Raw genomic sequence first — 57,671 nt, forward strand, 5'->3', positions numbered from 1 at the left:
TTTAGCGTCTGAGTGTGTCATCTTAGTGTTTCAGTAAGGATTACTAAGTGATCAGATCACACACACTTGAAAGAGTTCAAAAAAAATCCCCAAGCTACAAGCTTGGGGATTTGTGTATAAGAGACAGGCACTTAGCTCCCTTTTTGATTTCTATAGCCTGTTCTACACAACCGCAACGTTAAGTCTGCCCTAACAGCGAGAGGTATCAACCTTAAAGCTGTGTCCATCATCCCCTTTTCCGTCCAAGCGGTAATACGCGTAGCACTTGCCAGCCATGAGCGCTGCTGGTGATTCGTCATTGCCATACCCAACCATGGAGTATTGATTGTTCTCGATGAAGACTAAATCTGTCTGTTTCATCTCATCGGTGATGGTTAGGTTATCGAAGAAGCTGACCTGCTCACCGCACTCACTTTGGGTTTCTGGGTAGCCATTGTAAAACTCTTGATACCCAGCGGCGGTTAAGACGCACTGGTCGGCCCCTTGGTCTTGCTTAAAGGCTTTCGCATTCTGATTGAGAATAGAAACGTGATACTGCATGTCGGCAAAGATCACTTGGATGGCGGCTGTGCGGGCATCAGAAGTTCGTTGGTTGGAGTGATAAACGGCATACGCGGTTAAGCCTCCGAGCACGACAGCCGTTAGCAGCCACTCTTTTGACGAGAATCCAGACAACAATCTCATTGGTTTTTACCCTAAATACAACTCAACCATACGCATAACAGGGCGGGATTCTACGCATGGTTTGAGGGAATTTTAAGGGTAAACTGCGTGTTTCAGAAAAACCTGACACAAACTTGAAGAACGATCAAATTATGAAGAGAGGAGCATATTGCTCCTCTTGCATTTAGAGTTAATTTGGTGTCGGCATTGGAATAAGGTTAGGCGATACAATCAGTTGAGCTTCCGTCGTCGCTTGTACTTCTTCAATGGAAAACTCTGGTGCGAGTTCGGTTAACATCATGCCTTTATCGGTGATCTCGAATACACCCATCTCGGTAACAATCAAATCAACCTGACCCACGGCGGTCAGCGGTAAAGTGCAATGCTTTAGCAGTTTCGGATTGCCTTTCACTGTGTGTTCCATGGCGACAATCACTTTCTTTGCGCCGACCACAAGATCCATCGCGCCGCCCATTCCTGGTACCATTTTGCCCGGAATGATCCAGTTGGCGAGGTTACCACGCTCATCGACTTGCAGCGCACCAAGCACGGTTGAATCCACGTGACCGCCACGAATAATGGCAAAAGAGTCGGCGCTGTTAAAGTAACATGACCCCGCGATTGCTGTGATGCTCTGTCCGCCTGCATTGACCAGATCAGGGTCGATTTCTGCCTCTGATGCGAGTTTATCAATGCCAATTAAGCCATTTTCTGCTTGCAGCAATAGCTCGACATCTTTGTCTACTTCATTGGCAACCAGCGTTGGTAGACCTATTCCTAGGTTAACGATGTCGCCATCTTGCATCTCTTGAGCAACGCGCCATGCAATGCGGCGGCGAACGACTTCTTTATCTAATTGTACAGTCATTAGTTGTCCTCCACTAAGATGTAATCGACGTACAAACTTGGGGTATGCACGGCTTCGGGTTCAATGTCGCCCAATTCCACAATCTGCTCTGGTTCCACCACCACGGTTTCTGCCGCAGTGGCCATTAAAGGGTTAAAGTTCTGAGTGGTTTTGCTGTAAAAAACGTTGCCTCGACGGTCAACTTTAGAGCCACGAATCAACGCTAAGTCGGCCTTCAGTGGCATCTCCAAGAGATACTGTTTGCCATCAACTTCAATCACGCGTTTGTTCTCTGCGACTATGGTGCCAAGCCCGGTTGGGGTTAGTACACCACCCAAACCCGCGCCCGCACTGCGAATGCGCTCTGCCAATGTACCTTGAGGAACCAGCTCTACTTCAAGTGTACCTTCGTTCATTTGCTTGCCCGTTTCAGGGTTGGTGCCGATGTGTGAGGCATACAGTTTCTTCACGCGTTTGTCCGCGATAAGTCGACTAGAACCTCGACCGGGTGAGCCTGTGTCGGTACTGATTAAGGTAATGTCTTTGATGTCCTTTTTGATCAGCAAGTCAATCAAACGCTCTGGGGCTCCCGTCGCCATAAAGCCACCAATCATGATGGTCATGCCGTCGTGTAGCAGGTCTTCAATTTGCTCTGTAGTTGCTGCTTTTTTCATGTTTTTCGTGTCCATGAGAGGCTCCTTCTAGCAACGTTTTAAAATCAACGCCGTGCCCATGCCGCCGCCGATGCAAAGTGATGCCAAACCGTAATCGCGGCGAGTGCGTTGTAGTTGATAAATCAAGGTGGTCACAATGCGGTTACCTGATGCACCGATTGGATGACCCAGTGCAATGGCACCGCCACTTAAGTTACTGCGCTCTAACAGCCACGCTTCATCGATATTGTGTTGCTCGGTAAGGGAGCGAACCACGCCAAGAGCTTGTGCAGCAAAGGCTTCGTTAAGCTCAAAAACGTCGATATCTTCAATCGCCATTTCGGCTTTGGCTAAGGTATTGGCAATCGCAGACACCGGACCTAAGCCCATCACCTCTGGAGCGATAGCACCTTGTCCGTATTCGATGAGTTCAGCTATTGGCTTGAGGTTGTGGCGTTTCACTGCGCTTTCGGAAGCGAGCAAAATTGCGGATGCGCCATCGTTAATACCGGATGCATTGCCTGCGGTAACGCTGCCTTCTTTATCGAATGCAGGGCGCAGCGCCTGTAGACCTTCAAAGGTGCTGTCGGCTTTCGGATATTCGTCGTTCTTCACTTCGAATTGGCGTTTGCGATCCACAATGGTAATTGGCGCAATTTCTGCTTCAAAATGACCATTTTCTATCGCGCTGACGGCTTTACGTTGGCTTTGTAAGGCAAAGGCATCTTGGTCTTCTCGGCTGATTTGGAATTGCTTAGCGATGTTTTCTGCCGTAACACCCATGTGGTAGTTGTGGAAGGCATCCGTCAAACCGTCTTTGATGATGCTGTCTTCTTGGAGTTGATGACCCATGCGGTAGCCGCGACGAATCTGACCAGAAGAGACATAAGGTGCGTTAGACATGCTCTCCATACCGCAAGTAAGCACTAACTCAGCATCGCCCGCTCGGATGTGGCTTGCACCGTCCATGATGACTTTCATACCACTGCCGCAAATCATATTGAGGGTGTAAGCCGGAACGGATTCTGGAATGCCTGCCTTCATTGCGGCTTGACGACCCGGACCCATGCCTGCGCCTCCAGTCAGTACGTTGCCCACAATCACTTCATCGATTTGTTCTGGTGCAATATCCACTTGCTCCAAGGCTGCCTTGATGGCATGAGCGCCTAATTCCACACCGGACAATGACGCTAACGAGCCATTAAAGCTGCCAATTGGGGTGCGCTTTGCCGCCACAATAAAGATTCGTTCCATACCGCTGTTTACTCCGTAATCGTTCTGTCACAACCAGTGTAGGGAGTGCGATGTGCTCGCGATATAGCCAGGAATTCAAAGCCGCTTTGCGAAAATGCAAAGTACAAACGAGGCGCAAATCACGAACTTTTACCCCCACCAATCTTAAGGTGAAAGGAAATCAACTTAGGAGAAAAACACATGCTTGATCGTATTGCTTGCGCCCCATGTTGCTGGGGAGTGGAAGAGGCATCTCATGCGACCAACCCAAGCTGGGGAAAGGTGTTAATGGATGCGAGTGACAGCGGCTTTCGTGGTATCGAGTTGGGGCCGGATGGCTTTTTCCCAGAAGATCCTGAACTGCTGAAAAGTGCGTTTCGCGTACGTGGATTGCAGGTGTGCTCTGGCAAGGTACAAGTGCCATTTTGCGATTCTGCAAACATGCCTGCCATTTTGGAAGAAGTCGACACCGTTTGTCAGCGCTTAGATGCATTGGGTGTAAAAAACTTGCTGGTGTTGGAAGGCATTCATGCAGAGCGCTATGGCTATATCGGACAAAGCGTCACTGCGCCGCGTTTGAAAATGGAAAGTAAACGAACCATGATTGCCAACCTTGAACGCATCATTAACGTGGCTAGCCAATATGGTTTGCGTTGTTTACTTCATCCGGGCATCGGCGGTTACATCAGTTATAAAGACGAGATCGATTTTGTCATGAGTCAGATTCCAGCGGGCAAACTTGGATTGTGCATCGATATCGGGCATGCATTTTTAGATGGGATGGACCCGCTGGGGCTTATCCGTCAGTACGGAACGCGCATCGAGCATATTCATGTTAAAGATATCTCGACGGACAAATTGAGGTTAGCTATTCGCGATAAGCTGGAGTGGGTTGACGCATACAGCAAAGGGCTGATTACGCCACTAGGAGATGGCGATATCAAGCTACAAAAAGTGATGAGTGCACTTAAAGCGGCCGACTATCAAGGTTGGATCGTAGTCGAGCATGAACACGGTACGGCAGACGTGAGTCAGGTTTCGCGCGATTTAAAACGCAGTCGCGATTATCTCGCTCAGATTGTGGCGTAGTTCGATATTCGATTCTAAGAAGGTGACGATGATGCTCAGCGATCCTTGGTTCTATCTTTTGGCGATTCCTGCGGTGTTAATCTATGGCATTGGTAAAGGTGGGCTCGGTGGGGCGCTGGGCATTTTGGCTGTTCCTATGATGGCGCTGGTGGTGCCGCCAACACAAGCCGCAGCGATTTTATTGCCCATTCTTTTGGTGATGGATGCCTTTGCGGTGCGTCATCATTATCGAAATGCCGATGTTCGAGTGCTTAAAACCATGCTACCTGGGGCTTTGCTTGGCGTGGTATTAGCGGGCTTATTTCTGAGTATCACCCCAGAGTCGGGGTTGAAGATCACCGTTGGCATGCTGTCTTTGCTGTTCTGTTTTCAGTATTGGTTAAGTGGTGACACACCCTCTCAATCAGGGAAGCTAGGTGCTTGGATTTGGAGCACTCTGAGCGGTTTCTCCAGTACTGCAATTCATGCTGGTGGCGGTCCCGCGAGTATTTATTTACTCCCATTGAAACTACCTAAAATCACCCTGATAGCGACGATGGCGGTGCTGTTCGGTATAGTGAATGTAGCGAAACTCGTGCCTTATATTTGGCTTGGTGAGTTTGATTCGACCAACTTAATGACTGCGTTGGTGTTGATTCCACTCGCGCCTGTTGGCGTTAAGATGGGTGTGTATCTTTTACATCGCGTCAGTCAGGAAAGAATTTATCAGCTTTGTTATCTGTTCTTGTTTCTTTCAGGCGCCAAGCTGACTTTCGATGGCGTCAGCACTTTATTGTTTTAAATCCAATCCGTCCTAACAAGGCTTTTCTAATAAGAACTCTTTGAATTTTATCGCCACTGGAGATGCAGTTTTGGGTGAATGGTAATACAGGTTCAAACTCCAAATACTGGTCTCATACTCTTCCAATAGCGGTACTAACTCGCCTCTTTCTACCGCTTCTGTGGTGACAAATTGCGGTAAGTACGCGACACCTGCCCCCTTTAAAGTGCCACTAAGCAACAGGTCACTGTCATTCACTTCAATAGTTTTTGGCACTTTCAGCACCATGTTTTCCATTCCTTGACGGAAGATCCAATCGTTGCTGCCTGTCAGTGTGGTTGCAATCAAGCAAGCGTGGTCTCTTAGTGCTTCTGGATGCGTAGGCAAGCCATGCTTTTCGAGGTATTGAGGCGAAGCCACGACGATAAACGGGCACTGCATCAGCTCGCGTTTCACCAGTAATAAATCTTTTTCACGGTAGCCTTGGAAGCTAGCGTTAGCGCTGATCATCAGGTCACATGTACTGGCATGATCCAATGCCCAAGGTGTGACGTTGATGTTGAAGGTCACCTTTGGGTTAAGCTTGGAATAATCGGCGATTTTGTCCATTAGGTAGTGATTGGCATACACGGGCGTGCACGCGATGTTGATATGACCTTTTTCGCTGTCTTGGAAGTCTTCTAATTTGCGGCTGATACGCTCGGCGCTGTCAACAAGAGGAGAGAACTCTTCATATAAGGTTTGGCCTGCTTGAGTGGCCTCCAATAATCGGTTCGAGCGGCGGCATAGGGTAGTGCCGAAGTGTTGTTCCAGTTCTTGCAGCCAACGGCTTCCGGCGGAGACCGAAATATTGAATTTACGCGCTGCGGAGGAGATAGACCCAGAGCGGATCACATAGACAAAGAACGCCATTTTATCGAGCATGAGGTTTGCCTCCAAAAGCAAAAGGGAACAAGTGCTAACACCTGTTCCCTTTGTAAAACATTAAGTTATCTTATGCACGTGCTTCAGTCGCAGTTCCAGATACTTTTTTACCCAGTTTTTTCGCCATCGCTTCTTCCATTTTCTCCAAGCTGACGCCTTTGGTTTCAGGCACATACTTGACGACCACGAACATACAGATGAGGGACAAGACGCCGAATAACCAGAAGGCAAAGGCACCGTTGAAGTTCTCTTGTAGGTAGGTGTTTTCATTGAGCATTGGGAATGACTGCGTCACGATAAAGCCAGTAAACCATTGTGCACCGACCGCGATAGCCATGGCACGAGAGCGGATACTGTTCGGGAAGATTTCTGAAATCATAGTCCAACATGCGCAGCCCCAAGAGGTCGCGTAAGACACCACGTACAGACAAAGTGCGAATAGCGCCGCGTAACCTTCCGTTTGCTGGTAAAGCACGTAGCCAACGATGAACATACCGAACGCACAGCCAAAGGTGCCGTATTTCATCAGTGGCAAGCGGCCGACTTTATCGATCAGGTACATACCCAAAGCGTTACCACCGATAAATACGATACCCACGAACGTGGTTTGGAATAGCGCGTTTTCAGTAGAGCCTGTGATTGGTTTTAAGATCTCCGGAGTGTAGTACATGATCACGTTGATACCGGTTAGCTGCTGGGCTGCCGCGACAAACGTACCGATAACCAAGATTGCGAACAATAATGGCGAACGCAGGCTGACCTTGTTCTTCTTCGCACCATGACTTTCTACTAACGACTCTTGGATCTCTTTGATCAAGCGGTCCGCGTGTTTCGGGTTAGAAATTCGAGAGAGAGTATCTTTTGCTTCGGCGACTTTGCCTTTTAGTACCAGCCAACGTGGTGACTCTGGAATGAGGAACAGCAACATGGCGAAAAGCGCGGCTGGAATCACTTCTGACCCGAGCATCCAACGCCAACCGAGATCGACGAGCCAAGCCTCGGACATGCCTTTTGCAATTAAATAGTTAACGTAGAACACGCCAGTCTGACCGATAACCGCGGATTGCTGGAACATGCTCACCGCGCGCCCACGGAAGTCTTTTGGCGCGACTTCCGACATGTACATTGGTGATACCACACAAGCCAGACCTACCGCGACACCGCCTACGATACGGAGCATGACATAGAACGAGAAGGTTTGTGCGAGGGCAGAACCGATGGCTGAAATGATAAAGAGGATAGCGGCGATGAAGAGTGTGTTGCGTCGACCGTATTTAAGGGCTGCCCAACCTGCGCTTACTGCGCCAATAATACTTCCTAGTACAACGCTGGATACGGCCCAACCGGTTTGTGCTGCTGACAATCCGAAATATTCACGGATTGGTCCAATTGCCCCAGAGATAACAGCAGTGTCGTAACCTAATAAGATGCCTCCGAGTGCAGCGATACAACAAATCCTAATGATGTAGGCGAGGTTGTGCTTTCGAGCTTCGGCCTTGGATGTAGCTTCCATTGTTTTTTCCTTTATTAGATCCCCAATCCTTCCCTTAACCATCGAATAAGAGCCAGTTGGGTAGCGGCCAATACTCCGCTTTGTAGGGTACGAGTATTGGATATCTATATTGCCGACTTATTGTGTTTATTAGATGTATGAAAATTATTTTTCATTTGTCGGTTGGTTTAATCATATTTACTCTTTTGTTATTCGACTAGGTGTCTGTTCGTTTTTTATCCTAAAGTGTTATCCAAATCAAATAATGAAAAACATTTTTCATTTGATGTGCTTTATTTAACTTAATGATTTTAAATGATAAATTATAAACGAGATCCAGATCGTACTCGCTTGAAAGGCACGTGGCTATTAGCTTTTTTCATGATTTAACAATTTGATGACATCGATTGCTTTGATTGAAAAATATTTTTCAATTTGTCTTTTTTTCGCTAATGTAATTTCCAGTGAAACGAAATTGGTGAAAGAAAAGCATCGATAAAAACACGCTTTTACTTCACGACATTTATTAAATAACGCAAACATTGTCGGAGAATAAAAATGAGCAACGTGCAATATGGAATTAGCCCACTGACTTGGACCAACGATGATATGCCTGAATTAGGCGGCGATATCCCATTGGAAACGTGTCTAAGTGAAATGGCAGAAGCTGGTTTCACTGGTACAGAGCTAGGTACTAAGTACCCACGTGAGCCAGAAGTTCTAATCCCTCTACTAGAAAAACATGGCCTAGTGCTCGCTTCTGGCTGGTACAGCGGCAATCTAATGAAGCTGACTGCGGAAGAAGAAATCGCAGCGATGCAAGAGCACATCAAATTGCTTAAGGCTGCTGGCTGTAAAGCAATGGTGTTCGGTGAAGTGAGCAACACGGTTCACGGCGACATCAACACGTCACTTTCTCAACGCGTGATCCTTACTATGGATGAGTGGAAAACCTACTGCGCGAAACTTACTCAAGTTGCGGAATACCTTCTAAACGAGCACGACATCAAGCTGTCTTTCCACCATCACGTCGGCACCATCTGTGAAACGGAAGATGACATCAACATGATGATGGAATTCACCGGCGAAGCCGTTTACCTAACCCTAGATACGGGTCACATCACTTACGGTGGTGGTAACCCAGTGACCATGATCAAACGTTGGGGTCACCGTATTGGTCACATGCACTTTAAAGACCTTCGCCTAGAAGTAATGAAAGCCGCGCGTGATGCAGACAAGTCATTCCTAAACGCAGTGCTTGATGGCGTATTCACTGTTCCTGGTACAGGTGACGTGGATTACGACGACGTATTTGCAGCACTGAAAGAGCGCAACTACCAAGGTTGGTTGTTGGTTGAAGCAGAGCAAGACCCAGCGAAAGCGCACCCATTGACGTACGCGAAAACCGCTTACGAGAACATCACAGGCTACGCGAAGAAATACGGCCTATAAGAGCACAAGCAAGGAAGGGGAGATTCGTCTCCCCTGTATCAAGCCGCGGAGACAACGTGGCTACAAAAATGATTGATACTACCGGGGAAGACAATGAAAACTGTACGCCTAACTGTTGCAGAAGCGCTAGCTCAGTACCTAGCCGCACAAATGATTGAAATTGATGGTAAAAAAGAACAGCTGTTTGGTGCAGCGTTTGCCATCTTTGGTCACGGTAACGTGACGTGTTTTGGTCAACAGCTAAAAAATATCGAAGACAAAATTCCGACTTGGCGTGGTCAAAATGAGCAGTCAATGGCAACAGCGGCAATCGCGTACGCCAAAGCGAACTTACGTCGTCGCATCGGCATCGCGACCAGTTCAATTGGTCCGGGTGCAACCAATATGGTTACCGCAGCAGGTATCGCGCACACAAACCGTTTACCAGTGCTTTTGATTTCTGGTGATGCTTACGTTAGCCGTCTGCCAGATCCTGTGCTTCAACAGCCAGAGAATTTCTACGATCCTTCGATCACTTGTAACGACGCGTTCAAACCGCTAACACGTTACTGGGATCGCATTATCTCGCCAACGCAATTGATGCATTCATTGCCTCAGGCAATTGACACCATGCTTGACCCAGAGACCTGCGGTCCAGCGTTTATCGGCTTACCACAAGATATTCAGGGCGTGGCTTACGATTTCCCTGAAGTCTTCTTCCAAGAAAAAGTACACCGCATTCGTCGTCCAGAGCCAGAAGTGGCAGATCTAGAAGATGCAAAAGCAGCGCTGCTTAGCGCGAAACAACCTTTGGTTATCTCTGGCGGTGGCGTGCATTACTCACTAGCAACGGACGAGTTGGCTGCCTTTGCGAAAAAACACAACATTCCTGTGGTTGAGACCATTGCTGGTCGTGCCACGATGCTGCAAGACAATCCTCTAAACGCAGGCCCAATCGGTGTGACAGGTTCAGACTCTGCAAACTACATGGCAGCGCATGCGGATGTGGTGTTGGCGGTGGGTACTCGCTTACAAGACTTCACGACAGGCTCTTGGTCGGTGTTCAAGAACCCAGATATGAAGCTAGTTACCATCAATACCGCACGTTTTGATGCCATTAAACATCGTGCTATTCCAGTTAAAGCAGACGCAAAACGTGGCTTAGTTGAGCTGTCTAACCTACTGGGCGATTTCCGTAGTAGTGACGAGTGGGCGGCAACGGCGAAAGCGCAAGCAGATGAATGGAAAGCCGTGGTGCATCGTCGTACTCATCCTCAACCAGGCGACCTACTCGACGGTACGTCTTCTTATGCAGAAGTGATTGGCAAGCTCAACAAGTCTATGCAGCCGGGTGACACGGTACTTACGGCAGCGGGTGGCTTACCAGCAGAGCTCGCGATGAACTGGCAGAACTACCAAATTGGTAAGTTCGACATTGAATTTGGCTTCTCTTGCATGGGTTATGAAATTGCGGGTGGCTGGGGCGCGAAAGTCGCGAACCCAGATAACGATGTGGTTGTGCTCGTCGGTGATGGCTCTTACTTGATTCAAAACTCAGACATCTATTCGTCAGTTCTGACGGGTCATAAGATGATTGTCGTGGTATGCGATAACGGTGGTTTCGCGGTGATCAACAAGCTGCAAAACAACACGGGCAACGAGTCGTTCAATAACCTATTGGAAGACTGTCGCCGTCCTGATGGCGAGGTAGCTCGCGTGGACTTTGCTAAGCATGCCGAAGCGCAAGGCGCAATCAGCGAGAAATTGACCTCAATCGACCAGTTTGATGACGCATTCCAACGCGCTAAAGAAGCTGACCGTACGTACGTGATTGTGGTGGACATCGACCCAGTATCGCCAATGGCTTGGTCTAAGTGTGATTGCTGGTGGGAAGTGGGACTTCCTCAAGTGACACGCAATGACGACACCGCTGAGAAAGTGGCGGCATGGGAAGAAGGCAGAGCAGCGCAACGCGCCGGCGTTTAAGCCCAAACCGATTTATGTATCAAAACATCCAGCTTTAAAACAGATTTCAACAATTCGATTTATAGGCTCTTGAGCAAGAGCCTATTAAGGAGTCAAACATGTTTAATGAAGAACGTCATTTTGAGCAACCAATCCGTTGGGCAATGGTCGGCGGTGGTCGTGGCAGTCAGATCGGTTACTCGCACCGTAATGCGGCGCAGCGTGATGGTTTGTTCAAATTGGTCGCTGGTGCATTCGATTTGGATGCGGATCGTTGCCGTGATTTCGGTGAGAACTTAGGTCTAGATGGCGACCGTTGCTACGCAAATTACAAAGAAATGTTTGAGAAGGAAGCGCAACGCGAAGATGGCATTCAAGCTGTTTCAGTCGCAACGCCAAACTCAACTCACTACGAAATTTGTAAAGCGGCATTGGAAGCTAACTTACACGTCGTGTGTGAAAAACCAATCACCTTCACGACGGAAGAAGCGGAAGAGCTCAAACAGATCGCAGTAGAGCGCAATCGCGTGATTGGCGTGATGTACGGTTACAGCGGTTTCCCAATGGTTCAGCAAGCGCGTGAAATGGTGAAGCGTGGTGATCTGGGTGAGATTCGTGTGGTGAACATGCAGTTTGCTCACGGCTTCCACAACGAAGAATACGAGAAAAACGACCCAGGTTTGAAATGGCGCGTCAGCCCAGAAGTCTCAGGTCCAACTTATGTTCTGGGTGATGTGGGTACGCACGCTTTCTACCTGTGTGAAGTGATGACAGGTCTTGAAATCGATCGCCTGTCTTGCATGCGTCAAAGCTTCATCAAGTCACGTGCTCCGCTCGAAGATAACGCTCACATCATGATGCAATTCAAAGATGGCGCAGTCGGTACGCTTTGGGCATCGGCAGTAAATGCAGGTTCGATGCACCAACAAAAAATCCGCATCGTCGGTTCGAAAGCGTCCATCGAATGGTGGGATGAGCAACCAAACCAACTTCGTTTTGAAGTGCAGGGTGAAGCACCTCGCATTCTAGAGCGTGGCATGGGCTACCTATACCAAGATGCTCCGGGTGTGGCTTCTAACCGTGTTGGTGGTGGCCATGCAGAAGGTTACTTCGAATCATGGGCGAACTTGTACCACCGTTTCGCGTTGGCGTTCGATGCGGCTGACCGTGATGACCAGCAAGCGCTGTCTGAAATTTGGTTCCCGGGTATCGACGCTGGCATCGAAGGCGTACGCCTATGCGAGAAGTGTGTGGAATCGGCAGACCAGAACGCCGCTTGGGTTGAATACAAATAATAGGAATAGACGATGACAAACATTGCACTTGAAACAAATCGACCATTGGATGCCATCGTTTTAGGACGTGCGGGCGTAGATCTCTACGCTCGCGAAGCTAAAACCGACATGGCAGATATCTCTGGCTTCAACAAATTCGTTGGCGGCTCAGCAGCAAACATTGCGGTGGGCATTGCCAAGTTAGGCGGTAAGGTCGGCTTTATTGGCTGCGTGGCTGACGATGCATTCGGTGGTTACGTTAAAGGTTACATGACGGAGCAAGGCATCAACCTTGATGGCATGAGAACCGATGATTCTGGTTCGCGTACTTCGGTGGCATTCACAGAGATGAAGCCAAAAGATTGCACCGTGCTTATCTACCGTAACAACGCATCGGATTTGACCATCAAACCAGAAGAGATCGACCCAGCTTACATCGTTAGCTCAAAAGTCTTGGTGGTCACGGGAACGGCATTGTCGGAAAGCCCAAGCCGTGAAGCCACTTTGATTGCGATGCAGCATGCGCGCCGCAGCAATACCTTGGTGGTGCTGGATGTCGATTACCGTCCTTACTCTTGGCGTACGGACACCGATGCTTCGATTTACTACGGTATTGCCGCGGGTCTTTCAGACATCGTGATCGGTAACCGTGAAGAGTTCGACATGATGGAAACCGTCATTGCTCCGGGCAACACCGATGATGACCAAACGGCGGCTCGATTCCTCACGGAGAACACGCAAGTGGTGGTGGTGAAAGCCGGTGAGCATGGCTCGAAAGTGTACGACCGTGCTGGTCATAAGTTCGAGCAAGGCATTTTCCGAGTGGAAGCTAATAAACCATTTGGCTCTGGTGATTCGTTTGCGGGCGGTCTGATTTGGACGCTAGTTACTGGCGGGTCGTTAGAAGAGGGCGTACGCAACGGCACGGCAGCAGCGGCGATTAATGTCAGCGGTCACAGTTGCACAGAAGCCATGCCAACCAAGGAACAACTATTCGATTTTATTGAGACGCGAAGTTAAGCACGGTTTGGTGCTTTCGGGCACCACATTGCTGCGCGTTTGGTCTCCCGGGCCGGTATGTCACTTAAGGGTAACCAAACAGTGCGCGTACACACCATCGTGGCCCGGCTTTTTTGTTAAGCCACTTTCAGAAGGATAGGACAGTCTCGTTATCAAACGAACTGTGAGGAGAAAAGAAAAATGGGAAAACACATTCCACCATTTGATAACAAGAATGAACCAATTATTGGTGCGAACGACGAAGTAACGCCGTTATGTTACTTCAACCAAGTGTTCTTGAATCAGAACGAAACCTTTGACCATGTCATCGAAGGGTATGAGTCTGTCATCGTATTGGCTGGCGGTACTTGCAGCATCACCGTAACGAAAGACGGCGAGAGCGAAACGTTCGACAACATTGGTAAGCGTAAATCAGTTTGGGACGGCAACCCAGAAGCGGTTTATGTACCACTTGGCTACCGTGCGACCATTCAATGTGTGAGCGACAAGGCTGACGTCATGATTGCGGGTGGTAAGTTTGAAGCGTCACTGGAGCCTTTCTGTGTCCGCGAAGAGAACGTGGATATGGTTCAGTACGGTTCAGATGACACCAAAACTCACCGTAAGATCAAACACGTGCTGGGTCAATCCAACGCAGACAAACGTGGTCGTTTATTAGTGAGTGAGCTATTTACTGTTGGGGCAGGCGGTTGGTCTGGCTTCCCTCCACATAAGCACGATGAAGATCGTGTTAAGCCTGACGGTAGCAAAGAAACCCTTTACGAAGAAGTGTACCAATTCCGCTTCAACCCAGACTTCGGCTTTGGTGCGCAGTTCCTATATGAGCACGAAGACGACTTTGGTCCGGTTTACCATGTGCGCACGGGCTCAGTGATTGCCATCGACAAAGGCTATCACCCAAGTGTGGCTGCTCCGGGTTACGAAATGTATTACTTCACCATCATCGTTGGCAAAACAGAGAAATCTTTGATTCAGCACTTCGATCCGCACCACGAATACCAAGTGGAAACGATCCCTGGCATCAAAGACATGATCGCGAAATTTAAGTAGGGGAATCATCATGTTGGTAAATTTGAATGACCTATTGCCGGAGGCTGCGGCGTCTAACTACGCTGTCCCTTGCTTTAATGTGTTCGGCTTTGAAGATGCACGTGCTGTTGTTGAAGCGGCAGAGCAAGTGAACAAACCTGTAATTTTAGCCTGCAACAAAGACGTAGTGGATTTTTATGGCGTAGAAACCGCTGCGGCGATGTTCCTAAATCTAGCGCACAAGAGCACAGTGCCTGTTGTGCTTCACCTTGACCACACTTACGAAGAAGACATCGTCTTTCGTGCGCTTAAAGCTGGGTTTAGTTCCGTGATGTTTGATGGCTCGCAACTGACGTTGGACGAGAACATTGCTCGCACCAAGAAAGTCGTGGAAGTGGCGCATGCGTTAGGAGCATCGGTAGAGGGTGAAATTGGTTCGGTGCCTTACGAAGAAGGCCGAGATCACATCAAATCTATCTACACAGAACCGGAAGATGCGGCGCGCTTTGCAGAAGAAAGTGGTGTTGATTGTGTCGCAATTTCTGTCGGCAACGTTCACCGCTTAACCGAGCCCACTTGTACTATCGATTTTGGTCGCCTAGACCGTATCGCAAATGCTGTGGCTGTGCCGCTGGTGATTCATGGTTCGAGTGGTATTCGCGATGAAGACATGCTCAAGCTCAAGCAAAGTCGTGTGTCCAAGTTCAATATTGGCACCTGTTTGCGTCAGGCTCTGGGTCATAATCTTCGCGATTACATGAATCAGGAACCACAAAAGTTTGACCGTATTTACTTCATGCAAAAGGCGATGCCTTATGTGAAAGAAGAAGCGTTACGAAACTTTGAATTATTATCTTAAAATAGCGGCCCCTTTTGTTACTATAAGGGGCCTCTATCTCCAAGCGTTCATTGATAGGAGAGCAGTATAACTATGGATGTTGAAGTGAAAGCACCTGCAGATTTAGACACACTAAAAGAGTTAATCGCAAAGCGTTACGACAGTTTGAGCGGGCGTTTGCAGCAAGTCGCGGATTTCGTAACTGACCAGCCGATGCTGGTGGCGGTAGAAACCATGGCGACCATTGCCAAGCAAGCCAACGTACCCCTGTCGACCTTGAGCCGATTCTCTAATGCGATGGGCTTTGATGGCTTCACTTCTATGCAAGTACTGTTTCGTGATCAATATTTAAATCGCCCGAGAGATTACAAAGAGCGCGTTCGCAAAGCTCGTGAGATGGAGGACGTCCCGCATGACTCGCCTCAAGCCATCTTCCAAGATTTCGGACACGCGAACATTGAAGCACTAGAACAGCTTCAAATGTCGGTCTCTCCTCAAAAGCTGGAACGTGCAGTGGCTCTGATGGATGGTGCAGAAACCATCTACATTCAAGGTACTCGCCGCGCTTACCCAGTGGCTTTCTATCTTTGGTACGCCCTCATGAAATCTGACAAGAGTGTCGTGCTCTTGGATGATCACGGTGGCATGTTGTCTCCGTTAACTCGACGAATGAACGATAAAGACGTTCTGTTTGCTATCACCTTCAATCCATACGCGGAAGAAACCAGCCAACTGATTGATGATGCTTGCAAAAAGAACGTGCCGATTGTCTGCATTACTGACAACCAAATGACGCCTCATGGCAGCAAAATGGATGTCTGTTTTGAAGTGCAAGAAGGCGAATTGATGGGCTTCCGTTCGCTCAGCAGTTCCATGTATTTGGCGCAGGCGATTGCGGTGAGTCTGATTTGTCGAGAAGTGAAGTAATTTCATCGCTCAGTAATCTCGAATAGGGACGCGATCCTGCGAGCGAATAAGCAGTAAAGCGCGCAGATTTTTCCATACCTTTGTCCACTGATTAGGTGCAACTTAGCGGTTGTGCTGCGGGTTTGCTCGAGCTGAATTCGGCTTATGTCCTGCAATGTACAGGGCAATGAGAAGAGGTAAATCTGATGCGTTTTGCTCTACATGGCATGTGCTCTCTGCACAGCAATATTCTATCTGATGTCCGACTTGCCAAAGAAACTGGCTACCAAGGGCTCGAAATCCACACCGAAAAACTCTGGCGTTATATTCAAGCTGGTTTCACTGCTGAACAACTCAAACAGCGCATGGATGAGTTTGGCATTGTCCCAACGGCGATCGACATCATTGGCGCAGTTGAAGTGACAGATAAAGCCAGCCAACGTCAACTGTTCCAAGATTCAGAAACGCTGTGCCGTTTTGCGCAAGCCGTGGGTGCACCTACCATCCAGCTCAATGCTTTTGAGGCATTAAATGGCTTAACCAAAGAGCAAAACATCGAACTCACGGCACAGAACATTCGCCAGATTACCGACATTGGTAAGAGCTATGGCATCCGTTTCCAATATGAAGGCGCGGCTTGGACTCCAATCGCCAAGTTGGAAGATTACTTCCGCCTGTACGACGCCGTCGGCCGCGACAACTTTGGTTTTGTTCTGGATACATGGCACTTATGGGCATGTCGCGGGGCAACGTTGGAGCAAGTGGCAAATATCGATGCCGAGCTGATTTACAACGTGCACTTGTCTGACGGTAAGCGTCCTGCTCCGGGCGAGGCTTGGCCCGATGAGCGCGCTCTACGTGGTTACTTGTTAGGGCAAGGTGAGGTGCCATTAAAAGAATGGGTCGATGCGATTCGCCAAACAGGTTACGACGGCTTCTATTCTGGTGAATTCCTCAATGACCAACTGTGGGAAGGGGATTACTACGACATAGCCACAGATATGTTGGCGGGCATGAAGCGTCAATTCGATTAAGCGACACAGAAGGGAATTACTATGTTTAATATTGCTTTATTTGGAGCGGGTCGAATTGGTCAAGTCCATGCGGTCAATATCGAACGTTCACCAGAAACCACGATTTATTCGCTTATCGAACCTTATGAAGTCTATGCGGATCAGTTTTGTGCGCAGTATCCGCAGACAAAACGCCAAACCGTAGAAGAGGCGATGGCGGATGACGACGTTCATGCGGTGTGCATTTGCTCTTCAACCGACACTCATGCGGATTTGATTGAGCGAGCAGCAAAAGCAGGTAAAGCCATCTTTTGTGAGAAGCCAATCGACCTTGATTTGGGGCGAGTACGTGATTGCTTGGGCGTAGTAAATCAGCATCAAGTGCCTTTCTTATTAGGCTTCAATCGCCGCTTTGACCCGCATTTCCTGAGTCTTAAGAAAGCGTTGGATGACGGCCAAATTGGCGAACCAGCAAGCGTAATTATCACCTCTCGTGATCCTGCGCCACCGCCAGCACAATACAGTAAGTCGTCCGGTGGTATGTTCCGTGATATGACGATTCACGACCTCGACATGGCGCGGTTTATCTTAGGGGAAGATCCAATCGCGGTTACTGCACATGGCAGTTGCAAGGTAGATCATGCCATCGGTGACGAGGGAGATATCGATACCAGTGTGTTGACGCTTACATTCCCTTCTGGCGCGATGGCGACGATTCATAACAGTCGTCGCTCTGGTTACGGGTACGATCAACGTCTCGAAGTGCATGGCGAGAAAGGTATGCTGCAAGTGGCGAATCTAACTGAAAATCTAGTCAGCCGCAGTACAGAAACAGGGCAAACAGGCGCAACACCGAAGTACTTCTTCTTAGAGCGTTATGAGCGTGCTTACGTGGCGGAATGGCAACACTTTGTTGAAGTACTGAAAGGCGAAGCGCCATGCTGCTCTGGCATAGATGGCGAGATTGCTCTGACGCTAGCGGATGCTGCGTTAGAGTCGATGCAAACAGGGAAGACGGTTCGTTTGTAAGTCACCCTTAACAGGAAACAAAAAGGGGAGCCGCATTGGCTCCCCTTTCTATTTCCTACACCAAAGATGCGTAAATCTTACTGATGCTTAAGTCTTACTGAGTTTTTTGCTGTTCTGATTTGCAAACAGCGGCAGTGAAGATAACGTCTGTTGAGCTGTTTAGCGCTGTTTCAGCAGAGTCTTGAATCACACCAATGATGAAACCAACTGCTACAACCTGCATTGCTACGTCGTTTGAAATACCAAACAGACCACATGCCAGTGGAATCAGTAGTAGAGAACCACCAGCAACACCAGATGCGCCACACGCTGATACAGCGGCAACAATACTTAGAAGTACTGCTGTCATGAGATCAACTTCGATGCCCATAGTGTGTACTGCTGCTAGCGTTAGCGTTGTGATGGTGATTGCTGCACCTGCCATGTTGATGGTCGCGCCCAGTGGGATAGATACAGAGTACGTATCTTCGTCTAGGTCTAGCTTCTTACATAGGTTCATGTTCACTGGAATGTTCGCAGCACTTGAGCGTGTGAAGAATGCTGTTACGCCACTTTCACGTAGACATTGGAACACCAATGGGTATGGGTTTTCTTTCGTTTTGAAGTATACGATCGCTGGGTTAACCACTAACGCAATGATCATCATCGAACCTAGCAGTACCGCTAGCAGATGTGCGTAGCTCGCTAGTGCGCCAAACCCTGTTGTTGCAAACGTTGATGCAACTAGACCAAAGATACCGAATGGCGCAAGACGAATGATGAAGCGAACAATGTGAGAAACACTGTGGCTTAGATCTTCGAATACCGCTTTCGTCGTTGCTGATGCGTGGTGAAGTGCAAGACCAAGACCAACACCCCAAGCAAGAATACCAATGTAGTTAGCTTCTACTAATGCGTTTACTGGGTTATCAACCAGTTTGAACAACAAGGTTTGTAGAACTTCTGCGATACCTTGTGGTGGCGTTGCACCTTCAGCACCGGTTACTAGCGTTAAATTGGTCGGGAAAAGGAAACTTAGTAATACCGCGGTTAGTGCTGCAAAGAAGGTACCCGCTAGGTAAAGAACCACGATTGGGCGCATGTAAGTGTGTTGGTTTTTCTTTTGGTTCGCGATAGACGCTGCGACCAAAATGAACACCAAGATCGGAGCAATGGCTTTTAGTGCGCCAACAAAAAGGCTACCAATCATGCCAACACTTTGAGCATGGCTTGGAGAAATTGTTGCTAGTAAGATACCAAAGACGATACCGACGAGGATTTGGAGAACGAGGTTACCGCGAGCATATCGGGCAACGAGACTGTTGTGTTGCATACATCATTCCTGCAATGTGATGTCTGAGCAAGCGCGCAAAATTCAGTCATTACACGGCGTAATGTTCCTCGTAAAACAAGGGCTGAAGGTTGGAATTGCGTTGCTAAGACGTCCTGATTATCAATTATCCTGTTTTTATAAATTCAGCCATATTCTTGCTGAATATCACATATCTTAGCTTGGTAATATTTTGTGTCTAGTTTTAGTTTGTTCTTAGTTTAAATGTTTGCTTGATGTTGCCATTATTGGTCTTTTGTGTTGATTTGTGTCGCCAAATATGAATGATGGTTTTTCATTAAGTTATTAAAAAAGGAGGCGTTAGCCTCCTTTGTTCTATTGATTACCTAAATGCTACAACTTAGTAACCTTGTTGGCGTTTTCGCTTTTCTCCGACGACATTACGTACCATCTTTCCAAATTGCTTGCTTTGCGCTCGCTTCTTAGCAAGTGTCGCGCCGTTATGGGCTTGTTCGCGCAGTAACTTCTGGTAGTTAGTAAAGCGGCGCATCTCCAACGTGCCATCTTCAATCGCAGCTTGAACGGCGCAACCTGGCTCTGTTTGATGCTGACAATCACCAAATCGGCATTGCTCTGCTAATGCTTCGATATCAGAGAAGGTCTCACTAACGCCAGCTTCGCAATCGGTCAATTGGATCTCACGCATTCCTGGCGTGTCCATTAAGACGCCGCCAGAAGGTAACAAGTGAATAGAGCGAGAAGTGGTAGTGTGTCGACCTTTGCTGTCGTCTTCACGGATACCACCTGTTTCTTGTTCTTGTTCGCCTAGTAGCGTGTTCACTAAAGTGGATTTACCCACACCAGATGAGCCAATAAAAGCAACGGTTTGCCCTTCGCCACACCAACTCATTAACTTGCTTACGCTCGATTCATCTAGGCCATTTACGCTTTCGACCATTAGCAATGGATCGAGCCTTTGCACCTGAGTTTTTAGTTCATCGACATCGTCACATAAATCGGCTTTGGTCAGCACAATCACGGGCTCAACATCGGCTTCATTGACCAAAGTTAAATAACGCTCAATGCGGCTGAGGTTAAAGTCGTGGTTGACTGAACAAACGATAAATACGGTATCCACATTTGTGGCGATAAGCTGCTCGGCAACCTTGCTGCCTGCGGCTTTACGACTGAATAAGCTGCGGCGTTCAAGTAAACGAGAAAACTGCTGTTGGTGGTTTAGTATCACCCAGTCGCCCACTGTCATGCTGGGTAGTGAGGCTTGGATAGGCAAATGGGTTTCACCTTGCTCGCTTACCACGACATAGCCACTGCGATGGTGAGCAATCACTCGTGCGAAGAGCGTGTCTTCATAATCGTCTAACGTCAGTTGTTGTTGAAAAAACGGTTTCCAACCTAATAGCTTTAACGGGTTAGGTTGAGTAAGTAGTGTTTCACAAAAAGAATGTGTTTTATTCATTGTTGAATTATCCCAGACGCCACAAAGCGCCTTAATACAAATCGTATGAGGGTCTAATTCGCATAGAGCTGACCCCGGTGGAAACCGGGCAAAGAAGGGAGGTGCTGTGGCTTAGCCACGAGAAAAAGTTGGACGTTTACCCTTTCACTGCCCAGTTAGTGTTATTCATTACAATCATCATATTTCCTCTTTGTTGGTGAGTTAACGGCCGGAGTATAGCGGCTGTGATTCGAATCTTACAACTCCTTTGCGTTTTATATGTGTTTTATTCGACGTTCTTCCATCTCTTGTGAATAGGTGTTGGCTTTTACGCCGTAGATGATTTGGATATGTCGGTCATCGATGATCACCACACCGTGTGCCCCATGTTCTTTCAATGCTTTTTGATTCACGATAGCGGTGCTTTTTAACGTTAGGCGTAGCCTTGTCGCGCAAGCGCCCGTTTCGACCAAGTTATCCAAACCGCCAATAGCTTGTATCACGGTGTCGACATCTTGTTCCAGATTTGGATTCACTTGCGTCAGCATTTTGAAGACGCGAGAAAGGGCTTTTAACATGGCGAGAAACTCGTTTGGCAGCAAAGCCTTGTTTATATCTCAGCTGCGGCTGTTTCGCTCTGATTTAGGACACAAAATTATGCATTGATAGCTTGGTGAATGCTGCTCAGAGAAAAGAGAGAGGAATAAAAAAGCTCCTCACGTTGGAGGAGCTTTGAACTGATTTGCCGAGCAACAATTAATGCTGATGTTCGTGCTTTTTCATTCCAGCCATGACTTTTTTAACCGGTGCGGTAAAGCTTTGCTTTTGAGCATTGTCGTAAGTCACGGTGACTTCGATTTCGTCGCCTTCATTAAGCGGCTGTTTAAGGTCGAACAGCATGATATGCAGGCTGCCAGGTTTTAGCTCGGTGGTTTCTTTTGCTGTTAGTGTGATGTGATCTACTTGACGCATCTTCATCACATCACCTTCTTTAATCACATCGTGCAGCTCAACTTTGCCTGCTGCTGGTGTTTCTGCTGCAACGATATTGATGTCTTCTTGGCTTCGGTTAGCGAATGTCACGAAGACCGCGCTTGTCGTTGCGCCTGGCGCCATCGCTCGCGCGTATGGTTCATGAGGCATCACGTTTAAGTTTGCTTGAGCAAATGGGCTCAGAAGAAGGGCGGTAAGTGCCAGACTCTTGATGGCTTGTTTAGCTTTCATTGGTTTTTCCTTCTGCTGTCAATTTTGAAATCGCCTCGACAATTGGTGCAGGCGTTAGGGTATGAGGCACTTTGGTGATGAGTGTGCCGTCGGGCTTCAAGAAATAGAAATATGAGCTGTGGTCGAGAGTGTATTTCAGCTCAGAACCTTCGAGTTCCGTTTTACGGAAGATAACACCGTACTTGTGAGCAAGTGGGGTGGTGACATCCAACGGTGCTGACAGGCCTTCAATCATAGGGTGGAAGTAGTGCGCGTATTTGGCGGATGCATCGGCTTCGTCGCGCTCTGGATCAAGCGAGATAAACATCGGGCGCAACTGTGCTTTTTGCGCATCGTCGATTTGATTGAGTGCGCCTGCTAGCATGGCTAATGAGGTCGGACACACGTCTGGGCAACGTGTAAAGCCAAAGTAAACAATGCGAATGCGATCATCGCTGGTATCGAAGATATCGACAGGTTTATCGTCTTCGCCGAACAACACACTTTGTTCGGTCGCGACTTGTTGTTTTTTCTCTACGTCTTTTTGTCCATCTAGATACGTTTTGGTACCAAAGCCGAGGACAAAAGCAACCACGAGAAAAAGAGACCAATTACGGCTCATATCAATTCCTTATCTTTGCATTTTGAGGGCTGGGTAGATGGTGTCTTTACCGTCGGAAAGCTCACCAACCCACGTCATCGAATCTTGTGTACAAACGGGCAATGTCACGTCGCCCACGAATTTACCCGGCGCCACTTTCTTCAGCATGAATTTTGGCTCGCCCATTTCCATTTCTCGACCAACCAAACTTAATACAAGCTGATCGGCTTCGCTGTCTTGCCATTCGACTTCGAGTTGAGCGGGGATCAGAGGTTGAGCAGTATCGACGCTAAGCGTCATCGCAACATCATGTTGGATGCAAGGTTCAGTAGAGAGGAAACAGTATTCATCGAGCGACTTAGGCTCGGGCGCTGAAGAGAAGTTTTTGATGAGGGTAGGCGCGTAAAAGCCAGCAACCAGTGCAACGGCTATCCCTGCGATTTGTAACACTTTCATTAAGATTCAGTATTTATCACTTAACATTGTCTGCATCCTAGCACAGATGGGATGTAGGAAAACTCGTAACTTCAACAAATTGTGCACTATACCCAAGTAACCTCGAGATGCTGGTTCAGCGAGAATGATTTGGTTTGTAGACGCGGCGGCGATTTAAAGGTTTGGTGGGTCTAAATCAAGAATCGACAACAAAGTATACAAGCCAAATCAACTCGCCCTTTGGGAGCGTGTCATTGACCCGATTGCTGCGTCAAATAACGTGGAAATAGCTGGCTATTACGCTGCGTTGTTTTCCTTGACCTCGAATCCATGACAACGCTCTGAATCCTGCATCTTGAAGTCACTTGGGTATATTTCTATCTATTTGAAACTTATCGTTTGTAAAGCGTAAATAAAAAAACGGAGCCAATGGCTCCGCTTCTTAAATGATGGAATAGTGGTTCAGATTTATTTGTTTGAATCCGCAAACTTTTCTAAACCAAGTACCAGTGCAATGGCAGCTAGCATCATGATCACGGCTAACACCAGTTGTGATGGTTGAGACGTGATGTGCTCAAACTCAAACGGTGATAGGTTTTGCTCTAGCAATGGTACTTGTTCACCTTTCGAGTTTGTACGCCATGTTAACGTCTCTTTCCAAGGCCAGATCTTCGGTAGCGTGCCGATCATCAAGCCTGTTAGGAACATCAAAGTTAAATCGCGGAATTTGCGCAGTAGCCAAGATAACAGGTGAGAGAAAGACAATAGACCGACCACACAGCCAACAAGGAACAGTGCAAGAATATCAACTTGGAACCCTTTCACAGCGCCTAGTACAGGAGCGTACATGCCGATCAACAGCAAAATAAAGCTGCCTGAGATGCCCGGTAGGATCATTGCACAAATCGCAATCGCACCTGCAAGAATGGTGTTGATTGCAGTTGGCTCCATGTGAAGTGGTTTTAGTACCGTGATGCTGTAGGCAAAGCCAATACCAATCAAGAGGGCAACAAAGCGAATCGCATCGCGTTTCTCTACTTGGCGAATGATGTGGTAGACCGACACCAAAATCAGGCCGAAGAAGAAAGACCAGATTGGAATTGGGTGGGTTTCTAGTAGCCAGCTGATCAGTTTTGCCAGTGTTGCGATACTAGTGAAAATGCCCGCAAACAATGAAATCAGGAAGAAGCCGTTAATATGGTTAAATGCGGCTTTGAAGCCATCTTTTTTCCAAATCGAGAAAAGTGATGGGTTAATACGTCGAATGCTTTCTAGCAGCGTGTCGTAAATGCCGGTAATGAATGCAATGGTGCCGCCTGATACGCCAGGAACAACATCAGCTGCACCCATGGCCATTCCTTTAAAGTAGGTGATTAGATAGTTCATTTCTCAAGTACTAAGTCATGTTGATGGCAGTGAGTATACAAACATTGATGTCAAAAAAGTATGAAATAGTGTTTCGGAAGAGTTCGAAATGATGGCTTATCGGAGAAACACAAACTCTATCGCGAGTTTGAACAAATAAAACAGAACGATAGGCGAGATTTAGCAATGTGAAGAGGGGAAATATAAAAGGCGCAACACTGTCTAAATCATCCAAACTAAACAATAAATATCGTGAATCTGGCCATTTGATGATTTATTTATCATTTATGAAGTATGGTTGCGTATTGCAACTGCGTTTTGCGTTTTGGTTTTGCATATTGCAAATTTATCCGTTCTGGTCTGATCTGATATGAGATCTTGTGCCCAAAAATAAAGCTTTTCAAATTGGCATGATTAATGCATAATTCTTTTCGACCCTTCTTAAGCCGAGGGTCACCTAGCCAACTGACGTTGTTAGTGAATACACATTGTTCACATCATACATAAGCCAATCGCCTTAATTGCGGTTGGCTATTTTTTTGTCTGTAGTATACCCAAATAACCTTGAGATGCTTGATTCTGCGAGAATGACTCGGGTATATATGTACAACGTTTCCTACGTGCTTTGCAATTTGCACTTTTCAACGATTAATGAGCAATAAAAAGGGCTGACGCATAACGCCAACCCTAGTATCGAGCACTAATTTATTCAGTCCGATCAGTAACCCATCAACTGCAACAGATTTTCCGCTGTTACGATGGCTTCCTTACGGTTAGCAATGTTGAGCTTTTGGTACAAGTTACGAATGTGAGTCTTAATCGTTGTGCCCGCGACATCCAACTCTTGCGCGATTTGTTCGTTGCTAAAGCCTGAGTAGATTAGACCAAGAACTTGCCATTCGCGTTGAGTCAGTGGACTTGTACGAACCAGTTCCGGTACGTTCGGGTGATTCACCAATTTCTCAATAAAGTCTTCATCGAAGTGAATAGAACGACTGCGTTGGTTTGATGAAATGTCTTTCATCAATTGCTGAGCACGATGACGTTCTAGGTCACCGAGTTCGTGACGAAGACTTAGCTTCTCTAACAGACCACCAATGGTGGCTCCATCAGTAAGGAAGTTACCTACCATGCCAGTTTGGTTCGTCATAACTAGGGCTTCTTTCAATAGCGCTTTCGCTTGGTCTTCGTCTTTTTGGCGTGCTGCCAAGATAGCCTCTACAACCAAGTTGCGGTTTGTATCCGTCACCAAATTCGTACGACTAGCTTCGCTTTGCAAAAAGTTCAGTGCCTCACGTGCTTCATCATATTGGCCTAGGTTGATATGAGCGCGAGCAATGTTACGCCATTGCAGTTGTTGGAAGTGATTACATGCGGATTCAGGGCGAACGGCAGTATTCAACCATTCTTGAATCGCTTCTGTGTTACCGCGCGCTTGCCAGAACAAGATCAGAGAAAGTGAGGCGTTCGCAGTCCAATCTACGTGGTAAGTAGACTGTTTCATCAAGTGTTGGATGTGCTCAATGAATTTTCCTGCTTTATCGAGTTCACCACGGCCAATTGCAATACGTGCCAGCATTGAGTAGCTATGTAAGTGCTTGCTTGGTGAGTGATTTTCCAGAATTTGCAGACCTTTGTACGCACACTCTTCCGCTTCATCCAGACGGTTCCAACACCACAATACTTGAGCGCGAATACGCAGCAAGAATTCATGAAGGGGTACGTGTTGTAGCTGCTGGTCTTCGATCAGACGGAAGCCTGAGTCTTGCAGTTCAAATGCTGCTTGAACGTAACCTTGCGCAATCATAATTTCGCTTTGCTGCAGGATTGCCCACAACGCTTGGTGGTAAACCTGATACTGGCGAGCCAGCTTTTCGGTTTGCTGCATCATTGGCAACGCACGATCGAGCTTACCCAATACGTGATTAACTTCACCGACGACCGATGTCGCCACGATGCGACTGCGGTACACGGTAGGGTCAAGTTGACTCAATGCCAGTTCGGCTAGTTCCAATGCACGCTCTGGTTGATTGCTGTTGATCGCAACTTGAGCGAGCAGGGCGTGGGCTTGGCCTTGGTAGCCAGAATCCAACTCGATATCTCGCTTAGTGTGTTCTTCTTCGGCTTCTGCCAGCAACTCGCCCACTTGATTGTAACGGTGTTGGCTTTGTGCCAACCATGCTCTTAGCATCGACAGTTTTGGATGGCTGAAGAGTAACTCTTTATCCAGTTTGTTGATCGCCGATTCTAAGGTGGTTAACTCACCTTGGTTAAACATCTTCCAACCAAATTCATTTAAGATTTCGACGATCAAGTCGGTATCATGAGATTTCTGCGCATGATGAATGGCTTGATGCGGTGCTTTCTGGTTCAACCAAGCAACGGCGGCATTACGATGTAGGTCTTTTTCTTGTTGTGGAATTCGAGCAAGACGTTCATGAGAAAGGAATTCGCCAAATAAATTGTGGAAGCGGAACCAGTTTTGCTCACCTTCCAGCGGATAGATGAACAGACCATAACGGTTCAGAGATTCAATCATACCTAGCGCGTCTTCACGCTGTGTGAGTGCGAAAACTAACTCATCATTGAAATGGTCCAGCACCGACACTTGCATTAAGAAGTGGCGTGTTTCGTGATCAAGCAAATCAAACACTTCCTCGACAAGGTAATCCCATAGGTGCGCATGATTAAACTGGGAAACCGACTCGACGGTTTGTGCCAGTGTGCGGTTTTGATGTTGTGCTTGCAGCGCGATCAATTGCAACGCGGATGGCCAACCTTCCACATAAGTACGTAGATTGTTTGCCATGTCTTCATCAATGCCATCGGCAATACGTTGGTTGAAGAAACGTGTGGTTTCCTCTGTATCGAATGCCAACATTTCGTTGCCAATTTCGATCATTAAATCGCGTACGCGTAAGTTAGCCGTACCCAAAGGTGGTGCCGCACGGCTTGTCACAACCACGGTTAGGTTGTCTGGCATGTGCTTTAAGAAGAAGCGCATTGACTCATGAATTTCGTCGTTGGTGATCAAATGGTAATCGTCTAAAACGACATAGCACTCATGCTGAAAATCCGCCATTTCGGCGAAAACTTCGCTGAATAGAGAGCGCAACGAGGAGAACTGACGTTTCTCCGCCAGTTTTTGAGCATTAGAGCAGTTGTAGTTGGTGGCTTTATTTAAGGCTTGCAGTAGATAGTTAACGAAACGAAAGCCATCGTTATCGCTATCGTCAATGCTATACCAACCGACATTGGGTTTATCTGACAGCCACTGAGCCGCCATGGTGGTTTTCCCGTAACCAGCAGGCGAGCGGAATAGTACTAATTTGTAGTAAGGCGCTTGTTGTAGTAAGTCCAATACTCGTGGGCGGACGATAGCATTATGCAAACGACCCGGACGAGTAAGTTTAGATGGAATCCACATTATTGATTCTGTCCTTGTTTTTTGAGCTAGCGAAACTAGAAAACTGACCCACACCACTAAAAATTTTAGTTTGTATGAAAAGTGTACAGGCTTGTGAGTCGTTTGGGATGGTACGACATCAGAAATGCCTCTTACTTTGATCCACTTCCTAATTCTCGAGAGTTGATGAAAATGCCGTCAACTACGCCCTGTATTTGTGATTCTGGTCACTTAAACGTCGCTAGTATTGATTTCATGTAGTTTGAGCTGCACATCTATTACGAAAAAATTATCGATGTTAAAAGACGTAATGTGATCGATTAGACACTTTTTACATTGGAGTGGGAAGGGGGCATAAAAACCGTCATGAACAAATTTTAATCTTTCTCAAGATTGGTTGTGATCCGAATCACTAAGAACAGGACGAGAGAGAGCTGTGTTGCGATTTGGATCACTAACTTTTCAATGGTACTCCCTCTACGCCCTACCCCCTCCTCCCACGAAGGAGGAGAAACAGGAGGATGTTTATTCACAGAGGGAAATGCAGGATGTATGGCAGATGAATTACTAAATGACGTGAGAATTTCTTAATGAAACCAACTCAACAAAAACAATTTGACAAGAAGTCGTTCCAAGAGAGTGTGAAGAAGCATCTATCTGTAACTTATGCACACACGATTGAAAATGCAGATAGCCGTGCATGGTACCTAGCAATGGGTCGCGCACTGGCAGAATTCACGACTTGTGATTTGCTTGCTACAGAAGAAGATCCTCGCATCAAGAATGCGAAAAGCGTTAACTACCTTTCTCTAGAATTTCTAATCGGTCGTTTGACGGGTAACAACCTAATCAGCATGGGTCTTTACGAAGAGATCACTGAAGCAATGGCTGAACTAGGTCACAACTTAACTGACCTTCTAGAAGAAGAACGCGACCCATCATTGGGTAATGGTGGTCTAGGTCGTCTAGCAGCATGTTTCATGGATTCATGTGCGGCGCAAGAATTCCCTACTGTAGGTTACGGCCTGCACTACGAATACGGTCTATTTAAGCAGTCGTTCAAAGACGGCCGTCAACAAGAAGCACCAGACGCATGGCGCGGTGTAGAAGGTTACCCTTGGGAAGTGGCTCGTCCAGAGCTTGCGCAAGAAATCGGTTTCTACGGTCACGTTGAAGTGGTAAACGAGAACGGTAAAGAAGTTCGTAAATGGGTTCCTGGCATGTCTGTAAAAGCAATGCCTTGGGATCTACCTATCGTCGGTTACGAATCGGACACGGTTTACCCTCTACGTCTTTGGGAATGTCAGGCTATCGCACCATTCTCACTAGCAAGCTTTAACAACGGTGATTACTTCGAAGCTCAGCACGCGCTGATCGACGCAGGTAACATCACTAAAGTGCTTTACCCGAACGATAACCACGAGAAAGGTAAAACACTGCGTCTAATGCAACAGTACTTCCACTCAGCAGCGTCTGTACGCGACATCCTACGTCGCCACGAAGCTGCAGGCTACTCTCTAGCGGATCTACCGAAGCAAGAGACTATCCAGCTTAACGATACACACCCAACCATTGCTATCCCTGAGTTAATGCGCATTCTAATGGATGAAAAAGGTCTTACTTGGGAAGCGGCTTGGGAAATCAGTTCTAAGACATTCGCATACACCAACCACACGCTACTTCCAGAAGCACTAGAGGCATGGCCAGAGTCGCTAATCCAGCGTCTACTTCCACGTCACATGGAAATCATTTTTGAAATCAACCACCGCTTCCTACAAGAAGTTCGTAAGATGTGGCCTGGTGACGGTGAGAAGCAAGCGAAGCTTTCTATCATCCAAGAAGGTTTCAACCGCATGGTTCGCATGGCTAACCTATGTGTAATCGGTTCTTACGCGGTGAACGGCGTAGCAGCACTTCACTCTGAATTGGTTAAGAAAGACCTATTCCCAGAGTTCCACGAGATGTACCCAACTCGTCTACACAACGTAACGAACGGTATCACTCCTCGTCGTTGGTTGAAGTTCTGTAACCCAGGTCTTTCTAAGCTAATCACTGAGAAAGTAGGTCCAGAATGGCCTGCGAAACTAGAGCAGCTAGAAGGCATTGCTAAATACGCAACAGACGCGAAATTCCAAAAAGAATTCATGGCTGTTAAGAAAGAAAACAAACAGCGTCTTGCTGATTGGGTTCTAGATAACATGGGTATCGAGCTAGATACTAACGCTATCTTCGACGTTCAAATCAAGCGTCTACACGAGTACAAGCGTCAACACTTAGATCTGCTACACATTCTGTCTCTATACCACCGTATCCTGAACGAACCAGGTTTCGAGTGTGAGCCACGTGTATGTTTCTTCGCAGCAAAAGCAGCACCGGGTTACCACCTAGCGAAAGAAATTATGTTCGCAGTGAACAAGGTTGCAGAGAAGATCAACAACGATCCTCGTATCGGTAACAAACTGAAAGTGGTATTCATCCCTGACTACCGCGTGAGCATGGCTGAGATCATCATCCCTGCGGCAGACGTTTCACAACAAATCTCGCTAGCGGGTAAAGAAGCATCTGGTACAGGTAACATGAAGATGGCTCTTAACGGTGCCCTAACTATCGGTACGATGGATGGTGCTAACGTTGAGATTCGTGAAGAAGTGGGCGACGAGAACATCTACATCTTCGGTCTTGATGTTGAAGGCGTGAAAGCGGTGAAAGCAGCTGGCTACAACCCTTACGATTACTACAATGCTGACCACTTACTGAAAGCGTCTCTAGACCTACTAACAGGCGAAGAGTTTACGCCAGGTCAACCAGGTCTGTTGCGTGCGACATTTGATAGCCTACTAGATGGCGGTGACCCATACCTATGTCTTGCTGACTTTGCATCTTATGTGAAAGCGCATGAAGACATGGGCAAACAATACAAAGACCAAGCGGGTTGGGCTAAGAAAGCCATTCTTAACACCGCCCTAGTTGGTAAGTTCACATCAGACCGCTCTATCCGCGACTACGTGAACAACATCTGGAAACTTGAGACGGTAAAACGCTAATAGTGATACCCAAGTAACCCCAGGATGCTTTGTTCAGCGAGATTGACTTGGTTTTCAGGCAAGGCAACGATTTGAAGATATAGTGGTTCTATATCAAAAATTGTTAACGACGCATGTAAGACAAGGCAACTCGCCCTCTGGGAGCGTGTCATTGACCCGATTTCGGTGTCAAACAACTTGGAAAGAGGCTGCTATTCCGCGGCGTTGCTTTCCTTGAACTCGAATCAATGACAACGCTCTGAACTGTGCATCTTGAGGTCACTTGGGTATAAGACCAAGGTAGCCGAGTGCTACCTTTGGTCATTTTCAAAGATAAATTATTGATAACAATAAAACCCTACATGGAAGGTGTTGGTATTACCTTCGGAGAAAGCGATGAAAGAACAAACAGCATTAAAGAAAGTCGCAGACATGGCGCGATTAGCAGATAGCTACGTCAGCGCGTGGGGAGACGAGGCAAAAGTTTCAGAAGAAACACTGCGCCGCTTGCTCACTTCACTTGGCTACGATACTAGCAGCGATGAGAAGCTATTGGCTTCAGCTGAGAAAAAACATAAGAAAGACGTACTAGCCCCTGTTCTTGTTTTACGCGACGGCGAACCAGTCGAAGTGGAACTAAACCTAGGTACGAGTGCTCGCGAGAGTGAATTTAGCTGGCGTTTAGAAACAGAACAAGGAGAGGTACTTGAAGGCTATCTTCAGTCGCAAATTGTTCGTGATGAACGAGCTGAGGGTGGCCCTCTAGTGTTTGCATTGCCAAAGAACTTGGCATGGGGTTACCACAAACTGATCATCAGCCGTAAGCGTCGCAAAACGCCTTACGAAATGTCACTGATCATCACACCTAAAGCGTGTTTCAAGCAAGAAGATCTAAACCAACACAAAAAGCTATGGGGCCCAAGCATCCAGCTTTATACACTGCGTACTCAGCATAACTGGGGTATCGGTGATTTTGGCGATCTAAAGCAACTGGTGAGTGATATCGCATCTCGTGGCGGTGACTTCATTGGTTTGAACCCGATTCATTCATTGTTCCCTGCGAACCCAGAAGGTGCGAGCCCATACAGCCCGTCTTCTCGTCGTTGGCTGAACATCATGTACATCGACGTAAGCTCTGTACCTGAATTCGCGTTAAGTGCAGAAGCACAGCAACGTGTTGGCAGCGCAGAGTTCCAACAACGTCTGCAAAAAGCGCGTGAATCACATTGGGTGAATTACACCGAAGTGTCTGAGCTGAAGATGAGCGTGTTACCGCTACTATTTAGTGAGTTCAAAGCTCGTCACTTAGACAAGAACACTGACCGTGCTCGTGCATTCCAAGAGTTTGTAGAGCTTGGCGGTGACAGCCTACTTCACCAAACGGCATTTGATGCTTTGCATGGTGAGTTGCACGCGGAAGATTCAAGCGTGTGGGGTTGGCCTGTATTCCCTGAGAAATACCGTACATTTGACTCGGCGGCGACTCAGAAGTACATCAAAGATAATCAAGAGCGTGTTCACCTGTACATGTACCTACAGTGGATCGCTGACGATCAAATCAAAGAAGCTCAAGCACTGGCTGAAGAAAAAGGTATGACCGTTGGTCTTTACCGAGATCTCGCTGTAGGCGTTGCGGATTCAGGTAGTGAAACGTGGGCTGATGAAGGCAACCTAGTTCTAGATGCAAGTATCGGCGCGCCGCCAGATATTCTTGGTCCTCTAGGTCAAAACTGGGGTCTACCACCGCTAAACCCACAAGTGCTAGAAGCAACTGGTTACGATGCGTACATCAAGCTATTACGTGCCAACATGAAGCACTGTGGTGCACTGCGTATTGACCACGTTCTTGGTCTACTTCGTCTATGGTGGATTCCAAAAGGCGAAAAGGCGACTGAAGGTGCTTACCTTTACTACCCAGTTGAAGACATGCTGGCAATCCTAGCTCTTGAATCTCACCGTCATCAGTGTTCAGTTATCGGTGAAGATTTGGGTACCGTGCCAGATGAAATTGTCGATATCCTACGTGACGCAGGCGTTCACTCATACAAAGTGTTCTTCTTCGAAACATCAAAAGACGATGGCGGCTTCATTTCTCCGAAGCATTACGCTGAACAGTCGATGTCGGCATTGTGTACACACGACATGCCAACCCTCCGTGGTTTCTGGCATTGCGATGACTTAAAGATGGGACGTGAGATTGGTCTTTACCCAGACGAGCAACAATTAGAAGGTCTATTTGAGGATCGTTTGAAGTGTAAACAAGGCATTCTAGACAGTGTTCGTTGGCACGGTTACTTGCCAGAAGGTATTGGCCATGATGCTCAATACGTTCCAATGGACACGTACTTGAGTGAAGCGCTTCAATTGCACGTTGCTGCGGGTGATTCTGCATTACTGAGTGTTCAGCTTGAAGACTGGTTAGAGATGGATCAACCAGTTAACATTCCTGGCACGGTAGATGAGTATCCAAACTGGCGTCGTAAGCTGTCGATGAACCTTGATGAAATCTTTAGCCGCGAAGACGTAAACCGCATTTCGAAACGTCTCACTGAAGTGCGTGCCAAAGTAGGCAAATAATGAGTATTGAGTGATGTAGGAAATCGTGAATTTAATTGCGTAGAGGTACGAAAGTACAGCCTAGGTCACTCATTAAATCGGTACGATCCGTTAGGATGGAGTACCGTTATTATGCCCGCAACAATAGCGGGCATTTTTGTTTTTTGATGCCACTTTATTCATTGAATGGATAAAGTGAGCGGTTTTATATTTTTGTGAATTCGCAACGTTTGGCTGAGGAAATCCGATATTCAAAAACCACTAGGAGAATATCGGTGCTAGGGAGAAAGATTTGAAAACTAAGGTAAAGAAAAACCACAAACGCGCATACGAACTATTGGCTGAGGCGGCTTACTCAGACCCGTTTGCTACACTGGGTCCTTTTGCGAATGACGAAGAAGGTTCATTAAGAGTCTGGATGCCAGGTGCAGACAAAGTTGAACTGGTTGTCGAAGGCGAGCCACGTGTGGAATTAAAGCGCGATGGTGACAGCATTTTTGTCCTAGAAGAAGTGCGCGATTTGCACTTAACACACTACCAATTAGCGGTGAATTGGGATGGTGTTGAACAGCTTGTCGACGACCCTTACCAATATCACAATATTTATCAAGAATATGAGCACCTGCATACGCCAAAAGACATGTACCACTACATGGGCTCACATTTCGTGACGATGGAGCGAGATGGTAAAAATATCTCAGGCGTTCGATTCCTTGTTTACGCACCTCATGCATTCGCCATTAGCCTAGTTGGCAGTTTCAACCAGTGGGATGGCCGCCGTCATCCGATGCAACGCCTTGATTACGGCATTTGGGGCTTGTTCATTCCTGATTTGGAAGAGGGCGTACAATACAAATTTGAGCTCAAAGGACCAAATGGGGAAGGGCTTCCTCACAAACAAGACCCTTGGGGTTTCTTCTCAGAGCAATACCCGTCTTTCGCATCGATTACGTACGATCATAATCGTTACCAATGGCAAGACACCAAATGGCAAAACCGAACGGTCACGCAAAAACGTGATGAGGCTTTATCCTTCTACGAACTCCATGCTGGTTCTTGGAAGCGCAATGCGGACGGTGATTTCCTAAATTATCGTGAGCTGGCGACTGAGTTGGTTCCATACTTAGTCGACATGGGATATACCCACGTTGAACTCATGCCAGTGTCTGAACATCCGTTCTTTGGTTCTTGGGGTTATCAGCCAGTTGGCCTATTTGCCCCAACCAGTCGTTACGGCTCACCTGACGATTTCAAATTCTTCGTCGATGCGTGTCACCAAGCTGGCTTGGGCGTGGTACTGGATTGGGTGCCTGCTCACTTCCCGTCGGACGATCATGGCTTAGCGAACTTCGACGGTACGCCACTGTTCCACGATCCAGATCCTCGTCGTGGTTGGCACCAAGATTGGAACTCATACATTTACGATTTAGGTCGTGAACATGTTCGTCGCTTCCTTGTGTCTAACGCACTGTACTGGTTCGAGCAATTCCATATTGATGGTATTCGTGTTGATGCTGTCGCTTCAATGCTCTACCTAGACTACTCACGCAGCCACGATCAGTGGATCCCGAACGTCGACGGTGGTAATGAGAACTACGATGCGATCGCAACCTTGAAGTGGATGAACGAAGAGGTGTACAAGCACTTCCCGAATGCGATGACGATTGCAGAAGAATCGACCGCATTCCCGGGTGTGTCTGCTCCGACGTTTATGGGCGGTTTAGGCTTTGGCTTTAAGTGGAACATGGGCTGGATGCACGACAGTCTATCGTACATTCAAGAAGACCCTGTTCACCGCAAATACCACCACAATACCATCACATTCCCGCTTGTTTATGCACATAGTGAGAACTACGTATTGTCGCTATCTCATGATGAAGTGGTGTACGGCAAAGGTTCTATTCACAACAAGATGCCGGGTGATGAGTGGCAGCAAACTGCAAACCTACGTGCGTACTACGGCTACATGTATGCGCAGCCAGGTAAGAAACTCAACTTCATGGGCGCTGAGTTAGGCCAGACGGCTGAATGGAACCACGACGATCAGTTGCAATGGTTCTTACTTGAGTTTGGTCGCCACCAAGGTGTACAAGCGCTGATTCGTGACTTAAACCACTTGTACCGAAACGAAGCGGCGATGCACGACCAAGATTGCGTGCCTGCTGGCTTTGAATGGCGTCTGCAAGATGAAGCTGATTCCAGCATTTTGGCGCACGAGCGTATCAGCCAAAAAGGCGAGCGTGTATTGGTGATCAGTAACTTCACTCCAGTTCCGCATGAGCGTTTCCGTTTGGGTGTTCCAATGGAAGGCAAATATGAGCTTCTGTTGAATACTGATGATGTGAAATACGATGGCAGCGATTTTGAAGTGCTGGCCAGCGTAGAAACAGAAGAAGTAGAAAGCGAGTCGCTACCTCAGTCTCTTGAGCTGCGTTTACCGCCACTATCAACCGTATTCTACAAACTGGCAAAGTAAGCTGAGTTTACGCACATAACTCAAATAGCCAAAGAACCTGATAAACATCAAGCCCGCTTTACAATGTAAATCGGGCTTTTTTTGACTCTTTCAAAACTTTTACCCGTAAGGGCTCTCTATCACTAAATCCAGAACTTGAATATATCTATGCATCTGATGATTTAGTTTTTCAATTAAAGAGATCGTTGAGTGAGCGTTGTCACAATTCATTAACACTTCACCATGTGGTGACAACAACATGGTGCGATCTTTTTAAATTCCGTAATAAGAACATTAGAGGGAATGAATGTGAATATTACTTATCGGCAATTGAAGGCGTTTGTAGCGTTAGCAGATACTCAAAGCTACACATTGGCTGCAGAAAGAGTCCATTTAACTCAATCTGCATTGAGTCAGATGATCAGAAAGCTGTCTTTACAGATGTCTTGTGATTTAGTTGAAAACAAAAACCGAAAAGTAACATTAACGGAGGCCGGAGAGTCGTTTTATTTAGAAGCGAATATGATAGTTAACAGACTTGAAAAGTGGGAACAAGATAACCGTGCTCGGCAACAAGGGAAGCATGAAACACTCGTCATTTCTTCTTTGTATTCAATGTGTGCTTCTTTGGTGCCTAAAACGATCCAACACCTCAAAAAACATAACCCTCAGTTTGCCTTTAGATTAATTGAAGAACGAGTCGACAATATTCATACTTCGGTTTTAGAAGGGCGAGCAGACGTAGGTTTAGGCACTCCGCCTAACAACTCTATGCTTAACTTTGAATTACTCTTTCGTGATCACTTGTGTTTCGCATGCAAGGTTGGGCATCCTTTAAGCGAATTGAAACAGATTAGTTGGGAAGAAGCTCACTCTCATGCTTCTATTGGTATCAGTCCGGGAAATAGCCTAAGAAGCCTCGCTGATCAGGCGTTTATAAGTGCTGGTTTGACATATGATCCAGAAGTTTGCGTGTCTCATACATCGACGTTGTTGGGCATGATAGAAAGTGGTTTGGGTTCTGCTATCTTATCTTCCACTATTGCGGCCTTGCACGCTAACGAACATCTACGCTTCATTCCAATTGTGCGTCCAGTACAGTATCGCTCTATCGGCATTATTACAAAAAAAGAAACTCATCATGAAATTATTGATGAGTTCATTTTAAGTTTGAAAAAAAGCGTTAATGCTTAGCTAAACGACGTTGTTTCCTACACAGGTCCAACTGGTAATCCGAGCAACGTGTAAATTAAAAATGCTGCTCCCCAAACTGTGAACAGAATACAGGCATAAGGGAGCATCATCGCCAAAAAGGTACCAAATTTTACATTGGAATTGTATTTAGCAATCAATGCTAAAACCATGGGAATATAAGGGTTTGTTGGTGAAATGATATTGGTTGTTGAATCTGCAATTCTATAAGCCATTTGTGTGTATTCTGGCGAAACATCAAGCAGCATAAATAAGGGAATAAAAACAGGAGCCATAATTGCCCATTGAGCCGAACCACTAAAAACTATAAGGTTCATCAACCCTGCAAGAATCATAAACATTGCGAGCATCAATAACTTCGGCATTTGGACATTTGATAATAACTCGGCACCATTTACGGCAACAAATACCGCAAGGTTTGACCAATTAAACCAAGCAATAAACTGCGCAATAACAAATACTAAAACAATATAGCCACCAACTCCGTTGAGGGAGCGTGCCATAAGCTCAGGTACATCACTTGGTTTTTGAATAACGTGTGCTTTTACCCCGTAGACGACGGCGTTTAGAATAAAAAACGCCATAATGATAGGGATAATCCCAGATAAGAATGGCGACGGTACCAAACCCCCGGTTTCGTTTCTTAATGGTGAGTCACTAGGAAAGATTAATGCGATTATTACCGCTATAAATATAACAGAAGTTACTCCAGACCATTTCAAGGCATTACCTTCTTGTTCACTGATTTGATATGTCCTTGAATCTATCCCCTCACTTGCATTATGTGCTTGTTTACTGAATCTAGGTTCAATGTATTTATCAGTGATTAAAGTTCCTGTAACGACAAGTAACGGTACTGAAATTAACATAAAGTACCAGTTAGCAGCTGGGCTTATTTCTATTGGTTCAATAATGCTTGCGGCTTCAGTTGAGATTCCCGATAGTAATACGTCTGTTCCCGCGATGAAGATATTGGCAGTGAATCCTGCTGCGACAGCGACGAAACCAGTAGCAATTCCAACAACAGGGTTTCTGTTGGTAGCGGAAAAAATGATACCAGCTAGAGGAGGGACAAGAATGAAAGCTGCATCAGATGCTAAGTTACCAATAATACCAGTGATAAATATCGATGCTGTAACGAATTTTCGTGGTGCATTGAGTAAGGATTTTTTTATGGCTGAATCCGCTAATCCCACCTCCTGAACAAGGCCTACGGCAATCATCATGGACAGAACTAAACCCAGCGGCTTGAAGGTAATGAAGTTACCAATTGCTGAATTCAGCATATAAACTAACCCTTCACCACTTAGTAGGTTTTTAACTAAAACCTCATCTTGAGTTAGAGGGTGGATAACGCTTCCTCCTAGCATTGAAGTCAGCCAAGATAGAACCATCACCGAAAAGCAAAGGATAAGAAACATGTAAAACGGGTGTGGTATTTTGTCGCCTACCTTTTCTATTTTTTCTATTAACCTTGTTTTGTTATGGACGCTATTTTGCTCGAGCATATGTGTCATATTCGTATCCTTTGACGGTAATAGTCCTTAAGCGTAATGTCTACGTAGTTAGATCAGCTCTGTTCAAGTAATGAAATGAAATAGGCGGCTCCAATCGGTAATATACGGTCATTAAAGTCGTATCGTTTGTGGTGTAAGCCAATCGTTTCATTTCCTTCATTTGTTCCATTTCCTATGAACCCATAACAACCGGGGACTTTCTGCAAGAAGAAAGAAAAATCTTCACTAGCGAGTAGTGGTTGGCATTCGCTATTGACTTTTTGTCTGCCGACTACAGAGATTGCAGCAGTGATCGCAGACTGAGTTTCTGGGCATGTATTGATAGTCGGCGGGTGTGATATTGGCCCAAGAGAAAAATGTGCTTCCATTTCAAACGCTGCTGCAATATTGGTTGTCAGTGTCTCCAATTGCTTAACGAGGCGATTACGAACATCATTGGATAATGTTCTAAACGTACCGCTCATGTTGGCAATATCTGCAATTGCGTTTGTTGTTTCTCCACAGTGTAATTGAGTGACAGATACGACAACAGGATCGAAAGGACTTTGAGTCCTGGTGACTAACCCCTGTATTCCTTGATAAACATGGGTTGCGACGAGAAGAGGATCTTGAGTGTTTTGAGGTATACCCGCATGACCACTTTTCCCTTTTATTGAAATAAAAAGTCTATCAGAGCTAGCCATTATTGGACCGTTTTTAAAGGCGAAATGTCCTTCAGGGATTCCCGGCATGTTGTGTAATGAATAGCAAGCATCTAAAGGATACTTCTCTAAAAGACCATCGGTGAGCATTTTCTTGGCTCCTCCAATGCCTTCTTCTGCGGGTTGGAAAATAAGAACAGCTTTGCCTTTAAAGCTTCTATGAAGAGCAAGGTATTTTGCAGCATACAGTAGCATTGTGGTATGGCCATCGTGGCCGCAAGCATGCATTTTTCCTGAGTTACATGAGCGATGAGCAAAGTCGTTCTCTTCATGTATGGGGAGAGCGTCCATATCAGCTCTAAGTCCGATAGTTTTTCCTAGGCCTTTATTGCCTTGGATTGTAGCTACTACTCCAGTGGTACCAAAACTTGTGTCAATATTTTCAATACCAAACTCTTTTAGTTTTTCGACGACCAGTTTCTGAGTTCTGAATTCTTCAAATCCGAGTTCCGGATGTTTGTGAAGGCTATGGCGTACCTCTGTCATCTCCGGTAGCCAAGCTTCAAGATTATGTATCGTGTTCATGACAACTCCTCTTTAACATTTGTGAAACATTTAACAGTAAGAGGGATTGCGAGCCTAGTTTGATATGTAATAGGTTTATTAGATTCTGTAATGAGCGCGTTTGCTTGTTGATGTCACCTGAACATTCTTATGCGTATATTGGTGTTTTCGTTCTGAGTGATTTCTCAAAAAAGGTATATTTTTTCAAAAGACGACTTATGAAAGTTGCCACCTTTTTCATTTGAAAAGGTTTTAGAGGTTCGTTGCCGAGGTGAGGTAGCTTTTGTGCTATGTTTAACTTTCCTATTTGTTGAGCTTATTTAGATGCTGAGAAAAATCAAATCTTTACTGGTTAAATTGCTGTTGCTCCTTTTAGTGGTACCTGTAGTAATGGTTGGCGCGGTGAAATACGTCGATCCACCAATTTGGGGATGGAAGATCAGCCGCATGATTTCTCCTCCTGAGGGATTCCCTGAAGACAGTCAGAATGAGTGGGTGCCTTTGAATGATATTTCTAAGCACATTCAATTGGCCGTGATCGCGACAGAAGATCAAACGTTCCCGACCCATTACGGTGTGGATTTTGATTCTTTATTTAAAGTGATTTCTCAAGCCGGAGAAAATGGCCCTTCGCGTGGTGCGAGCACGATTACGCAACAAACTGCAAAGAACGTGTTTCTGTTTCCTTCACACTCTTATGTGCGCAAAGCGTATGAACTTTATTTTGCTCTGCTGATGGAAGCGATGTGGAGTAAAGAACGCATTCTCGAAGTGTATTTGAATGTGGTGGAATTTGGCCCAGGTATTTATGGCGCGGAAGCCGCTGCGCAAAACTACTTTGGTATTCCTGCTAAACAACTTTCAACACGCCAAGCAGCAAGGCTTGCAGTAGTGCTGCCAAATCCATATCGCATCAAAGTCTACCCTCAGACTTCATACACCATCAGCCGCGTCAATTGGGCGATGAGACAAATGCGCAACCTTGGTAGCGTTCAGCTTTAAACTCCCTTTTATCCTGCTCATAAATAGAACTACGCCCCAATAAAAGCAAAATGTGAAGCGTCACAAGCTTTAGGGCGTAGCCTTTCAGAATGATGTGCTCAGTTTTTCATCCATTTACTATTAGTGTGAATAAAACTACAACACGAATACTGCGCCTATGCGCAACCAATGGACTGAACGATGAAACTGAATCTGATTACGACTACCTTATTGCTTGCATCGGCAAGTGCCATCGCCGAGCCAAACATTACCATTTCTACCACAACCAACAGCCGTGACTTTCCTTTAAGTGCAGAGCAGCCTTTGGTTGTGCCCTTAACCAAAGACGGATACACGCTTAAAATCACGGGTGTTGAAGGCGACTGTGTGGCGCCTGATGGTCAGAAGGTCAAATTCAACAAACCTATCGCGCTGAACTGTGGAAAGCCAACAGAACTGCCGTTAAAAATCCGTTTTACTGGCGATTACTCTTTTGCTTTTGATGCGGAAGCCAAAACACTGCGCTTCAAGCGAGAGCCTAAGAAAGCCGCGAAGACTGAATTCAAACGCCCAATCCCACAGGTGCAATGTGAGGTTTACCAAGGTGGAGAGGTCACCATTGCGTTGGGTGACAGCTTCCCAGATGGCACCAAGTTGCGTGATGCTTACTCTGGGCAAATGGTCGAAGTAAAAGATCAACAAGTATCGCTGACGCCAAGCAAAGATTCAGGCGGGTTGGTGCTACTAGAGCCAGTGAAGAAAACCAAGGAAGCAGTACCGTTTGATTATCGCAATGCCAACATTTACTTCGTGATGGTCGACCGTTTCAACAACGCCGATACCAGCAATGACAACAGCTATGGGCGCAAGAAAGACGGCAAAGAAGAGATTGGCACCTTCCACGGCGGTGATCTAAAAGGCGTGATCGAGAAACTGGATTACATCAAGAGCCTAGGTACAGATGCGATTTGGTTGTCGCCAATCGTTGAGCAAGTACACGGCTTTGTGGGCGGCGGCGATAGCGGCTCATTCCCATTCTACGCTTACCACGGTTACTGGACGCGTGACTTTACCAAGATTGATGAGAACTTCGGTAACGAAGGTGATCTGAAAAAGCTGGTGGAAGAGGCACACAAACGTGGCCTTAAAGTATTGATGGATGCAGTAATCAACCACACCGGTTACTCAACGTTAGCCGATTTGCAATTTGACGGTATTGAGGTGTTAAAACCAGATGCCGAACTACCTAAAAAGTGGGGTGATTGGCAACCAAAAGCCGGCGAAAATTGGCATAGCTACCACCAGAATATTGATTACCAGAGCCCAAACTGGTCGAAATGGTGGGGCGGTGACTGGGTAAGAACAGGTCTACCGGGATACCCAGCACCGGGCAGCAGCGATATCACTATGTCATTGGCGGGCTTACCTGACTTTATCACTGAATCAGACAACGCCGTGAAGCCTGCGCAATGGCTATTGGATAACCCAGGCACTCGCGTAGAAGCGCGTGACAATTACACCGTTTCCGATTACCTCATTGAGTGGCAAACTGATTGGGTGAAACGCTTTGGTATTGATGGTTACCGTGTTGATACGGTGAAGCACGTTGAAGGTGATGTGTGGAAACACTTGAAAGAAGAGGCTTCAAGCAGTCTTGAGCAGTGGCGTAAAGAGAACGGTAAGTCAGGTCAGCCATTCTGGATGATGGGTGAAGTCTGGGGACATACCGCTTATCGCAGCCCTTACTTTGACGATGGCTTTGACGCCTTGATTAACTTCGACATGCAGAAGAAGTTAGACAAAGGCGCGGCGTGTTTCAGCCAAATGGCAGACACCTACCAAAGTTACGCAGATACTATCGCTAATGAGAAAGACTTCAACCCAGTGAGTTATATGTCTTCTCACGATACCGAGCTGTTCTTCTCTCGTTTCAAAGATTATGGCATGCAGCGTAATGCCGCGAATGCACTACTTTTGAGCCCAGGAGCTGTTCAGGTTTATTACGGTGACGAAGTGGGTCGTAACATTGGTCCTTACGCAGACGATTTCCATCAAGGCACACGCTCTGACATGGTATGGAAACTGTCAGATGAGAAGCAAGCATTGCTAAAACATTGGCAAACACTTGGTCAGTTCCGTAAAGCGCACCCAGCGATTGGTGCGGGTCAGCATCAAGTGATTGAACAAGAAGGCGCGTACGTGTTCTCTCGTTCGCTTGGCAATGACAAAGTCGTTGTGGCGTTTGTTGGTCGTGAGAAATAAACGACACTACGGCATCAGCCCCTCCTCGCTTGAATGTGGGGAGGGGCTGCGTGAGTGCTAATAGGTTTTTCTTCCTAGATAGTCGTATTTAAAAATCAATATCAGAGGTTTTGAAAGTAATCAGTCCAACAAGATATTTGATGATGGATATGACACAAGCAATGCCAGCACAGCCGATTAAAGTCATCGCCAAATCACCAAACTCAGCGGCTCTGTGAAGGCCAAATCCGATGACCAGATAATAGAACAAGCCTAATAGTGCTCCTGCACTCCCTAAGTGATCGCGATAGTGAGTTAACGCGCCGCTTAAGAGGTTTGGAATAGCCAGTCCAAATGATAGGGAAACCAATACCACAGGGATGAAAAACCAAACTGACTCTTGCATGATGAATACACCAAATCCGCCAATCAAAAGTAGCCACGATGCAAACATCACAATCTTTTCGTGACTTAAATGCATGCGTATTAACTTCATATTGATGACAGAACCTAATACAGAACCCAGTGCGAGTATGAACCCTGTATTGCCGAAAAAGTTAACGCTTGCACCCAGTTTTTCAAACATAAATGGTGCGATGCTGTAATAAGAAAACAGCGCAATGTTAAACAACCCTACCATGAGTGTGATGTACCAGATGTGCGTATCGGTCAGCATCTTTATACCGACGGATAACAGGCTATCTTTTTTGGTGTGTGCTGGCTTTGTCTCCGGCAATTTGAACAACGACCAAACCAACAGTGCAATGATGAACACGACCATGGCGATGAAAACCCATTGGTATCCGCCGTATGATGTTAGCCAACTGCCAGCCAACATTCCGATCACAGGGCTAATGCCGATCGATGTTCCAACAATCGAAAAAACGTGGCTGAGCTCTTTACCATGATAGCCATCACGAATGATGGTTTGCGTGCAGACAGAACCAACCGCCGCTCCAAAAGCGCAGCAACCAAAACCGGTTAGCAGCAAATTGAATGTTGGTGCGAGCATGGTAAAAATGGCTGCAATAATAAAGACGATAAGCCCTAGTATCGTTGATACTCTTCGACCTATGACGTCACACATTCTTCCCCAAAAAACCACACCAAATGCAAAAGCGACAAAGAAAATGGACATCGCTTGTGCGGCTTCATTGCTACTGACGCCAAACGTACTTTTCACGGAAGTCAGTGCAGGGCTGTACATTGTCTCGATGATCTGTGGAAACATTAAGAGCACAACAGCCAACGGAATGGACACTTTTTCTATTAATTTATTCATTGTTAAGTTCTCAAAAATACCTCTATTGCTGAGCGTCGTTTGAACATTTAGCTTGATGTTGAGTGAACGACATTCGATTACGTGTTTCACGTTTCTTGGTTTACGTGATACAGCAAAGTATATCTGTGCCATGCTTTGGGTTTATAATGAGAATCAAACATAAAATATCGAAATAAGGACAGGTTGATTTCAATGGCATTACTTTCGAAAGGTGATCATTTTTGTGCTGATGAACACAATGGATTGGTCATTGGCGTCGCTGTCGAGGTATCGGATCATGATTCAGGTATTCATTTCCATGCGAAAGACCAGTTACTTTCATCACAACATGGTTGCATGACGATAACGCTTGAGGACGTCAAGTATGTGTTGCCACCTATGAGAGCAGCATGGATTCCTAAAGGGGTATCACACAACGCTCAGTCAACGAATGTGGCGCAATACCGTTCTCTCTATTTTGACCCGTCATTGACAGAGCGTTTGCCGCGGAAGATTCGAATTTTCGATGTGACGCCTCTGATGAGAATCTTGATCGAAAGGATGTCTTTCTGGCCATTTGATAAACCTGAAAGTGAACAGATCAATACCCTGAATTTATTTATAGAAGAGCTTAACGATTCTGAAGATGTCTATTTACAATTGCCGTTACCCAAAGATTATCGATTACAGTCGTGGATCGCGAAAATCGATGATGAAGCGTTTACAGCGCCTTCTTTGGCTAAGTTAAGCCAATGGGTTGGAGCGAGTGAAAAGACGATAACGAGGATCTTTAATCGTGAGACGGGGATGCCGTACCAAAGTTGGCGTCAGCAATGGCGTCTGCTGGGGGCGATTGAGTTGTTATCCAGCGGCATGAGGCTATCGGATGTTGCGCATCGGTTGGAGTTTTCAAGTGACAGCGCATTCATTTACTTTTTCCGCCAAAAGACGGGGACCACGCCAATGAGTTACTTAAATAATGAGCCAAGTTTTGGGAGCCAACTCAAATAGTCGTCCAATTGCTATTTAGCCTCGTGCTCATATGATAAAGAAAAGCCCTTCCTTGACGACTCAGGGAAGGGCTTTGTTATTTCCGGTTCTTACTTAGCTACTTCAATAGCTATCGGTATCAATCGCTATTTATTTCTTTAGCTCTTGGTCGATGACTTTCTCAAGCTCTTCGAAAGGTACATAACCCGGAATAACTTGGTCATTAATGATGATCGCTGGTGTGCCACGTAAACCTAGGCGAGTGAAGTACTCGTAGTTCTTATCCAACAGCGCTTTGGTCTCTTTGTCGTCAACAAGCTGTGCTTCGGTGCCTGTTTTCTTAGCGATTTTTTGCAGCGAACTTGCATCGTGTGGTCCCGGTTTTTTCACCAATAAGTCATGTACTTGCTTGTATTTGTCATGTTGGTTTTGCCATACGTTCAATGCGTAGCTTGCTGAGTTGTAACCGTTCTTCTCGTACTGTTCTTTGAACGATACCGTCATGTTCAGTACTTTTATTTGCGGGTATGCTTTCTCTACCTTCACCAACTCGCCTTCAAGACGCTTACAGAAAGGACAGCTGTAATCAGTCACATTGATGATAGTCAGTTCTGGATTCTCCGCCCCGGAATACGAGTGCTTGCCATCGTTCAAGTAAGTGCGCACTTCTTCAAGCGTAGAGCTGAATGATTTTTGGTAGGCGACGTACTCTTGTAAGTTTTGATGCAAAGAGTCGAGGACTTGCGGGTTCTCTTGCAGTATCTGCGTAATGTCATCCAGTTTCTCTTGAGTGGTTTTTTCTGCTGCTTGTGAAAACATTGGCACTACCGTAAGTGCTACCGTTAAAAGGGTACGTGTGAATTTCATGATCTTTCCTAAAACTATCGGTCTTCACTGTTTTGTTAGTGAAGTGGTTAAAAATAAAACAATTAATTTGGGGGCAATAGGCCCTAACAATCGGGTTTTATTCTCTAAACACACACAGTTTTAGGTGCACCCGAACTTTTTCGGGTATCGGTTCGGTATGATGACGGAAAGCGTTACGTTCACCACCACAGATAGAGAGTAAGATCAGCGTAAACAGAAATAAGGGAACAATGAAGCTATCCAGATGGTTTTGTGAAACCTGAATCAACTTTTCAGACAGTTCACACTGTTTCGTTAGGCCTTTCTCACTCTTTTGTTGTTGCGCAGTAGCGTGTTCAGCCGTGACTTGATCCGCTATGAGAGGGCAAGATTGATAGAGGCCCGCATTTTTACTTAAACAGATCACGATCACCCAAGCTACGAGGGCAAGTGTCCAGCGAGCGATGTTAGATTGTGATCGAAGCAAAAGGCAAATCCTAGGTGAAACTCTATATATGACCGCACAACCCTAAATTAAATTTCATTGGGCTTTTGTTAGTTTTTGGTCAGAAAACATCAAATAAGCAACAAAACATGAAGCACGTCGAAGGTGTGGTTAAATACAATTTTGCTCAAAAGTTAAACATACTTTGTTAAACGTTTGATTCGTACGGATGTTAGATAAATCTACCTTATCTTGGTCATAAATATTTATTATCTTTTAAATGTGATTCAAATCATAAAATAAAACTTCATAACTGAGTGAGATGATTGTTCGGCAAACGGATTGATTTTGATCATCTCTCTAGCACATTATTCAAGGGATCATCTATGTGTTCTGTTCCACATATATAGGTGAATTTATGACAAGCCCTGTTCATGCTGAACGCAAGGTAACGATTGGGTGTTACATCGCACTCGCGTTTGCGGTTGTGTTCTTCTCTGGTTTAATGCAATCCAACGAATGGTATGGTGTATTCGACTTTACCACTCTTAATGGCTCTTTCGGTAAAGTGGCTTACGGCGTAACGGAAGGTGCGGATGGCGTGGTACAAGCTGCGACTACCTCTTTCCGCGGTACTGGCGGTAGCGGTGCTCGTGACGGTTTCATTTTCGCACTTACTTTGATTCCAACCGTTATGTTCGCATTAGGTATGATCAACGTACTTGAGCACTACGGTGCACTTGAAGCTGCTCGTAAGCTTCTTACTCCTCTTCTACGTCCTCTTATGGGCATCCCTGGTAACTCTGGTTTGGCTCTGATTGCTTCTCTACAAAGTACCGATGCAGGTGCGGCAATGACGCGTCAGCTAAAAGATGAAGGTCACCTAACTAAGCGTGAAACGGACGTATTTACCATGTTCCAGTTCACTGCGGGTGCAACTATCGTGAACTTCTTCTCATCGGGTGCGGTACTGTTCACGTTGACGATGGCTGACGGCTCTCTAGCGGTAACGTCTTCAATTGGTTTAGCGGTTGTTGTGATGTTCGCATTCAAGATCGTTGGCGCGAACCTGTTCCGTATCTATCTGAACATGACTGAAGGTAAAGAAGATAAGCAAGACCAAAACAAATCTGAGAACCTAAAAGAGGAGACGGCATAATGGGTGACGTTAAAGCGAAAAAACCAATGGTGACGGATATCTTCGTCGAAGGTGCTAAGAAAGGTTGGGTGATTGCGACTACCTCTACGGTTCCTAACGTATTGATGGCATTCGTTATCATCAAAGCGCTGCAAATCACTGGCGCGCTGGATCTGATGGGTACTGTGTTCTCTCCAATCATGGCGGTGTTTGGTCTTCCTGGTGAAGCGGCAGCCGTTCTTATCGGCGCTTGGATGTCGATGGGCGGTGCAGTGGGTGTGGTTATCACGCTGTTTGACCAAGGTATCCTTAACGGCACGCACATTGCGATTCTAGCGCCTGCTATCTACCTTATGGGTTCTCAAGTTCAGTACATGGGCCGTATCATGGGCCCAATCGGTACTGAAGGTCGTTACATCCCAGTTATGATTGCAATCTCAGTATTGAACGCGTTTGGCGCAATGCTGGTGATGAATCTGTTTGTCTAGGAGTGAGTCATGCAATTCTCTCTAAATGAATATCTAGAAGAGCTACGTCCGCTAATCAATGTGGATTGTGGCACTTATACCACTGATGGTATCGAGTTCATCGCTTCTCAATTTGAAGAGAAGTACCAAGCGATGTCAGGTTGGAGCGTAAAACGCATCGACTGTGGCAGAGCCGGAGTTGGTCTTGAAGTTCGAAATAAGCCGGAAGCTGAGCAAATCGACGTGATGTTGATTGGTCACATGGATACCGTGTTCCCTGTGGGTACCGCTGAGCTTCGCCCAATGTCTCAAGATGCAGAGAAAGCTTACGGTCCGGGCGTCTCGGACATGAAATCTGGTTTGCTGAACATCGTATACGCGATGCGCAACCTAGACCAAGCGGTGTTGGATAAGTTGTCTATCGTTATCTGCATGAACCCAGATGAAGAAACGGGATCTCTGGACTCTGTGGATTGGATTCAATCAGTAGCGAAAAACGCTAAGAATGTACTGGTTGCAGAAGCAGCACGTGCAGACGGCGGTTTAGTGAAAGCGCGTAAAGGCATGGCTCGCTACAAAATGACCTTTAATGGCGTTGCAGCTCACGCTGGTAACGAGCCAGAAAACGGTCGCAGCGCAATCACTGAGATGGCGAACTGGATCTTGGCAGTCAATGCAATGACCAACTTTGAATCTGGTACCACGTTGAACGTCGGTATTGTCTCTGGTGGTAACGGCGCGAACATCGTCCCTGAACATGCTGAAGCGATCGTGGATGTGCGTTTCTGGAGCAACGAAGAATACGATGATGTCGATAGCAAGCTAAACGGTATGCTGGAAACACCATTCGTTGATGGCGTGAGCATTGAGCTGGTTCGTGAAGCTTATAAGCCTTCAATGGTGCCAAGCCCACAAACGGAAAGCCTGATGATGCTAGTTGAAGAAGCGGCAAGTGAACTGGCGATCGACATCAACTGGAAAGAAGTCGGTGGTGGCTCTGACGCAAACAACACGGCGATTCTTGGTGTTCCAACTTTGGATGGTCTAGGACCTATCGGTGCAGGCTTCCACAGTGATCAAGAGTACTTGTTGCTTGAGTCTATCGAACCACGTATCAAAATGTTGATGCGTGTCCTAGAGAAGATTGCTCAATAAGGCATTCTGCTTCTAAAGCTTGGTTCCCAAAGCTTTTGGTTTCAAAACTTTTAGTTTCCAAGACTTTTTTGTTTCCAAGGCAATAATCCCCGGACTTCGGTTTGGGGATTTTTTTATTTAGCCAATTGGCTTCCTTTCTTCATTATCATTACTCGCTATTAATCCTACGTTCAGGTTCATCGTCTTAATATCTATGCCACAGTCATAAGTTTAGGAGGCACGATGACCACAAGCATGTCTGTAAATTCGGCGTCCGATGACGTCTTAGACCAAACGATGCAAGCACCAGATGAGAAAACCTTCTGGCGTAAAATGAAAAATTCCGTCAAGAAAGCAGGCGAAGAGATTGCTGTTATGGGCATCAAATCATGGCTCGCGATGGCAGATTCCAATACCTCTGTTCGCCACAAAGCTATCTTAGGTGGCGCATTAGCTTACTTCGTTCTCCCCACTGATATGGTGCCCGACGTACTAGCAGGCGTCGGCTTTACCGATGACATGGCAGCACTTACCCTAGCCGCGAACTCGGTCGGCAATGCCATTACCGACGAGCATGAGGAACAAGCGAGAGAAAAGCTGAGTTCGATGACGGAGTAGGAGGAAAAGTGCCCATCAAACATGGTCTATGTTTGGGCTAACTCAAACGAAAAATTGTTATTTTTAATATTTACTCAAAGTACACGAGCTCGTCGCAATGCACTTTACAGTGGTAGATTTGATCTATTGGAAAGGGTACTTTTGGATTTAAGTTTTTAGCTAAAGAGAAGCCTTCCATGTACAGGTATACGCCAGATATCCGCGGAATGCTAACTTTGAAAGGAAAACCGTTGTCATCTCAATTAGTGGTCCTTCGAGTTGGTGTTCGTGGAACCATACATGAGTTTCAAATTCTTACTGATGCCAGCGGAGCGTTTGCTTTTCCTGCACTTGAAGAGCACAAGTCACAAGGCGTGTTAAACCTAGATCAGAAGTTCGTGCTCGTTTTCCTGAAAACTCATCTAGCAAATGGAGAAGAGGTGACGATATGGGAATCTTCAATTGATGGTTATGAGACTTATGAGTTTGCTAGCGAAAATATGGGAAATTTGAATTGTGAAGTAACCAATGAAGTTTACTACTTCGCTTTTTCTTATTCTGGAACTGGTGAAGATGATACTTATGTATACAGTCAGTGCAAGTTAACTGGTTATGTAGACTCTGGAATATACGAAGAATAAAAATGAACTTATTTATCATTTCGTTGAGCTTCGACAGCTAAAACAAAAGCCCCGATGTTTCCATCGGGGCTTTCATTTAGACAGGATAATTTAGCTTGGAAGGAATTAAGCTTCCGCGCGTTTTAGATGTACTTCTTCTTCTTCGACCCCAGCTTTTGGATCGTTGAAGCGAGCTTCATCCAATGCGCCTTCCGATTTAGCAACAATGATAGTCACTGCACTGTCACCGGTGATGTTTACTGCGGTACGAATCATATCAAGTAGACGGTCAACACCCATGATAAGTGCAATACCTTCTAGTGGTAGACCTACTTGGTTCAATACCATTGCTAGCATTACTAGACCAACACCAGGAACACCTGCGGTACCGATCGACGCCAATGTTGCCGTCATGATAACCATTAGGTAGTCGCCCATAGTTAGGTCGATATTGAATGCCTGTGCGATGAACGCTGTCGCCACACCTTGCATGATCGCCGTACCATCCATGTTCACGGTTGCACCCAGCGGTACTGTGAACGATGATACGCGGTTCTCAACACCCATGCGGTGCTTAGCCGTTTCCATTGTCACTGGAATCGTCGCATTCGATGATGCTGTCGAGAAAGCAAACATGATCGCGTCTTCCATCTTACGTAGGAACGTAATTGGGTTTAGACCCGTGAAGCCTTTTAGCATCAAGCTGTAAGTTACAAGGCCGTGCAGCAATAACGTACCTGCTAGTACAACAAAGTATTCAGCAAGGTTGAAGATTGCGCTTAGACCAAGACCGGTAAACAGCTTCGCCATTAGGAAGAACACACCGTAAGGCGCTAGGTTCATCAAAATCGCAACCAGCTTCATGATGACTTCATTCAGATCAGAGAAGAAAGCGGCAATACGCTCGCCTGGCTTACCCGCTGCACTGATCGCGATACCGAATAGTACGGCAAACACGATAACTTGCAGGGTTTTACCTTCTGCCATCGCGCTGATTGGGTTAGTCGGGAACATATCAATGATCACTTGACCCAAAGATGGCGCTTCTGCTGATTTGAATGAACTTGCTGCAGTTAGGTCTGCACCAGCGCCTGGCTGGAATAGCGTACCCATGGTTAAAGCAAGTGTGATTGCGATAGCGGTTGTTGCTACGTAGAAAGCAAGGGTTTTACCACCCATGCGACCCAATGTTGATAGGTCTTTTAGGGAGCTGGTACCACAAACTAGCGAAACAAATACTAGCGGTACGACAAGCATTTTTAAGCTGGCAACGAAGATCTGTCCACCAACTTCGAATAATCCATTAACAATGTATGCGTCGACAAATCCGTTGTCGGCGAAAAGTGTGCGAATTGCAAATCCTGTCAAGATACCCGCTACCATACCCAAAATTACGCGGCTGGTGAGCGACATCGGTTTCTTGGTATTCATGAGAACACTCCTTATAGTTATGCACCTTAAGTTCACTTCAAGGCGGCGAGCAGATTAGCAGTGGAGTGCGAAAATACGAAAGAATAATCGTCTGAATGGTTAATAGATGTGAAGTTAGTCACTCTAAAAAATAGAATTTTAACTAACCAGTAACGAATTGAATGGTTAAAAAGTTTTCAATTTAACAAATTTATCGAATATACAACCGATAGAAATGATTTCTTACATTCTCAGTTAGTAGAAAACAGTATGCATAAAAGTGAGGCTTTTGATGCTCAGTGCATAACTAAGCATCATTTATTCATCTTACTTCCAGGTTATTGCTTTAACGGTGGGCGAGTTTTTTCATCAACGCTTTGAGCGAAGTTCGACAATGCTTGGTAGTCGGCTGGAGACCAAGTGGAGCGTGACTTTAGCGCGCTAGGCAATGACGAAAATGCTTTTTCCTTGTCTTTTGCTATTAGTTCGACGCTCATCCACTGATCGATGGGTTGTTGATCGGCAAAGTAAGCATCTAATGAAAGCTCATGGTTCGCACCGGAGTAATTGGGTGTTAATTGTAGCGCCATATGGTAGTCGCGGAATCTCACAACCCATTTATCTGGCAAGCGTTTTGAACTATCCCACCATACTCCGTCTAGTTGTTGAATCTTTGCTTTTGTCACGGATTTAGGTTGTGCTTGCAGATCCTTTAATGCTTGTTGGAAAGCGTTGTCCATGGCTTTTGAAAAACTTTTAGGTGTTAGGTCTGGGTTACTGAGCAGTACCTGTTTTGCTAGGTTTGCACCAAGCATATTCGAGTAAAGATCTTCAGAGGAAAACGCAGAGGCCAGCTCTTTAAAGCCACTCACCGACACCATGCCAAACCATTGAGCGATTTCATGCCATTGTGCGAGACGAAAAGCAGTCAGTGCTGCAGCTTGAGCGCTGCGTTCGATGTTTTCTTGCTCGCTGAGTTTGTTTTTATGCTCGTACCAACGAATACGTCGAACACGCAATTCTTCAGGCAGATCTAAGTGTGCTGCTCTGCCTAAATAGTGTCGATTTAACTGAAACAGATAGTAGGTGTAATCTGAGGTGTCCCGCACGTGTGCCGTATCAATAAAGCCGCCTAATTCGGTAAAAATCAGACCATTGGCTTCTTCATTTAATCCAAGCAGACTGCCGGGTACAGACTCACTGCCGTCATTGTAGTGGTGAGTACCCACTTCTTTGCTAGACAATACATTTTCTAAGGAGAAGAAGGGTACTGGCACGCTTCCTAACTCAGCTTTGAGATCGACTCCGAATGCGCAACATGGCCTGACGCCCACGGGCGCTTTCAGTGCTTGTGCTTGGACGAACCCGCTACAAAGGCTAAGTAGTAATAGTGCTGCTTTCTTCAAACCATACTCCTAGAATGCTTCATTGATTTGGAAATAAAAACCGGTGCTGTCTTTACCTATACCAAGGTCGACACGGACATTAATGCGTGCTTTAAAGGCGAATCGATAGCCAACGCCGACGGTTGGTAGCCAGCTGCCGGCAAACAAATCGTGGTAGGTTGGCGCAATGTTACCTGCACCCAACCAACCGACCACACCGTGACGACCAGAAATGGTGTGGCGAATTTCTACTTGTGTCGAAAGCTGATGTTTGTCGCGATACTGCCCTTGGTAGTACCCACGCATGCGTTGATCATCACCCAGTTGGGCGTAATCGAACCAAGGCGCATCACCGAAAATAGATTGTGAATATACCTCCATCGCAACAATCGTCGTGTCAGACCATTGTTGGTAAAGGCGGTAGTTGGCAATAAGATTGTCGTAGTCTTCATCACTGCCCAGTGAATCTCTGTTCGCAACCCATTCGATATCGAGAAATTGCCCTTTCATGGGATTAGGTTCGAAATCGCGAGTATCGTATTCCATTCCGACTAATACGCCACTGCTGGTGGCGTCTGTGACTTCGGAAGGTAGGATGTCACCATCCACGCCATCAACTTTATTAAATGATTGCCATTGCCAGCCCAATTTCGCGTAGGTATTGGGTGCGACTTCTACTGCAATTTTGGGACTCAGTTGCAAGCGTTGTCCTTCGTACTGAACTTTGTTGCGATCATTTTCAGCCGCTTGGCTGCCAATACCCCAGTAGTAACCGGGCGTATGGCTGATCCACGCCTCACCAAGTAAGCGGACTTTGTCACTGTTTAGATAAGTGCGATTGTTCAAGCCCAAGCCATAAGAGCCTGAGGTTGAACCGTAAGAAGTGACAGTGACGGTTGAATAAGGATCGCCTTGTTGCCAGTCGTATGGTGTGTACAACCCAACGGCGGCTACGCCGATTCCGAAGCCTTGCTCTGGGTTGACGAATGGACCCGGTAATACACCCCAATCGATTAACTTCGATTCATCCACCGTTTCGCTTGAACCCAGCTTAGTTAGGATGTCATCCATCAAGCTGCTCTCATCTTGCTGCATAGCAAAAACATGTGGTGTGCAAAACAGTGCTGCAATTGCAAAGGAATAAGAAGCTTTCATCTTCTCTTTGCCTTAGAAACGACGATCTATAGAGAAGAAGATGCTTTCACGATCACCAAAGCCGGCTTCACCTAAAAGGTACCAATCGTCATTGATTTGGTATTGCATGCCTGCGATGGTGTTCCATTCGGACTCCAAATGCTGTTTAACGTCGAAGCGACCAGAGAGGTTGATACCGGCTTGTTTCAACGTACCTGAAAGTTCTTGTTCTACGTTTTGGTACATCGCACCAACCCAAAGTCGAACTGGTACTCCATTTTTGTGGAAGTCGAAGCCAACACGAGGAGAGACGACGATCGCGTCAATTGCACCGTCGATCACATTGAGATCTGTTTGGGTGTAGCTTGCGTCAACAAGGGCAAATAGTTGGTCGTAGCCGCCAGCAAGAACAAAACCACCACCGTAGGTGTACCCTTCGAGGTCTAGGCGGAATGGAAATTCACCAATTTTTTGGCCAAGGACACTGACTTTTACGTTGGTCTCTGAATAGCCATCCAGTGTACCCACCAACCCATACACATTTAGGAATGGAAGCAGCCAAACATCACCGCGCAACGTCACCACATCGCTGGCTTGTTTTCCTGCGCCAGCTTCCATGTTGAGCATTTTCTCTAAGCCATGCAGTCCGCTTAGAGCAATAGAGTCGACATTGATGCCTTGTTCCATACTCATATAGCTTAGGTTTAAGCCAAAGGGTTTTGGTAAGTCATAGCCAAGTGCTTCTGCTTTATCTTTCCAGATTGGCAGTGAGATCGAGTCAGCATTCGCCACGCCAGTGAATAGACAGGAAGCGGCAACAAGCAAGGAGCGTAATTTCATAAGTAACTTCATTAAACGTGACGATCACAACAACACCAGGGGTCTTGTAATAAGGGCATCGACTCTGGAGTTTGTGTCACGGAAAAATCACAGCTTCATCAGAAGGACGAAGCGCCACAGCGTGAGTTAAGAGTGATTATTGTTTGGTATTTTCGTGGAATCTTAACGTCGGCGAGCGCATCTTACTCCTAAAATTAAGAAAGTAAACTTCAAAGTATACTTTTGATTGTTGTGCGCTATACTCTGCATCCACTTACATGAGGTTGGTGAATCTAGGACCATGAAACTTTCAGAAAAGAAACGCTTAGCGCTGATTGAAGCAGCTCAACAAGAGTTCATTGAACACGGTTATAGCAGTGCGAATATGGACAGAGTGTGTGAGCGAGCAGCAACATCAAAGCGAACCTTATATCGCCATTTTGAAAGTAAGGATGTGTTGTTTATTGAGTCGATCCAATCGGTGCTTGAAACACAAAGAGCGCGTTTGCAACTCACATACAGACAAGATGTGGATATAGAATCTCAGCTTCGTGACTATTTGTATTCTAAGCTGGATTCTATGTACGAAGACTTTGGTTTGCCTTTGGCTAAAATGGTGATCAGTGAGTTTATGCGTACACCGGATTTAGCCGAAAACTACCTTCATCAACTTCAACGTCAAGATGAACTTCTCCAAGCTTGGTTTGCTGAGGCGATTGCAGACGGAAAATTCAAACCTCTTGATCCTGCAATGATGAGTAACATGCTGATGTGTTTGCTCAAGGGCAACTTTTTGTGGCCACAACTGGTGGCGAATCAAGATGTACCAAATGAAGAACAGCGCAAGGAAACCGTTGAATCAATCCTGACGCTGTTTTTCAATGGTTATTGTTGTTAACTCTTATCTCTAATTTGTGGTTAAGCGACGCAATGTAGGCAGTTGCTCGTGATCCCATGTCCAGAAGTCTTGCCTTTGATTGCGGATGCCTCCAACCCAGTAACTTTGTGTGGCTCGGCATTTACCATTCAAGCATGCTTGACCTTGTTTACTTAAACTAACTTGATGTTCCCACCAGTTTTTCTCGAGTTCACTTATCGTAAACAGCGGTTCTTCGTATTGGGAGAGTGGTAATAGCAAAGCGTAAAACATCACATCACCCAAGGTTGGTAGTGGTTCCTTTGTGAGGTACTGCTGAAACCAATCTTTGACCGTAATTGGGACGCTGTGCTTAGCTAATGTTTCCAATGCCAATCTTTGTGTGAGGCTCAACCCTGAACTCGAATGAGGCAATTCTTGAAGGTGCCGTTTTAATACAGCTTTGATGTTTGGCAAGCAATCTAACTCGTGATGTTTGATTAAATTCAAAAGTGAATCCGGCGTGGGGGATGTTAACGCTTGCCAACACCGCGCGGCTTGACTTAATAGTTTTGCAGAGACAGGTTTTCGGTGTTGCCAGCAAGAGCGAATGGCTTCTGCGGGCAGTTGCCCAAAACCAATAAAGCGCTCGGTTCCCGGAAACTGATTGAATTCGATGATCTCAATGATTTTGCCTTCGGTTTCCTCTAGCAGAGAGAGCCCTCGAAGTAGCATGAATTGATCGTAGGCATCATGTTCAACCCAAAAAACGATACGTTCATACTGCACGTCGAGCAGGGTATGGATATTGTCTTGCTCAAACTGCGCTACCTCTTGCACCGAGTCTTTTCTCCCCATAACAGGCAGCAATCGGTCCACAACGTATTGTGCTCTTAGGGCAAGAAACGTGTTGTCATCATCGGGAATTGGACCAATACACAACGGATCAATCATGGGCAAGAAGTCACCTTCGAAACCGCATGTCTTTAGTTGCTGCTGAATGTCATGACCGCAGCGTACATGTAGCGTTGTCAACTCGGCATCGAGTGGCTTTTCTTGATTATCAATGGCACGTTTATGGAATTCGAGTTTTTCCACGTGCGCTTTTAACTTGCTCCAACTAGGTAAACCAAGCTCTCTTGCTAAGGCGTGTTGCACATCCGAAAGTTTGACTGATTCTGGCGTGAGCTTTTCTGGCTGAGTATGAAACTGCTTAACCAGCTTTAAGGTATCTTCATTATTTTGGCGGATCGCTTTCAAGCGTTTTTTTGCCAAGGATTTTTGCTGGTTTAGATTAATTGAGAAGCTGTTGTGAGATTGCATTTTTCACCTTTCTTATTCTTCCACACTCGCCTTAGCAGAAGCTATAAAGAAGGTAAAAACAAATTGTTCCTGCTAATGAGAGCAGGGAAGTTGAATTGCCATGAACTGAGTTCTTTCCGCGAGTGTTGGGCGCTTTAGGCTTGAGCACCCTGAT

48 protein-coding genes are annotated in these 57,671 nt (G+C 46.2%); 24 read left to right on the forward strand and 24 right to left on the reverse strand.

What is annotated here, in order from left to right:
- Positions 1 to 189 precede the first annotated feature (189 nt).
- The 4 genes from ATB76_RS11840 to ATB76_RS11855 form a co-directional block, all read right to left on the reverse strand.
- The gene (locus ATB76_RS11840) at positions 190 to 684 is read right to left on the reverse strand and encodes a hypothetical protein (RefSeq protein ID WP_038868934.1); all 495 of its coding nucleotides are present in this window, start codon (positions 682 to 684) and stop codon (positions 190 to 192) included.
- A 169-nt stretch (positions 685 to 853) separates the two neighbouring features.
- Positions 854 to 1,531 (reverse strand): 3-oxoacid CoA-transferase subunit B, encoded by a 678-nt coding sequence (locus ATB76_RS11845; protein WP_061035278.1) that lies wholly within the window; start codon positions 1,529 to 1,531, stop codon positions 854 to 856.
- Positions 1,531 to 2,184, reverse strand: coding sequence for a CoA transferase subunit A (locus tag ATB76_RS11850; protein WP_042600657.1), 654 nt, complete (start codon positions 2,182 to 2,184; stop codon positions 1,531 to 1,533). The genes ATB76_RS11845 and ATB76_RS11850 overlap by 1 nt, the downstream gene beginning before the upstream one ends.
- A 27-nt stretch (positions 2,185 to 2,211) precedes the next feature.
- The gene (locus tag ATB76_RS11855) at positions 2,212 to 3,417 is read right to left on the reverse strand and encodes an acetyl-CoA C-acetyltransferase (protein ID WP_061035279.1); all 1,206 of its coding nucleotides are present in this window, start codon (positions 3,415 to 3,417) and stop codon (positions 2,212 to 2,214) included.
- A 180-nt stretch (positions 3,418 to 3,597) separates the two neighbouring features.
- Here ATB76_RS11855 and ATB76_RS11860 point away from each other — a divergent pair, with 180 nt between their 5' ends.
- Both ATB76_RS11860 and ATB76_RS11865 read left to right on the forward strand, forming a co-directional pair.
- Positions 3,598 to 4,485, forward strand: coding sequence for a TIM barrel protein (locus ATB76_RS11860; protein ID WP_042600563.1), 888 nt, complete (start codon positions 3,598 to 3,600; stop codon positions 4,483 to 4,485).
- Between the two features lie 31 nt (positions 4,486 to 4,516).
- Positions 4,517 to 5,266, forward strand: coding sequence for a sulfite exporter TauE/SafE family protein (locus tag ATB76_RS11865; protein ID WP_042600561.1), 750 nt, complete (start codon positions 4,517 to 4,519; stop codon positions 5,264 to 5,266).
- 12 nt (positions 5,267 to 5,278) lie between these two features.
- Here ATB76_RS11865 and ATB76_RS11870 read toward each other — a convergent pair whose 3' ends face one another.
- Both ATB76_RS11870 and ATB76_RS11875 read right to left on the reverse strand, forming a co-directional pair.
- A complete protein-coding gene (locus ATB76_RS11870; RefSeq protein WP_042600560.1) occupies positions 5,279 to 6,169 on the reverse strand; it encodes a LysR family transcriptional regulator in 891 nt (296 codons plus the stop codon).
- A 70-nt stretch (positions 6,170 to 6,239) separates the two neighbouring features.
- A complete protein-coding gene (locus tag ATB76_RS11875; RefSeq protein ID WP_042600559.1) occupies positions 6,240 to 7,682 on the reverse strand; it encodes a sugar porter family MFS transporter in 1,443 nt (480 codons plus the stop codon).
- A 537-nt stretch (positions 7,683 to 8,219) separates the two neighbouring features.
- On the opposite strand from ATB76_RS11875, the gene iolE reads away from it, so the two are divergent.
- The 9 genes from iolE to iolG all read left to right on the forward strand — a co-directional run bounded on the left by iolE (position 8,220) and on the right by iolG (position 18,166).
- Positions 8,220 to 9,113 (forward strand): myo-inosose-2 dehydratase, encoded by an 894-nt coding sequence (iolE, locus tag ATB76_RS11880; RefSeq protein WP_061035280.1) that lies wholly within the window; start codon positions 8,220 to 8,222, stop codon positions 9,111 to 9,113.
- Positions 9,114 to 9,206: 93 nt separating this feature from the next.
- On the forward strand, positions 9,207 to 11,078 hold the full coding sequence (gene iolD, locus ATB76_RS11885; RefSeq protein ID WP_005437835.1) for a 3D-(3,5/4)-trihydroxycyclohexane-1,2-dione acylhydrolase (decyclizing): 1,872 nt from the start codon (positions 9,207 to 9,209) through the stop codon (positions 11,076 to 11,078).
- 98 nt (positions 11,079 to 11,176) lie between these two features.
- Positions 11,177 to 12,352, forward strand: coding sequence for a Gfo/Idh/MocA family oxidoreductase (locus ATB76_RS11890; protein WP_061035281.1), 1,176 nt, complete (start codon positions 11,177 to 11,179; stop codon positions 12,350 to 12,352).
- Between the two features lie 12 nt (positions 12,353 to 12,364).
- Positions 12,365 to 13,351: a 5-dehydro-2-deoxygluconokinase gene (gene iolC / locus ATB76_RS11895; protein WP_038868949.1), complete on the forward strand. Its 987-nt coding sequence runs from the start codon at positions 12,365 to 12,367 to the stop codon at positions 13,349 to 13,351.
- A gap of 180 nt (positions 13,352 to 13,531) precedes the next feature.
- The gene (locus ATB76_RS11900; protein WP_038868950.1) at positions 13,532 to 14,401 is read left to right on the forward strand and encodes a 5-deoxy-glucuronate isomerase; all 870 of its coding nucleotides are present in this window, start codon (positions 13,532 to 13,534) and stop codon (positions 14,399 to 14,401) included.
- Positions 14,402 to 14,411: 10 nt separating this feature from the next.
- Entirely contained in the window at positions 14,412 to 15,239 is an 828-nt protein-coding gene (locus ATB76_RS11905; protein ID WP_061035282.1) for a class II fructose-bisphosphate aldolase, read from the forward strand.
- A 72-nt stretch (positions 15,240 to 15,311) separates the two neighbouring features.
- A complete protein-coding gene (locus ATB76_RS11910) occupies positions 15,312 to 16,145 on the forward strand; it encodes a MurR/RpiR family transcriptional regulator (RefSeq protein ID WP_005437844.1) in 834 nt (277 codons plus the stop codon).
- A 185-nt stretch (positions 16,146 to 16,330) separates the two neighbouring features.
- Positions 16,331 to 17,158, forward strand: coding sequence for a sugar phosphate isomerase/epimerase family protein (locus ATB76_RS11915; RefSeq protein WP_061035283.1), 828 nt, complete (start codon positions 16,331 to 16,333; stop codon positions 17,156 to 17,158).
- 21 nt (positions 17,159 to 17,179) lie between these two features.
- A complete protein-coding gene (gene iolG / locus ATB76_RS11920; protein ID WP_061035284.1) occupies positions 17,180 to 18,166 on the forward strand; it encodes an inositol 2-dehydrogenase in 987 nt (328 codons plus the stop codon).
- 94 nt (positions 18,167 to 18,260) lie between these two features.
- On the opposite strand, the gene sstT is transcribed toward iolG, so the two are convergent.
- The 8 genes from sstT to malT all read right to left on the reverse strand — a co-directional run bounded on the left by sstT (position 18,261) and on the right by malT (position 27,923).
- Positions 18,261 to 19,478, reverse strand: a complete 1,218-nt coding sequence (gene sstT, locus ATB76_RS11925; RefSeq protein ID WP_038868957.1) for a serine/threonine transporter SstT — start codon at positions 19,476 to 19,478, stop codon at positions 18,261 to 18,263.
- Positions 19,479 to 19,836: 358 nt separating this feature from the next.
- Positions 19,837 to 20,913 carry a ribosome small subunit-dependent GTPase A gene (rsgA, locus tag ATB76_RS11930; RefSeq protein ID WP_061035285.1) on the reverse strand — a complete coding sequence of 359 codons (1,077 nt, stop codon included), beginning with the start codon at positions 20,911 to 20,913 and terminating at the stop codon, positions 19,837 to 19,839.
- A gap of 254 nt (positions 20,914 to 21,167) precedes the next feature.
- Complete coding sequence (locus tag ATB76_RS11935) at positions 21,168 to 21,470, reverse strand: glucose PTS transporter subunit EIIB (protein WP_038868960.1); 303 nt, start codon at positions 21,468 to 21,470, stop codon at positions 21,168 to 21,170.
- Between the two features lie 178 nt (positions 21,471 to 21,648).
- The gene (locus ATB76_RS11940) at positions 21,649 to 22,116 is read right to left on the reverse strand and encodes a copper chaperone PCu(A)C (RefSeq protein WP_061035286.1); all 468 of its coding nucleotides are present in this window, start codon (positions 22,114 to 22,116) and stop codon (positions 21,649 to 21,651) included.
- Positions 22,106 to 22,717 (reverse strand): SCO family protein, encoded by a 612-nt coding sequence (locus ATB76_RS11945; RefSeq protein ID WP_042600539.1) that lies wholly within the window; start codon positions 22,715 to 22,717, stop codon positions 22,106 to 22,108. Before ATB76_RS11945 ends, ATB76_RS11940 begins: the two co-directional genes overlap by 11 nt.
- 9 nt (positions 22,718 to 22,726) lie before the next feature.
- Positions 22,727 to 23,152 (reverse strand): hypothetical protein, encoded by a 426-nt coding sequence (locus ATB76_RS11950; protein ID WP_005437869.1) that lies wholly within the window; start codon positions 23,150 to 23,152, stop codon positions 22,727 to 22,729.
- Between the two features lie 447 nt (positions 23,153 to 23,599).
- Positions 23,600 to 24,517 (reverse strand): DUF368 domain-containing protein, encoded by a 918-nt coding sequence (locus ATB76_RS11955; protein WP_038868965.1) that lies wholly within the window; start codon positions 24,515 to 24,517, stop codon positions 23,600 to 23,602.
- A 697-nt stretch (positions 24,518 to 25,214) separates the two neighbouring features.
- Entirely contained in the window at positions 25,215 to 27,923 is a 2,709-nt protein-coding gene (gene malT / locus ATB76_RS11960) for an HTH-type transcriptional regulator MalT (RefSeq protein WP_038881313.1), read from the reverse strand.
- 569 nt (positions 27,924 to 28,492) lie between these two features.
- Here malT and ATB76_RS11965 point away from each other — a divergent pair.
- The 4 genes from ATB76_RS11965 (at position 28,493) to ATB76_RS11980 (ending at position 37,130) form a co-directional block, all read left to right on the forward strand.
- Positions 28,493 to 30,946: a glycogen/starch/alpha-glucan phosphorylase gene (locus ATB76_RS11965; protein WP_061035287.1), complete on the forward strand. Its 2,454-nt coding sequence runs from the start codon at positions 28,493 to 28,495 to the stop codon at positions 30,944 to 30,946.
- Between the two features lie 375 nt (positions 30,947 to 31,321).
- On the forward strand, positions 31,322 to 33,502 hold the full coding sequence (malQ, locus tag ATB76_RS11970; RefSeq protein ID WP_061035288.1) for a 4-alpha-glucanotransferase: 2,181 nt from the start codon (positions 31,322 to 31,324) through the stop codon (positions 33,500 to 33,502).
- Positions 33,503 to 33,752: 250 nt separating this feature from the next.
- Complete coding sequence (gene glgB, locus ATB76_RS11975; protein WP_308620235.1) at positions 33,753 to 35,957, forward strand: 1,4-alpha-glucan branching protein GlgB; 2,205 nt, start codon at positions 33,753 to 33,755, stop codon at positions 35,955 to 35,957.
- Positions 35,958 to 36,245: 288 nt separating this feature from the next.
- Positions 36,246 to 37,130 (forward strand): LysR family transcriptional regulator, encoded by an 885-nt coding sequence (locus ATB76_RS11980; RefSeq protein WP_061035449.1) that lies wholly within the window; start codon positions 36,246 to 36,248, stop codon positions 37,128 to 37,130.
- 17 nt (positions 37,131 to 37,147) lie between these two features.
- Here the strand turns inward: ATB76_RS11980 and ATB76_RS11985 are convergent, their stop codons facing one another.
- Positions 37,148 to 38,665 (reverse strand): AbgT family transporter, encoded by a 1,518-nt coding sequence (locus ATB76_RS11985; RefSeq protein WP_061035289.1) that lies wholly within the window; start codon positions 38,663 to 38,665, stop codon positions 37,148 to 37,150.
- Between the two features lie 53 nt (positions 38,666 to 38,718).
- Positions 38,719 to 39,891, reverse strand: coding sequence for a M20 aminoacylase family protein (locus ATB76_RS11990; protein ID WP_042600533.1), 1,173 nt, complete (start codon positions 39,889 to 39,891; stop codon positions 38,719 to 38,721).
- A gap of 303 nt (positions 39,892 to 40,194) precedes the next feature.
- Between ATB76_RS11990 and mtgA the strand changes: the two genes are divergently transcribed.
- Together mtgA and ATB76_RS12000 are read left to right on the forward strand one after the other, a co-directional pair.
- Positions 40,195 to 40,872, forward strand: a complete 678-nt coding sequence (mtgA, locus tag ATB76_RS11995; RefSeq protein WP_042600532.1) for a monofunctional biosynthetic peptidoglycan transglycosylase — start codon at positions 40,195 to 40,197, stop codon at positions 40,870 to 40,872.
- A gap of 180 nt (positions 40,873 to 41,052) precedes the next feature.
- Positions 41,053 to 43,113 carry an alpha-amylase gene (locus ATB76_RS12000; protein ID WP_061035290.1) on the forward strand — a complete coding sequence of 687 codons (2,061 nt, stop codon included), beginning with the start codon at positions 41,053 to 41,055 and terminating at the stop codon, positions 43,111 to 43,113.
- A gap of 88 nt (positions 43,114 to 43,201) precedes the next feature.
- On the opposite strand, the gene ATB76_RS12005 is transcribed toward ATB76_RS12000, so the two are convergent.
- Positions 43,202 to 44,374, reverse strand: a complete 1,173-nt coding sequence (locus tag ATB76_RS12005; protein WP_061035450.1) for a multidrug effflux MFS transporter — start codon at positions 44,372 to 44,374, stop codon at positions 43,202 to 43,204.
- A 192-nt stretch (positions 44,375 to 44,566) separates the two neighbouring features.
- Between ATB76_RS12005 and ATB76_RS12010 the strand changes: the two genes are divergently transcribed.
- On the forward strand, positions 44,567 to 45,364 hold the full coding sequence (locus ATB76_RS12010) for a helix-turn-helix transcriptional regulator (RefSeq protein WP_061035291.1): 798 nt from the start codon (positions 44,567 to 44,569) through the stop codon (positions 45,362 to 45,364).
- Positions 45,365 to 45,493: 129 nt separating this feature from the next.
- Here the strand turns inward: ATB76_RS12010 and ATB76_RS12015 are convergent, their stop codons facing one another.
- Positions 45,494 to 46,210 (reverse strand): DsbA family protein, encoded by a 717-nt coding sequence (locus tag ATB76_RS12015; RefSeq protein ID WP_039977972.1) that lies wholly within the window; start codon positions 46,208 to 46,210, stop codon positions 45,494 to 45,496.
- Positions 46,211 to 46,307: 97 nt separating this feature from the next.
- The gene (locus ATB76_RS12020; RefSeq protein WP_038868980.1) at positions 46,308 to 46,676 is read right to left on the reverse strand and encodes a hypothetical protein; all 369 of its coding nucleotides are present in this window, start codon (positions 46,674 to 46,676) and stop codon (positions 46,308 to 46,310) included.
- A gap of 376 nt (positions 46,677 to 47,052) precedes the next feature.
- Between ATB76_RS12020 and ATB76_RS12025 the strand changes: the two genes are divergently transcribed.
- The 5 genes from ATB76_RS12025 (at position 47,053) to ATB76_RS12045 (ending at position 50,611) form a co-directional block, all read left to right on the forward strand.
- A complete protein-coding gene (locus tag ATB76_RS12025; protein WP_042600526.1) occupies positions 47,053 to 47,793 on the forward strand; it encodes a nucleoside recognition domain-containing protein in 741 nt (246 codons plus the stop codon).
- A complete protein-coding gene (locus ATB76_RS12030; protein ID WP_005374849.1) occupies positions 47,793 to 48,260 on the forward strand; it encodes a YjiG family protein in 468 nt (155 codons plus the stop codon). Before ATB76_RS12025 ends, ATB76_RS12030 begins: the two co-directional genes overlap by 1 nt.
- Before the next feature lie 9 nt (positions 48,261 to 48,269).
- Positions 48,270 to 49,394 carry a M20 family metallopeptidase gene (locus ATB76_RS12035; protein WP_038881333.1) on the forward strand — a complete coding sequence of 375 codons (1,125 nt, stop codon included), beginning with the start codon at positions 48,270 to 48,272 and terminating at the stop codon, positions 49,392 to 49,394.
- 222 nt (positions 49,395 to 49,616) lie between these two features.
- The gene (locus ATB76_RS12040) at positions 49,617 to 49,991 is read left to right on the forward strand and encodes a YkvA family protein (protein ID WP_009698021.1); all 375 of its coding nucleotides are present in this window, start codon (positions 49,617 to 49,619) and stop codon (positions 49,989 to 49,991) included.
- Positions 49,992 to 50,197: 206 nt separating this feature from the next.
- The gene (locus tag ATB76_RS12045; RefSeq protein WP_308620237.1) at positions 50,198 to 50,611 is read left to right on the forward strand and encodes a DUF6795 domain-containing protein; all 414 of its coding nucleotides are present in this window, start codon (positions 50,198 to 50,200) and stop codon (positions 50,609 to 50,611) included.
- 105 nt (positions 50,612 to 50,716) lie between these two features.
- Here ATB76_RS12045 and ATB76_RS12050 read toward each other — a convergent pair whose 3' ends face one another.
- The 4 genes from ATB76_RS12050 to ATB76_RS12065 form a co-directional block, all read right to left on the reverse strand.
- A complete protein-coding gene (locus tag ATB76_RS12050; protein ID WP_038868990.1) occupies positions 50,717 to 52,021 on the reverse strand; it encodes a dicarboxylate/amino acid:cation symporter in 1,305 nt (434 codons plus the stop codon).
- A 317-nt stretch (positions 52,022 to 52,338) separates the two neighbouring features.
- The gene (locus ATB76_RS12055; protein WP_061035293.1) at positions 52,339 to 53,406 is read right to left on the reverse strand and encodes a DUF4056 domain-containing protein; all 1,068 of its coding nucleotides are present in this window, start codon (positions 53,404 to 53,406) and stop codon (positions 52,339 to 52,341) included.
- Positions 53,407 to 53,415: 9 nt separating this feature from the next.
- On the reverse strand, positions 53,416 to 54,540 hold the full coding sequence (locus tag ATB76_RS12060) for a BamA/TamA family outer membrane protein (RefSeq protein ID WP_061035294.1): 1,125 nt from the start codon (positions 54,538 to 54,540) through the stop codon (positions 53,416 to 53,418).
- Between the two features lie 12 nt (positions 54,541 to 54,552).
- Complete coding sequence (locus ATB76_RS12065; protein WP_061035295.1) at positions 54,553 to 55,359, reverse strand: hypothetical protein; 807 nt, start codon at positions 55,357 to 55,359, stop codon at positions 54,553 to 54,555.
- A 280-nt stretch (positions 55,360 to 55,639) separates the two neighbouring features.
- On the opposite strand from ATB76_RS12065, the gene ATB76_RS12070 reads away from it, so the two are divergent.
- Positions 55,640 to 56,236, forward strand: a complete 597-nt coding sequence (locus ATB76_RS12070; RefSeq protein ID WP_061035296.1) for a TetR/AcrR family transcriptional regulator — start codon at positions 55,640 to 55,642, stop codon at positions 56,234 to 56,236.
- A 9-nt stretch (positions 56,237 to 56,245) separates the two neighbouring features.
- On the opposite strand, the gene ATB76_RS12075 is transcribed toward ATB76_RS12070, so the two are convergent.
- A complete protein-coding gene (locus tag ATB76_RS12075; RefSeq protein WP_061035297.1) occupies positions 56,246 to 57,517 on the reverse strand; it encodes a DUF1835 domain-containing protein in 1,272 nt (423 codons plus the stop codon).
- Positions 57,518 to 57,671: the final 154 nt, after the last annotated feature.

This window comes from Vibrio sp. MOR3, assembly GCF_001557775.1.
GTDB classification, from domain to species: domain Bacteria; phylum Pseudomonadota; class Gammaproteobacteria; order Enterobacterales; family Vibrionaceae; genus Vibrio; species Vibrio jasicida.

Excerpts from the sequence above, each read along its gene's own strand:
- ATB76_RS11840 (WP_038868934.1), bottom strand. The coding sequence starts at position 684 with ATGAGATTGTTGTCTGGATTCTCGTCAAAAGAGTGGCTGCTAACGGCT.
- ATB76_RS11845 (WP_061035278.1), bottom strand. The coding sequence starts at position 1,531 with ATGACTGTACAATTAGATAAAGAAGTCGTTCGCCGCCGCATTGCATGG.
- ATB76_RS11850 (WP_042600657.1), bottom strand. The coding sequence starts at position 2,184 with ATGAAAAAAGCAGCAACTACAGAGCAAATTGAAGACCTGCTACACGAC.
- ATB76_RS11855 (WP_061035279.1), bottom strand. The coding sequence starts at position 3,417 with ATGGAACGAATCTTTATTGTGGCGGCAAAGCGCACCCCAATTGGCAGC.
- ATB76_RS11860 (WP_042600563.1), top strand. The coding sequence starts at position 3,598 with ATGCTTGATCGTATTGCTTGCGCCCCATGTTGCTGGGGAGTGGAAGAG.
- ATB76_RS11865 (WP_042600561.1), top strand. The coding sequence starts at position 4,517 with ATGCTCAGCGATCCTTGGTTCTATCTTTTGGCGATTCCTGCGGTGTTA.
- ATB76_RS11870 (WP_042600560.1), bottom strand. The coding sequence starts at position 6,169 with ATGCTCGATAAAATGGCGTTCTTTGTCTATGTGATCCGCTCTGGGTCT.
- ATB76_RS11875 (WP_042600559.1), bottom strand. The coding sequence starts at position 7,682 with ATGGAAGCTACATCCAAGGCCGAAGCTCGAAAGCACAACCTCGCCTAC.
- iolE (WP_061035280.1), top strand. The coding sequence starts at position 8,220 with ATGAGCAACGTGCAATATGGAATTAGCCCACTGACTTGGACCAACGAT.
- iolD (WP_005437835.1), top strand. The coding sequence starts at position 9,207 with ATGAAAACTGTACGCCTAACTGTTGCAGAAGCGCTAGCTCAGTACCTA.
- ATB76_RS11890 (WP_061035281.1), top strand. The coding sequence starts at position 11,177 with ATGTTTAATGAAGAACGTCATTTTGAGCAACCAATCCGTTGGGCAATG.
- iolC (WP_038868949.1), top strand. The coding sequence starts at position 12,365 with ATGACAAACATTGCACTTGAAACAAATCGACCATTGGATGCCATCGTT.
- ATB76_RS11900 (WP_038868950.1), top strand. The coding sequence starts at position 13,532 with ATGGGAAAACACATTCCACCATTTGATAACAAGAATGAACCAATTATT.
- ATB76_RS11905 (WP_061035282.1), top strand. The coding sequence starts at position 14,412 with ATGTTGGTAAATTTGAATGACCTATTGCCGGAGGCTGCGGCGTCTAAC.
- ATB76_RS11910 (WP_005437844.1), top strand. The coding sequence starts at position 15,312 with ATGGATGTTGAAGTGAAAGCACCTGCAGATTTAGACACACTAAAAGAG.
- ATB76_RS11915 (WP_061035283.1), top strand. The coding sequence starts at position 16,331 with ATGCGTTTTGCTCTACATGGCATGTGCTCTCTGCACAGCAATATTCTA.
- iolG (WP_061035284.1), top strand. The coding sequence starts at position 17,180 with ATGTTTAATATTGCTTTATTTGGAGCGGGTCGAATTGGTCAAGTCCAT.
- sstT (WP_038868957.1), bottom strand. The coding sequence starts at position 19,478 with ATGCAACACAACAGTCTCGTTGCCCGATATGCTCGCGGTAACCTCGTT.
- rsgA (WP_061035285.1), bottom strand. The coding sequence starts at position 20,913 with ATGAATAAAACACATTCTTTTTGTGAAACACTACTTACTCAACCTAAC.
- ATB76_RS11935 (WP_038868960.1), bottom strand. The coding sequence starts at position 21,470 with ATGTTAAAAGCCCTTTCTCGCGTCTTCAAAATGCTGACGCAAGTGAAT.
- ATB76_RS11940 (WP_061035286.1), bottom strand. The coding sequence starts at position 22,116 with ATGAAAGCTAAACAAGCCATCAAGAGTCTGGCACTTACCGCCCTTCTT.
- ATB76_RS11945 (WP_042600539.1), bottom strand. The coding sequence starts at position 22,717 with ATGAGCCGTAATTGGTCTCTTTTTCTCGTGGTTGCTTTTGTCCTCGGC.
- ATB76_RS11950 (WP_005437869.1), bottom strand. The coding sequence starts at position 23,152 with ATGAAAGTGTTACAAATCGCAGGGATAGCCGTTGCACTGGTTGCTGGC.
- ATB76_RS11955 (WP_038868965.1), bottom strand. The coding sequence starts at position 24,517 with ATGAACTATCTAATCACCTACTTTAAAGGAATGGCCATGGGTGCAGCT.
- malT (WP_038881313.1), bottom strand. The coding sequence starts at position 27,923 with ATGTGGATTCCATCTAAACTTACTCGTCCGGGTCGTTTGCATAATGCT.
- ATB76_RS11965 (WP_061035287.1), top strand. The coding sequence starts at position 28,493 with ATGAAACCAACTCAACAAAAACAATTTGACAAGAAGTCGTTCCAAGAG.
- malQ (WP_061035288.1), top strand. The coding sequence starts at position 31,322 with ATGAAAGAACAAACAGCATTAAAGAAAGTCGCAGACATGGCGCGATTA.
- ATB76_RS11985 (WP_061035289.1), bottom strand. The coding sequence starts at position 38,665 with ATGACACATATGCTCGAGCAAAATAGCGTCCATAACAAAACAAGGTTA.
- ATB76_RS11990 (WP_042600533.1), bottom strand. The coding sequence starts at position 39,891 with ATGAACACGATACATAATCTTGAAGCTTGGCTACCGGAGATGACAGAG.
- mtgA (WP_042600532.1), top strand. The coding sequence starts at position 40,195 with ATGCTGAGAAAAATCAAATCTTTACTGGTTAAATTGCTGTTGCTCCTT.
- ATB76_RS12000 (WP_061035290.1), top strand. The coding sequence starts at position 41,053 with ATGAAACTGAATCTGATTACGACTACCTTATTGCTTGCATCGGCAAGT.
- ATB76_RS12005 (WP_061035450.1), bottom strand. The coding sequence starts at position 44,374 with ATGAATAAATTAATAGAAAAAGTGTCCATTCCGTTGGCTGTTGTGCTC.
- ATB76_RS12010 (WP_061035291.1), top strand. The coding sequence starts at position 44,567 with ATGGCATTACTTTCGAAAGGTGATCATTTTTGTGCTGATGAACACAAT.
- ATB76_RS12015 (WP_039977972.1), bottom strand. The coding sequence starts at position 46,210 with ATGAAATTCACACGTACCCTTTTAACGGTAGCACTTACGGTAGTGCCA.
- ATB76_RS12025 (WP_042600526.1), top strand. The coding sequence starts at position 47,053 with ATGACAAGCCCTGTTCATGCTGAACGCAAGGTAACGATTGGGTGTTAC.
- ATB76_RS12030 (WP_005374849.1), top strand. The coding sequence starts at position 47,793 with ATGGGTGACGTTAAAGCGAAAAAACCAATGGTGACGGATATCTTCGTC.
- ATB76_RS12035 (WP_038881333.1), top strand. The coding sequence starts at position 48,270 with ATGCAATTCTCTCTAAATGAATATCTAGAAGAGCTACGTCCGCTAATC.
- ATB76_RS12040 (WP_009698021.1), top strand. The coding sequence starts at position 49,617 with ATGACCACAAGCATGTCTGTAAATTCGGCGTCCGATGACGTCTTAGAC.
- ATB76_RS12045 (WP_308620237.1), top strand. The coding sequence starts at position 50,198 with ATGCTAACTTTGAAAGGAAAACCGTTGTCATCTCAATTAGTGGTCCTT.
- ATB76_RS12050 (WP_038868990.1), bottom strand. The coding sequence starts at position 52,021 with ATGAATACCAAGAAACCGATGTCGCTCACCAGCCGCGTAATTTTGGGT.
- ATB76_RS12060 (WP_061035294.1), bottom strand. The coding sequence starts at position 54,540 with ATGAAAGCTTCTTATTCCTTTGCAATTGCAGCACTGTTTTGCACACCA.
- ATB76_RS12065 (WP_061035295.1), bottom strand. The coding sequence starts at position 55,359 with ATGAAATTACGCTCCTTGCTTGTTGCCGCTTCCTGTCTATTCACTGGC.
- ATB76_RS12070 (WP_061035296.1), top strand. The coding sequence starts at position 55,640 with ATGAAACTTTCAGAAAAGAAACGCTTAGCGCTGATTGAAGCAGCTCAA.
- ATB76_RS12075 (WP_061035297.1), bottom strand. The coding sequence starts at position 57,517 with ATGCAATCTCACAACAGCTTCTCAATTAATCTAAACCAGCAAAAATCC.